We start from the raw sequence: 56,678 nt of genomic DNA, 5'->3' as shown, positions 1-56,678 counted from the left end.
AGAATAAATACCAATTAGTTCTATCTGAATATTTAGCATGAAAGCGCAAATCACTATAGACCGGGCACGAATATGGATTGCAGTCGCAATCCTGGGGTTTATTGCGCTTGGCAGTTTTTGGATCGAAAATGCATTCCGCCAACGTGGTGTAGAAGATGCGCGAAAATCCATGATCCGTTTGGAGCCGGATTATTATGTTGAGAAATTCAACTTCATACGACTGTCTAATAGCAGTAAAGCCAATTATCATTTGACGGGCGAAAAGCTGATTCATCTTCCGCGTACCGATCAGTATGAGATTACCAATCCACGGATTAATAGCTTCGCTGACATGCGTCCGCCAGTAACTATCATTGCCGGACGGGCCATTGTTGATCAAAAATCTGACACCGTACATCCCAAGCGTGAACACGATGTCGTGCGTTTATATGACAACGTACTAGTTGAACGTCCGGACGGTGAAAATTCCCATGCAATGCGACTGGAAACGGATTATCTGACGCTTACACCGGATGATGACCTCATCACCTCAGATCATCAAGTCACTTTATTTACCGAAGGTATAGAAGCTCATGCGGTAGGTATGGTCGCCAACAATTCCACCCAGCACTTGGAGTTACTGAGCAAAGTACGTGCACGTTTAAAAAAACGTGGTAGTTGACAACTTACCTGACCAGACAAAAATTTAGAAAGTACATCATGCGCCTGACTCTCAATTCATCACTTCAAATTGTGAGCTCCATCCTGTTTGTGGGCCTGGGCTCATCGTTCGTTTTGCCTGCGTACGCAGAAAAAGCAGATAGCCAGAAAGAAATGGTTATTGAAGCAGAACATTTGACCAGCGATGGAAAATCGAACATCACAACGGCCACTGGCGATGTCCTGATTACCAAGGGAACACTCACCGTCAGAGCAGAACGGGCAATTGCGAGCAAAACACCAGATGAATTCCAACATGTGAAGTTCTTCAATAAGCCCGGCACCAAAGTCACTTTTCGTCAAAAACGGGACGGCGGCTCGAATCTTTGGGTAGAGGGCGAAGCTGAACGCGCCGAATATGACGAAAAAACAGAATTTGTAAAATTCATTGGTAACGCTAAAGTTCGCTATCTCGACGGTAAAAAAGTGACTGACGAACAAGAGGGCGAATACCTCTCGTATGACAGTAAAAATGATATTTTTGTCGGCACTAACGCAAGCAATGGTGCCGCCGTCTCTGGTGGTGGCAGAATTCGCTTAACCATCCAACCCAAAACCGATAAATAAAAGCGACTTAAGCAAACTAAGATGCAAACCAATAACTCTCAAAATATTAGCACGCTAGTGGTTAAAGGCCTTAAGAAACGCTACGGTGCGCGGCAGGTTGTCAGAGATGTCTCTCTGTCGGTCAAAAGTGGCGAGGTGGTTGGTTTGCTCGGCCCCAATGGCGCTGGAAAAACGACCTCGTTTTATATGATCGTTGGCCTTGTTGCATCTGATGATGGACGTATCAGTATTGACGGTACGCCAATGTCTGGTTTAGCGATCCATGAGCGCGCTGTACTGGGCTTATCTTATCTCCCCCAGGAAGCCTCTGTATTTAGAAAACTAACCGTCGAAGAAAATATTCGGGCAGTTTTAGAGCTACAAAAAGATAATAACAAAAAGTATTTATCTAGCGACGAAATTCAACGTCGGCTCGATGCGTTACTCGCCGATTTACAAATTGAAAAAATTCGTGAAAGCCAGGCCTTATCTTTATCTGGTGGTGAACGGCGCCGTGTTGAAATCGCCAGGGCGCTAGCAACTAATCCACGTTTTGTTTTATTAGATGAACCATTTGCCGGTGTCGATCCGATCGCCGTGATTGAAATTCAACGGATTGTTCGCTTCCTCAAAGAACGTGGTATTGGCGTCTTGATTACGGATCACAATGTGCGTGAAACCCTGGGTATTTGTGATCATGCCTACATCATCAATCAAGGTGCCGTTTTAGCAAGCGGAAAACCAGAAGAAATCATTGAAAATGAATCAGTGCGCCGGGTTTACCTTGGAGAGCATTTCCGCATGTGACGGAAAATATCATGAAGCAAAGTCTCCAGCTACGCACCTCCCAACATTTGGCGCTCACGCCACAATTACAACAATCGATACGGCTGTTGCAATTGTCGACTCTGGAATTACATCAGGAGCTGGAAAGCTTATTGATTGAAAATCCGTTATTAGAGCGTGTGGACGACCCGATGGATAATGCAGTTCGCCTTTTGGCTGACGGCGCAATCAATAGCGCCAGCTCAACGCCTGATGCTGGCATGGAAGTATCAAATGGCCAGGATAATCTCAACAATGGAGCAGAATCACCGTCAGACAACGAATTTACCGTCAATGACAGTGTCAGCGCCAACGAAGAGGAATGGAGCTTCAACGAGGCGCCCAATGGCCAATACAATGCCGAAGATGATGACGGACATCGGCAGTTAGAGGCTGCCCACATCGGCCTGCGCGAGCATTTACTCGAACAGATGCGGCTAAGTTTGCGCGAACCGCGTGACCTGGCTCTGGTGGAATTAATCATCGATGCGCTTAATGATGATGGTTATATGACGGAAACTTTAGAAGAAATTCATGCTGGTCTGCCCATCGATCTGAGCGTTGAACTTGAAGAATTACAGTTCGCGCTGTCGATGCTACAGAGTTTTGATCCGGCCGGTGTCGGCGCCAGAAGCCCATCAGAATGTCTGGCATTGCAGATCAAGCGTTTGCCACATATTCCGTTTGTGACCCGCCGTCTCGCATTGAATATTGTTGAAAATCAATTAAATTTATTTGCGCAACGCGACTTCACGAAATTAAAGAAAATTTTTGACTGTGATGACGAAGATTTGCGCGAAGCACAAATTGTTATACGAACATGTAAACCACGGCCAGGTAGCGACTTTGCGAAAACCAGTTCTGATTATGTTGTGCCTGACGTCATCGTTAAAAAAACGGCTGACGGTTGGCAAGTAGTGCTCAATCAGGATGTCATGCCTAAACTACGTGTCAGCAGTATGTATGCGAATCTGATGCGGCAACATCGTGGCGAAAGTGGGCTTAGTTCGCAGTTACAGGAAGCACGCTGGTTAATCAAAAACATGCGGCAACGCTTTGAGACAATTTTGCGCGTTGCACAAGCGATAGTAGAAAGACAGCGTAATTTTTTTACGCATGGTGCTGTCGCGATGCGCCCCCTTGTTTTGCGCGAAATAGCTGATACACTAGGATTACACGAGAGCACCATTTCTCGTGTTACGACCCAAAAATACATGTTGACCCCACATGGCATGTTTGAGTTAAAGTATTTTTTCGGCAGCCATGTCGCGACGGAAACCGGGGGGGAAGCATCGTCCACCGCGATACGAGCACTCATCAAGCAGTTGATAGGAGCAGAAGACCAGAAAAGCCCACTCTCTGACAGTAAAATCGCAGACATGCTGGGTGAACAAGGCATGGTAATTGCACGACGTACCGTCGCCAAATACCGCGAAGCCCTGAAAATCCCACCAGTGAGTATGCGTAAATCTTTGTAACATCGTCCTTGTATTTACGGTTTAAATTGCTATATATGATTTAGCTCAAAACATTTCTAATGAAACGAGCTTATCGTTATAGCAAGCAACATTACCATAGGAGCACAGTATGAATCTCACCATCAGTGGACATCACGTCGAAGTAACTCCTGCAATTCGCGAATACGTACATACCAAGCTGGAACGAGTCCGGCGTCACTTCGATCAGGTCATTGATATTGCCGTCATCTTGACGGTAGACAAGCTCCGGGAGAAAGAGAAACGTCACAAAGCCGATATTAATCTGCACATTAGCGGAAAAGATATTCATGTTGAAAGTCTGGCACATGATTTATATGCAGCTATCGATGCACTGGTAGACAAACTGGATCGTCAAGTGATTAAACACAAAGACAAAATCCAGGAACACCACCACGATGCCATCAAACACATGCCAGATCCGGCTTCGGCATAATTGCCACCTCCTGATTTATCAGGAACACTAAAACAAGGACGCTCTATAGCGTCCTTTTTTATTTGTTTCAGGATCAAAACTTTGCATTTCTAAAAGTCGTGACGACAACTCAAGTGAAGCATAAAATAGATGCTTCAACACGATCATTTTATTGGTACTCCTATGAGCGAATTCGTCGTCACCTCAGTTAAAAATCATATTGGCTTCATCACACTCGACCGCCCCAAAGCACTCAACTCTTTATCACTCGATATGGTACGTGCCATCACTGCCAGCTTGCTACTATGGCGTGACGATGACGATGTTCGCGCTGTGTTCGTTCACAGCAGTAGCGAAAAAGCATTTTGTGCAGGTGGTGACATCCGATTTTTTTATGATGTTGGCACTGCGACACCAAAAGGTGATAGTGCGCTGTTGGAAGATTTTTTTACTGAAGAATATGCACTTAATCATTTAATTCATTTTTATCCAAAACCGTATATTTCCCTGATGAATGGGGTTGTTATGGGGGGTGGCATGGGCATCGCACAAGCTGGGCCTGATTGTTCATTACGAATCGTTACCGAGCGCACTAAAATGGCAATGCCTGAAGTCAATATTGGTTTATTTCCAGATGTGGGTGGCGGCTACTTTTTGTCTCATACACCAGGACAAATCGGCACCTATTTAGGCTTAACAGGCGACATCATCGGTGCTGCCGATGCACTCTATGCGGGTCTGGCGGATGTGTTTATTCCAACATCTGAAATCCCTGCCCTGATAGACTTCCTAGGTAATAACGAAGCGGCAGATCTGCGTAAAGCAATTCACGAATTTGCATGTCCTTATGCAGCACAGGTTGAGCCTTCGCATAGCAAACTTGCTACACAGCGTGCCGAGATTGATACACTATTTTTTGGCGATAGCGCTAAGGACATCACTCAAAGGCTCGAAGAGAGCGATAGCGCCTTTGCTCAGACCACTCTGGCAACGATGGCTAAACCCTCGCCTTTACTCATCAGTGTCACTTTGGAACAACTGCGGCGCAGCGCTAGCATGTCGGTCTCAGATTGCCTTCGCATGGAAAGAACGATGGTGCGCCACTGTTTCAAACATGGTGAGGTTTTAGAAGGTGTACGTGCTTTGGTCGTCGACAAAGACAATCAACCGCAGTGGTCTCCAGCCAATTTATCGGACGTCACGCGCGAGATGGTATTGGACTTCTTCTCACCCGTATGGCCAGCATACGCCCACCCATTGCGCTCGTTAATCGGATAAGCAGATAAGCGGTTGAGCGGTTGAGCGGGTAAACGGGTCATTGAGTTATAGCATCATGCCTGTATGAATTGACATTGGTCGTTAATACCAAATCAGTCATCGGGTTAGCGGTTGCGCTAACCCTTACCTTCAGTGACACGACGACGTAGCGACATAAACTAAAGAAGGAACGATTGTTCCATTCCCGCCGCCAACAAGCGGGAACGCTACCGCAAGATGCCAGAACATCAATGCTGCGCATTTCCTCCCAGATACGCCGCCTTCACTGCCGGATCATTCTGCAAACTCGCCGCCGGTCCATGAACTGAAATCCGCCCATTCTCCAGCACATAACCGTAATCAGCAACCGCCAACGCGGCAGCGGCAAACTGCTCGACCAGCAACATCGTCATGCCTTCTTGTTTGAGACGCTGAATAATCCGGAACACTTCATCCACCAGAATCGGCGCCAATCCCATTGACGGCTCATCGAGCAAAATCACTTCCGGATTTAACATGACCGCACGTGCCATCGCCAGCATTTGCTGTTCACCACCCGACAAGGTACCAGCAAGCTGATCACGACGTTCACGCAAGCGAGGAAACAACTCCATCGCCTTTTGTAAATCCGTGTCGATATCGCCACGGCTACGCGCGCCTGTAAAACGAGGAAATGCACCGAGCAATAAATTGTCTTTGACCGACATCGTGGCAAACACCCGTCGACCTTCTGGCGAATGGGCCAGACCAGCGCGGGCAATTTTGTGCGAATCAAGTCCGGTAATGTCTTGCCCTCCAAGATGGACGCTGCCTTCTTTCGGCTTTAACATGCCCGAAATCGCGCGCATCGTTGTCGTTTTTCCTGCACCGTTCGAACCAATCAGCGTCACCACTTTGCCTTTTGGAACAGACAAAGAAATACCATGCAATACCTGCACTTTACCGTACGCGGCGTGTAAATTTGAAATCTCTAACATATGGTTCTCCTTACGCCGTTGCTACTGGATGGGCTGTGCCACTCAACTCTTCGCTGACGCTTCCGCCAAGGTAAGCCTCAATCACTTTTGGATCCGCCTGGACTTCGGCTGGCTTGCCTTCACAGATTTTTTGACCGAAATCGAGAACCGTGACAGTATCGCAAAGCGACATGACCACGTCCATATGATGCTCAATCAGAATAATCGTGATGCCGTGTTCGCGGATTTTACGAATGATAGCGATCAGCTCTTTAATGTCCGGCGCTGTCAGACCCGCGGCAGGCTCATCAAGCAATAGCAATTGTGGATTCAAGCCTAAAGCGCGACCAATTTCCAGCAAACGTTGCTTACCGTAAGGAAGATTCCGTGCCTCTTCATTAGCCAGATCAGATAAGCCAACAAAGTGTAAGATGCTCGCCGCGCGTTCTCTTGCGGCACGCTCTTCACGCAGATAACGTGTTGTATGCAGCATCGCATCAAACACGTTACTACGGAAGGTGCTATGCAGACCGACCAGGACGTTTTCAGTGGCCGTCATTTCACCAAACAACTGCACATTCTGGAACGTCCGCGCAACACCACCCAAAGCAATGGCAGATGGCGTTGTACCTGAAATGACGCGTCCTCCAAATTCAACCACACCATCCGTTGGTTTATAGATACCGGTTAGTACATTCATCATCGTACTCTTACCGGAACCATTCGGACCAATCAATCCATGAACCGTGCCTTGGGCGATTTGCAAATCAACGTGGTTCAATGCTTTCAAGCCACCGAACTGCATCAACAACTGGCGGGCACTCAGCAATACGCCGACACGCTCACCACCGGCATTAGCAATCGCCAGAGACTCATTCACTGTCGTTCCATCAGTGCGAGCGATCAGGTGGCGGGGGCCTTTGCCAAACATCGCGCTCACAAATCCTACGATACCGTCTTGCAGGTAATAGACAACAAACAAGGTCATCAGACCAAAAATAGTCAGACGCCAGTCAGTGATATTTTCCAGCTTGTAGGAAAATAGCGCCATTCCAATGGTTGCCACAACTGGCACGGCAATCTCACGCACCGATTTACGCTTTTGTACCAGGGAGATGCCAGCGCCAATGACAGCGATCGCGGCAGCAGCAGTAGAAATCTGACGGAACAATTCAATATCAGCAAGCAATGAAGGCAACATCACCACAATAAATGCGCCCAACAATGAACCAATACGGCTCTTACGCCCGCCCATAATAACTGCCAACAAGAACAAAATAGTCAGCTCAAAATTGTAGGTGTTTGGAGAAATATATTGTTCAGAATACGCATACAAACTACCTGCCAGACCTGCTAATGCAGCACTAATCACGAACGCATAAACTTTGTAACGATAAACGGAAACACCCATGCAATCAGAGGCAATCGGGCTATCACGCAAGGCCTGAAATGCTCGCCCAAGGTGAGATTGCAGTACGCGATGAACAACCACTAAGGCCACGACCATCAAAATAGCAACGAGATAAAAGAATGTGGTCTCATCCATTTTCTGACCAAACCAGCCTGGTTTCGTAATTTGAATGCCCATTGGACCTTCAGTTAAAAAACTCATCTCGTTAATCAGAATTTGCGCGATCGTACCAAACGCCAAAGTCACCATCGCCAGATAAGGCCCAGTTACCCGCAATGCTGGCAAGGCCATCACTGCGCCAAAGGCAGCTGCAACCACAATACTGGCTGGTAACGCGACAAGAATCGGCAAACCAAGCTTTAGGTACAGGACGCCTGTGGTGTAGGAGCCGATGCCAAATAAGCCAGCATGTCCTAATGAAACCTGGCCGGTATAACCCACCACGATATCCAGACCAAATAACAAGATTGCGTAAATTAAGATCGTTTCTGCCAGATGCAGATAATACGGATTGTGCATAAACACCGGGAACAAACCGAGTGCTGCCACACCGATGATGGAAAGTGCTAAGGTCTTTTTATTCATGATCTCTCCTTATACTTTCTTGATTGCTGTCTTACCGAACAAACCGGCTGGTTTGATCGCCAACACGAGCAGCAGCAAAACGAGTCCTGGAACTTCTTTATAGCCAGTTGAAACATAAAAGCCAGTCAATGTCTCCGCAATGCCCAAGATAAGTCCACCAACGATCGCGCCGACGCCGGATGTCAATCCACCGATAATCGCCACGGCAAACGCCTTCAAGCCCAACGATGAGCCCATGGTTGCGCCAGTCAGTGTCAAAGGTGCGACGAGAACACCTGCAAACGCTGCTGTCGCTGACGACAAGGCATAAGAGAAGGTGATGACCATGCTCGTGTTAATACCCATCAGCCCAGCCGCATCACGGTCATTCGACGTTGCCACAACTGCCTTACCATAAATCGATTTACGGTTAAACAATTCCACCGCCAGCATTATCGCCAGAGCACCGACGATCACCACGATTTGCATAGGCTGTACATTTGCGCCGAAAATCTGGAATGGTTGCGCTGATAAGGGAGACGGGAACGTCAGATCGTCTTTGCCCCAGATATTTTCGGCGACATTTTTAAAAATAATTGCCATCGCAATGGTGGACATAATCCAGCCAAATTCTGATTTAATTTTGATCGCTGGTCGTACAGCAATCCATTCCACGACAACGCCTTGTAATCCGCCGAACAGGATCACCAAAGGGATCATCAGCCAGTAGTTCATGTACGGTCCGCCATGGATATTACCCACCAGACTCAACCCCACCAATGCACCCAACATGAGCGATTCGCCTTGCCCAAAGTTCAGTGTGCCTGACGTAGCAAAAGTGAGTTGATAACCAAACGCGATTACCGCGTAAATCATGCCAAGGGCGATGCCACTAAACACGAGTTGTAATAGGATTTCCATTTTTATTACCCGAATGGAGTGCATCAATCCAGACGTGAATCCGCCCTATCTTCGCGACACTAAGTATCGAAGATTGACGAACCAATCAGAACGGATGCGGTGTGTAGAAAAGGGTCAGGTGCCTGCGATATGTTCTTGCAAGTCACCTGATTCCGGTATTACTCATTACTCAGTAGTACACTTTAATAACTGAATTGTCTTATTTGACTAAGACGATGTGACCATCTTTTGCTTCGCCCATCACAGGCATACCAGCTTTGATCGCTTCATGGTCATCATGGGTGAATGGTTTTACGTAAGTTGTCACCACACCTTCGACTTTTTCATTCAGATTTTCTAAGGCTTCACGCACCTTTGGACCATCTGTTGTGCCGGCTTGTTTCATCGCAGCGGCTAACAAATAAATCGAGTCATAGCCTTGTGCAGCGGACACAGGAGATGGGATACGATCGATTTTATAGGCTTTTTGGTAGGATTCGATAAATGCCTTACGCTTAGGTGTGTTCGGATCCTGGATAAACGTCTGTGGCATGCTGGCGCCATCACCGTTTTTGCCTGCGTTATCGAGGAAGTTACCCATAGATAAAGTCCAGCTACCGATCATTGGTACTTTCCAGCCCAGTTTTTCCATTCCGTTGGCGATCTGTGCCAACTCTGGCCCGATACCATATGTCAGGATCGCTTGTGCGCCACCTTGCTTCGCTTTGAGCAACTGTGCGGTCATATCCACGTCTTTGATATTGAATTTCTCAACAGCGACCGGTTTAATGCCTTTTGCATTCAGCGTGCGTTCCAAATCTTCACGACCTAACTGGCCGTAATTGGTGGAATCAGCAAGAATCGCAACTTTAGTGAATTTACGTTTGACAATCGCTTCATCGACAATCATTGCTGATTGCACTGTATCGTTCGCCGCGTTACGGAAAATATAATTTTCAGTAAACTCAGGTCCAACGAACTGCTTTGTCACGATAGAACCCGTCGCCACGTTGTTCATGACTGGGATTTTGGCGTTTTGATAAAAACGCTGTGAAGCAATCGCCACGCCAGTATTGGCATAACCGACCGTAGCAACAACACGCTCTTTGTTAATCAGTTCTTGTGCGACTTGCACACCACGTTCATTTTTTGCTTCATCATCACGTTCCACTACTTGTAATTGGCGTCCAAGAATGCCGCCCTTTGCGTTGATCTCGGCAACGGCCAGTTTCACGCCGTCGCGCATCGACACACCCATCGGCGCAGAACCGCCAGTCAGTGGACCCGAGACACCGATTTTGATCGGCTCAGCGGCAACACCTGCAACTGACCATGTGATCAATGCAGAGGCAATCAAGGTTTTCATTTTGTATGACATGTTGGTCTCCAGATTATTGATTTAATTTTAGATCTTTAATTTTGCTGAACTGAACTTGCAAATATCTTTGTGGCGTTACTTGTGGCGTTACTTGTGGCGTTATTATTCACGCTCTTATGTTTTATTGTTTGAGCTTGTCGTGCTACAGAAGTCGATATGATTTATGTTAATCATTTATGACATCACTACACTCAATCCATAAATTAACAGATATTTTAATGTTGCATCGCAACAGGATCTACTTAAGTGAAACTACGCAATTGCGCCTATTTTTGGGGAATGTCGTTGGATAAATCTCTGCCCGGCGATGCTTTTTTGGTCGTGGTTTTGCTGCTCAAACGTGGTTAATTTACGATGCAATTAACTTTGCATAAGCGCGCCTCATTTTTACCATTGACGCAAAAGTTAAAATGCAAAAGATTGTAATACGATGAAAATTTGAAACACTCGGATGTGGAGAATTAAACACATCGGCAGGCTGAAGGTAACTTGGGTCTTGATGAGGATGCGCTGGGGCTGAAGCGCCCCAGAGGTTTACTACAAAGTCATTTTTTGTCGTATTTAGTTGGATTTAGTTGTATTTTGTCGCACTTGGTCGTGCAAGGTGTTTAGCTTGAATTTACTTCAACAAACCAAATACCTTGCTAATTGCAGCACTGCCAGCACCAACTGGATCGCGACGGATTTCTTTTTCTTCTTCGCCTATCATCAAAAACAGACCGTCTAAGGCTTTTTGCGTTACGTAGCCTTCAACCGTGGCTTCTTGTTCTGGCACAACACCAAATTTCTGTGCCTGTCCCATTACCGCATTGTATTTTGAAGCGAGGCCTGCTTTGTCTGTGACCCCTTTGACTAACGGTAAAAATTTAATCGATAGAGGTGCTGCAGTTTTTTGTTTAAAAAAATCGGTGACGGATGTTTCTCCGCCAGTCAAAATATTCTTAGCATCCGTTAAACTCATGGACTTGACTGCATTCACCAACAAGGGCTTTGCCATTGGCACTGCCGCTTCTGCTGCGCGATTCATGGAGACAACTAATTCATCAAGTTGCTGACCTTTTCCGGTCATTTTCAGAAAAGGAATTGCTTTATCGAGAACTGATGGTAATTGAATTTTTACTTTCTCATTATTGAGAAATCCATTTTCCACACCTAGTTTACTCACAGCAACCGCTGAGCCTTTGTCTAGGGCCGCTTTCAGACCAGTACTCGCATCTTGATTACTCAGATCATTGAAGGAAATCGCGTGCGCAGTCAGCGTTACCCCAATGAAGCTACAAGTCAAAATGCGCTTTGCATAAGATGAAATATACGCGTTTTTGTCAGACATGGTTGTCTCCTAAAATTAAATTAATCTACCCAAGTGGCATTATCATAATCTTATTCAGATCATCAAAATAATGACTCAAATTTCGTCAATTGAAAACAAACGCCGGTGTTCTCGGATCGCGTAGCGATCTGTCATACCAGCAATGTAGTCTGCAATTTTTCGTGCTTGTTGCGATTGCTTTTGTTGCTCATTTCTAACAAAAATAATTTGATAATCGGGCGGCAAAAGATTGGGTTCTTGCATCAGTGCATTAAACAATTCCGTAATGATGCGCCGTGCCTTTGACATCATACGATTGACTTGATAATGACGGTAAAGTTGATGATGTAAAAATTGCTTTAGTACTTTGGCTTCCTGAAATTGCTGGTCAGAAAACGCTATCATTTTCGCCATATTGCGGACATCATCCACTGACGTTGGTGCGCATTCTTGAATCAGTACAGAGGATGTTTTTATCAAATCAGTAATCAACGTATTAATCATCCGTCTGATGGTCTCGGAGATCGCACGACGTCCGGCGAGCCCGGGATAAGCAAGCTCCACCTCGGCACGATGGCGCGCAAAGAAATCGACTTCCAACAATTGTTTTTCCGTGATCAGGCCAGAGCGTAGCCCATCATCAATATCATGATTATTATAAGCAATTTCATCGGCCAGATTTGTCAGTTGCGCTTCTAATCCAGGTTGCTGTTTTTGGATGAAACGCTGTCCTATTTCGCCTAAGGTTTCCGCATTTTTCAGGGAGCAATGTTTGAGGATTCCCTCACGTGTTTCATAACACAAATTTAAGCCATCAAACGCTGCGTAACGCTCCTCTAACTTATCAACGATACGCAAACTCTGTAAGTTATGTTCGAAGCCTCCGAACGGTTGCATGCAAGCGTTCAATGCATCTTGTCCGGCATGACCGAAAGGCGTATGTCCGAGGTCATGCGCCAGAGCAATGGCTTCTACGAGATCTTCGTTAAGGTTCAAATTTCGCGCGATGGAGCGCCCTATCTGCGCTACTTCGAGACTATGGGTTAATCGAGTACGAAATAAATCGCCTTCATGATTAACGAAAACCTGCGTTTTATACTCGAGCCGACGAAAAGCTGAACAATGAATAATCCGGTCACGATCACGTTGAAATTCACTACGTGATTGAGATGCCGGCTCAATAAAAAGCCGCCCTCGCGAAGTAGCTGATTGGGCGGCATATGGTGCTAAATGATGGTCAGTAAATATCATTGCTATTCTAAAATACAGTGACGTAATGTTTCTAACAGAACCTGCTCTGGCACACTAGAAATAACCGATGTTCCCAATGGTTTAAGCAGAATAAACTTAATCTGCCCGCCTTCATTTTTTTTATCAACTTCCATCAATTCTAACCAACGTTGCTCACCGAGATCTGGTGCAACGACTGGCAGCCCGGCATTTTCAACTAACTGCTTAATCCTTGTCTTACTAACGTAATCGATGTGTCCGAGGCGAAAGGATAGTTCGGCGGCCATGACCATTCCACAGCCTACCGCTTCACCGTGCAACCAAGTACCAAAACCAAGGCCGGCTTCAATTGCATGCCCGAATGTATGCCCGAAATTGAGAATAGCGCGCAAACCGCCCTCACGTTCGTCTTGTTGGACAACATCGGCCTTAATCTCACACGACCGAGCAATCACATAAGCCAGTGCGTCGGGCTCCTTGGCCCGCAGCCTGGCCATATTTTGCTCTAACCAGGTAAAGAAGCCCGCGTCGATAATTGCACCATGCTTGATCACCTCTGCCAGGCCTGCAGACAGCTCTTTGTCTGGCAAACTATTCAACGTTGATGTATCTGCAATGACAGCCTGAGGCTGGTAAAACGCGCCAATCATATTTTTGCCGAGAGGGTGATTAATGCCGGTTTTACCACCGACAGAAGAATCAACCTGTGACAACAAGGTGGTTGGGATTTGAACAAACGGCACACCACGCATATAGGTTGCAGCAGCGAAGCCAGTCATATCTCCGATCACGCCACCGCCCAGCGCAATTAAGATTGTCTTACGATCACATTTATGACGTAGAAGATGATCGAAAATCAGATTCAGATGATCCCAATTTTTATACGCTTCGCCGTCAGGTAAAATTACTGCGCTGCATGTTTTATCGAGTGATTTAAACTGCGCCTCAAGGCGCGCCAAATAAAGAGGTGCAACCACGGTGTTCGTAACAATCACCACGTGTTTTCCGCGAATTTTCTCTGCGATGAGGAGTGAATCTTCAAGCAGCTGCTGTCCAATAGAAATAGAATAACTACGCTCACCAAGATCCAGGTTTAAGGTTTGTAGTGTGCCGTTTTTTACAGATTGCATGTCGGTTTGGTAAGGTTGAAAATCTACTTTTGTAGATGATTTGGGCAATTTATCCAAGATACTTTGCACCAGATGTTGAACATTAGGGCGACCGGTTTCGATAACCAAATGGGCTGCCTGTTGATACAAAGGATGGCGTTGAGCTTCTAGCTCTTCCAGCTTTTTACGTGGGTCAGCGGTTCGTAACAAGGGACGATTTTTGTCGTTACGAGTGCGCTGAAGTATGCTGTTGATACCAGCGCGCAAGTAGATAACGGTTCCACGTTCGTGCAAATAGCGCAGACTATCCGGGTTCAGTACCGCCCCGCCACCGGTGGCTAAGACAATATCACTCAGTGCGGTCAAATCACGAATGACATCCGCTTCTCGTTGTCGAAAACTTACTTCACCTTCTATCTCAAAAATCACAGGAATTGAGACGCCTGTACGCGCCTCAATTTCGTGATCGGAATCGATAAAACGTTTATTCAATTTTCTTGCTAAGGCCCGACCGACTGTCGTCTTGCCGGACCCCATAAGACCTACTAAAAAAATATTGCCAGACATCGCAATTTTCCTGGGCAAATTAAATTCAGCGCCTGGACACTCACAAAGTCTCCTGCACAACTTTTTGCTACTAAATTACTACGGGCATGTACCCGCTGGCTGGATAGTCATCGCACTTGCCGCCGATGTTCCTAAACTATCCTTGACAGTGATGTTCACCGTCGTATTTGCGCCTACACAACGATTACCGTTAGTACCTGTTTTAAGGATTAATGTACGGTCAGTAAAGAATGGTGGTTGTGTGGAATCCAGTATAACTCCGTTATTAGTCACAACAACACTTGCTAAATTCGCATTCGACGTAAACACTTGGAATGGCGGCACACCACCGTTTAAGGTTAAAGTGATCGGCACCTGATTAGTATCCGCAATTGTCCATGCCACTGGGGTCAGGGACATCGCTGATACTTTGGGCGAAATTGTAGCAATAACGATAGGCAACGTATTTCCTTTGCTATCGGCAACATAAATAGAAACACTAGTGTTCACATTCGCCATTGTCGCAGTAAATGTTGAATTGACTAAATTGTTAACAACATTACCAATCGTGACGCTTGAAGGATTATTTGAGGTCACTGTATATTGTGGCGAACCGCCGTTTACCGTAAAACTCAGCACATCACCGACGTAGGCCGTAGAAACACTATTAGGCGCTGCGGTTAAAGACGTAATAGTTGAAGAAACCACGGTCACACTCGTCTGTAGCGCAGTACTACCGCCACTATCAACCATTTGTACCGTTGCACTACCTGGACTGACAGGCGTCAAGGTCAAGGTGCCACCAGTTACAGTGGCAGTCACAACTGCCGCATTACCTGACGACGCAACGTAAGGGGCTGTACCTCCACCAAGAACATAGGATTGTGCGCCAGAACCGACTGTGAGAGTCACCGCGCCCGGGGCTGAAGTATAAAAAGGAATTGCCACGTTGCTACCAACGGTCACAGAAATGGTAACGGACTTGCCCGTTGAGTCAGTCACCACAATATTGGCCGTTCCCGCAGAAACACCTGTGACTGTAAATGTAGTTCCACTCAATGCTACGGTAGCAACTGCCGTTGAACTACTCACAACACTGTACCCTGGAACACCACCGTTGATTTGGTACTGAGGAGCGTTACTGCTACCAATTCCAATTTGTACGGTTGGCGGTGCGGTCGTGTATAACGCATTCGACGTACCTCCAGAGATAGTCACTGCGATTGGTGTCAAAGAACCACCGACTGCATCTTTAATCGTCACCGTTGCAGACCCAGACGAATTTCCTGTCAACTGGAAACTCGTGCCATTCACAACTGACGTCAGGACCGATGGATTACTGGTCACAGCGGTATAAGGAGCGGTGCCGCCATTGATGGAGTAGGTAGCACTGCCGGTCACGGAAAGAGTTATTGCAGCTGGTGCAGTTGTAAATAACGGTGTCGTCGATGATCCCGTTACTGTCACGCCAATAGTCACCGTCGTACCATTCGTATCAGTAATATAGATGGTGGTAGAACCAGATGCCGCCCCCGTGATGATGAACGAATTACCGCTTACGCTTGGGTATGCAACGCTACTGTTCGCACTACTTGCCGAATAGACTTGACTACCGCCACCGATGATAAACGTAGAAGAAACAGTATTCGTGCCCAAAGTAATCGCACTTGGCGCTGTGGTAAATAATTTTGCAGCAGATCCGACCTGAACTGCAATCGAGACGGATTGCGTCGATGAATCAAGCACAGTGACATTCGCCTGACCTACGGCGTTACCGGTGATAGTCAAATTACCACCAACGATCGTCGCGCTGGCAACACTATTATTACTGCTACCAACTGCATAAGGTGCCGTGCCGCCTTGAACTCTATACGCCGATGATCCACCGACCGCGACACTGATGCTATTTGAAGCGGATGTCGACAACGTACCGGCAGCCGTTCCTACAGAGACAGTGACCTGAGTAGTTGCACCTAAAGTATCCGATACTGTAATTACCGCAGTACCGGTGGCAATGCCGGTCACGGTAAATTGTGCGGAATTTACCCCAGGCGTGAGGTTGGCTGTCGCCACGCTGGAATTGCTCGATGAAACGAAGTAACTGCCGCTACCACCACCGATCTGGAACGACGAGGACGTGGATGCGAGCCCGACATTAATACTAAATGGAGCGTTAGTAAATAAGCTCGAATTTGTACCTACTTTGACCGTAATGATCACCGATGCACCGGCTGTATCCGTCACATTCACCGTTGCAGTGGATGATGTGGCTGACACACCAAGCAAGGTGAAAGCATTACCACCAGCATAGTTGACCTGAACGTTGCTCGATCCACTGCTAACCGTATAGCTACCTGTACCACCGCCAATTGTGTAGACAGATGATAAGGCGCCGACGTTTAGGTTGACTAAAGTTGGCGCAGAGGTAAACAACGTTGCGCCAGTACCTACGGTGACCGTGATGTTAACCTGTCCACCAATGGAATCAGTTACGGTTACGGTTGCAGTCCCCGCATTCACACCGCTGATAATGAATGTACCCGCATTCGGATTGAAGAGGATATTTGCAACAGCTGGATTGTTGCTAACCACGGTATAAAGACCACTCCCCCCTATAATTCCGTAAGTCGCTGATTGGGCGCCGATTAGCAGGCTGACATTAGTAGCCGCGGATGTTTTTAACGTAGCGCCAGTTCCTACTGTGACGGCAATACTGACATGTGTTCCCGCATAATCCGTCACAGTCACGGTATATGAGCCTGAAGTAGTAACCGACGCTGAAATTGTTAAAGTCGTTCCCGATACACTCACCACCAATGCAGCATTGGTACTGGTCGCAGTGTACCCCGGCACACCACCACCAATTGTATAAGTCTGAGTCTGCCCCGGTAAAATATTAACGGCCGCAGCCGAACTAGTAAAAAGAGGGACCTTCGTACCGCTAGCGCCAGGGGAACCACCCCCGCCGCCACAAGCCGACATGAGTACTAGTAGGAATAAGCCAGAAAAGATCCGGAGGAAGCGAGTCATGTAACACCTGTAGTTGAGCGAAAGCATTTAATTAATAGAATCCAAAAATAGAATCCAAAATAGAATCCAAAGTGATCAGGCTGTAAGCTTGTGCTTACTTTAAGCCTAAACGGTCAGTCATAATTTTCGGCGTAATAAAGATAAGCAGCTCTGTTTTTTTATTATTTTTACCTGTTGTTTTAAACAAGTTTCCAAGCAGAGGCAAATCTCCAAAGAACGGAACTTTAGTCACGCTGTCCGCTTCAGTTTGTTGGTAAATACCACCCAATACGACAGTACCGCCATTTTCCACTAAAACCATCGTTTTTACTTCTTTGGTGTCAATTGCTAAGCCCGATGATGTCGATTGGCCTACACTATCTTTATGTACTTCAACATCAAGAATGATATTTCCATCGGGCGTAATCTGCGGTGTTACTTCAAGGCGCATCGTTGCTTTTCTAAATGCAATCGACGTAGCACCGCTCGCGGTGGCTACCTGATACGGTAATTCCGTACCTTGCTCAATCAACGCTTTTAACTGATCTGCGGTGACGACGCGAGGACTAGAAATAACTTTGCCTTTACCGTCAGCTTCTAGTGCTGACAATTCCAAATTCAAAAAGCGATTCGCTGCAGATGAGAACAAGCTGACAGCTAAACTTCCTGGATTTAAGCCACCAATACTCGCCGCTGGCAAATTTACAAATTGGGAATTTGCCAAGGCACTACTGCTCGTCGATGTTTGCAAGGTTTGTTCTGCAACACCTTGCATACTACCCGTGAACGCAACACTTTGATTACCACTTACTTGATACCCAGGTGTTCCACCGTTAATTCCACGCAAGTCGGTGAATCCCAGCCTCACGCCTAGATTCTTACTAAAACTATCATCTGCCTCTACAATCCGCGCTTCGATCATCACTTGTTTAGAGGCGATATCGGTCTTCAATATGAGTTTGCGGACTTCTTCGATTTTAGAGGGGATATCAGTGATAAATAATTGGTTTGTGCGAGGCTCGATGACCGCACTTCCGCGTTTAGATAGGAGTCGATTTGTGGTCGTACCATCAGCACCAAATACCAGCTTAAATGCTTCTGCTTTTTGGTAGTTGAGCTGGAACGATTCGGTTTTAAGGGGTTCCAGATCGGCAATTTGCGCTTTTTGCTCGAGCTCCAGTTTCTCTTTAGTCAGCAATTCATCTTTTGGGGCAACCCATATGACATTGCCATTTTTACGCATATCAAGTCCCTTGATTTGCATAATATTATCTAAAGCTTGATCCCATGGGACGTCTTTCAGGCGCAACGTAATGGTACCCGTAACGGTATCGCTGGCGATCACATTTAAGCCACTGACTTCGGCGATAATTTGGAGAATGGCGCGTACTTCAATATTTTGGAAATTAAAAGACAATCGTTCACCACGATAACCTTGTGTACCTTGGGTTAGCTTGTTGGGATCTTCTTTGATTGGCTTCACTTCTAACACAAATTGTGTGTCACTTTGATATGAGCTTTGTTCCCATAATCCCTTAGGCTCAATCACCATTTGGACGTTTTCACCCGATGGTGTGGTTGTCACAATTTGAACAGGCGAGCCAAAATCAGCGACATCTAACCGTCTACGCAATACATCAGGCAAACCAACTTTGAGAAAGGTGACGTAAATCTTTTGCCCTTGTTGACGCACGTCCACAGCAACTTGATTTAAAGGTAGGTCAACCACAACGCGACCCTCACCACCAACCCCGCGACGGAAATCGATGTCATGCAGCATAGGTTTCGTGGAGAGCAACGGGGCGTCACTATTGACAGGCAATCCTTGTGAATTTGCGGCAGTGGCGACTCCGCCTGAACCATCAATCGTCACAACCAGGTATTTTCCTTCCATCACCGTTGCATAGTTAAGTGGCTTATTGAGGTTAAAAATCATCCTTGAGCGGCCCGTCGCTTCGACCAGCGTGACAGTTCTCAAGTCGCCCGTATTAATATCTATCGACGTTTTACCGGTACCATTAGAAACGTCCGCAAAGTCCAATGCAATACGCGCAGGGCTGGCAATAGAAAATCCGACAGGCAATTTTGCCAGTGGTTTTTTCATCGCTATTTTTACAATGATATTAGCACCCTGTTGATTGGCTTCAACAGACTCAATGCTATTTGACTGCGCAAACGCCAACTGACTTATTCCGACAAGTAGCAGCATAAAAGCTCTTACCAACATAGCGCCCCTTTTACTTTTATTTATCAACGCATTCATTTTTGACTCTCCTGCAACTCAAGCTTAACTTTACGTTCAACCCACTCTCCAGCAGCATCCTGCACGGTTTCCTTTATTTCTACTCCGTCGTCAGCGATACCTGTAATTAATCCAAAATTTTGCCCGATATATCCACCAATCCTTGCTTGATAGACGGTTTTGTCTGCCTGCACCAATGCTTGCTTCAAGCCGGATTTCTCTATCGTGCCGACCATTTTGAGCGAATCCAAAGGAAACGCCTCCAAGGCCTCTTTCCTTCTATCCATATCAGGGCCGTGGGTTGAATCGGATTTCATGCGTGCTAAAACGGCCAGTAGTTTTGAAGAATTAAAAGGATCCAACTCGTCTTTGCCGGTATAAGCCACAGGTACAAATACTTTAGGCGGGGTCAATTTGGGAATGGATAATTTGGTTTCTTTTTTGACATTCGCCATCCATTCGGTCAACTCGCTTGAACCATTGTCACCACAAGCGCTTAACAGGCTTGTAGCGAGCAAGATCAATAAAAATTTAAGCTTATTGAACATCATTTTTTGGCAGCCTTTTTCAAGTTTTCCTGAGCTGTGACTTCATCTTTATCAAGATAACGAAACGTCTTAGCAACCACGTCCAAGGTCAACATGCTGTCTTTTGTATTGCTAGAGATCGATAAGTTATTCAATGTGACAATCCGTGGCAACATTGCGATATCAGCAACAAATTCGCCTAGATCATGGTAGTTACCAGTCAATTTAATATCGATTGGCAATTCAGCGTAATAATCTTTAATAGTTACGACACCCGGTTTAAAGGAGTTAAACACTAAACCCCGGCCGGCACCAGCTTGGTTAATGTCGGACAATAATGCCCCCATCTCTGCTTTACTTGGAAGTTGGCGCTCCATCGCCGCAACATATTGCTGAACTAAGACACGTTGGTCTTTCAGAGCATCCAGATTAATCGCTTGATGCAACTTATCACGATAATCTTGTTTTAGCTTTACTTCTTCTTGTTTTTTCTGGTTAATTTCTTCGTTTTGGCCATCCCAGTAGAAAAACCAGCTCAACAATACAACGACTAATAAAACTACCGCACCTGCTGTCAAACGCGGGATTAACGGCCAGAGTCCAGGGTGCAAGCCGTTTAGATCACGAAACTGCGAGCCCACATCGTCAATTAGCTCTTTCACATTAATTGCCATTCCTGACCTTCCAATTCTCTTAACTTATTGACCAGGGGTTGCACGATTCTTATCGGCTTCAACATTTGCCGCGGCACTGGATGCGGACTCGTCTTTTTCCCGAGGGCGTTTTATCGCAACATTGATGGTGAATTCGTAGACTTTTTTGGCGTCCCGACCCTGACCAATTCCAGCAGAGTGAATATCAATCAGATTTGGTTGATACATCCACTCCGACTTGCCACTCAAATTACGTATGTAATCAGCAACGCGCTCCTGAGACTGGGCGTAACCAATCACCGTCACTTTTTGGACTTCTTGCTTTAATGACTCTAAATACACGCCTTCTGGCGTGTATTTCACCAGTTCACTCAGCAAAAAGACCGGCTGATTACGGTCGCCCTGTAAATCTTCTACGGCTTGCTGACGCGCTTTCAATGCATCGATTTCCTGTTTCAAATCGACAATTTCTTTAATCTTCTCGTCTAATTTGACGTTTTCTTTTTTGATGAAATTGACGCGATCAGACTGCACTGAAATTTCGCTCTGGTTAATTGCGCCTACAACAATCGCAATCAACGCACCAACAACCGCGGATAACAATAGCAGCGAATAGAAGTCCTTAACTTGCTGTTTCCGCTTTTCTTCACGATGCGGAAGTAGATTGATTTTTATCATCAGTCAAATCTCCGCAAAGCAAGGCCACATGCAATTGCATAAGCGGGAGCATCGTTACGTAAAGTCCGTTCATTTACACCAGGGGCCAATTCCATGCCTTTAAAGGGACTTACGACTGCGGTAGAAATTTTAGTTCTCTCTGCGACGATATCGACTAAGCCAGTAACAACCGCACATCCTCCGGTCAAAAATATCTGATCAACGCGCGTATATGGGGTCGATGTAAAGAAAAACTGAATGGCTCTGGTGACTTCAAGCGCTGCGTTTTCCAAAAATGGTTCTAGTAATTCCATTTCGTAACTATCTGGCAAATCACCGGATTTCTTTTTTAGTTCCGCTTCTTCTTGCGACAAGCCGTAATTGCGAACGATATCCTGGGTTAATTGACTGCCACCAAACTGCTGTTCGCGCTCGTAGACTACCTCACCATTCAGTAAGATGTAAATATAAGTGCGTTTCGCGCCTATTTGAAAAACCGCGTAAATCTGATCACGCCCTTCATTGGGTTGCTTTTCGATTAAGCGCAGCATCGAAGCACGTGCGGCATAAGACTCGACATCCATGACTTTTGCCTGCAAACCTGCAGCTTGCGCTACCGCGACACGGTCTTCAATTTTTTCTTTGCGAGATGCGGCCAACATAACCTCGACATCTTCTTCATTGGCAGCAGTTCCTATAACGCAAAAATCCAAACTTACCTCGTCCATCGAAAACGGAATGTATTGACTCGCTTCAGACTCCACCTGAACTTCCAAAGCCTGATCACTCAACGCTGCCGATAACAGTATTTTTTTTGTGATGACCGCTGCGGCTGGCATAGCCAAGGCGACATTTTTACTATTTGCACTACTCTTTTTTAACAATTTACGTATTGCATCGGAAACTTGCTCGATATTTTCTATATTGCCATCCTGAATCGCGCCTTTAGGCAGTGGCTCGGAAGCATAGCGTTCCAAACGGTACGCTTTATTGCTGCCTTCAGATAATTCGACCAGTTTGATGTCGAACGAACTGATATCCAACCCAATCAGAGGCGGATTTTTTCTGCCAAGCAGTGAAGCAAGATTTAAATCCAAGAATATCCCCTCATGAACACATTAATGTGCTCTTTTTACAAATTGAAACAAAGCAAGATGCCGAAACCTGGTGCAATGGAAAAATCTCTTTAAAAACCGTAATTTACGAAACAATTATCCAAGCTTACATGAAATCGTAGCAATATAGCCCATAATGGTAAAGGACTTTCCTCGGAGCAGCGAAGTAATACGTTGCCAAATTTCCACTCGCAGCATAATTTGGCCGTGATTGGCGCGCCTCCACCACAGTTTCAAAGGTGCGTTGGGCGACAACCGTTATAATGCGGTTTGCGAATGCCACACAACAAACTCATGTCAGACAAAGAACTTTCAACCCCGCAAGAAAAACAACAAAAGCCCCCTGCAAAGCGCAGTATTGCTCAGCGCATCTTGCTCGGCACTCTTGGCTTAGCCGCTGGATGTGGCGTTGCTATTGCACTCATCATCGTTTTTGCATTGACCTTGGCTTATCCCAATTTGCCAGAGCTTGATTCGATTACCAGCTACAAGCCGAAGATGCCTTTGCGTATTTTTTCGGCAGACAATGTACTAATTGGTGAGTTTGGAGAAGAGCGGCGCAATGTTGTCCGTTTTGATCAGATACCAGACATCATGAAAAAGGCCGTATTGGCCATTGAAGACGACCGTTTTTACGAACATGGCGGCGTCGATTATCTGGGCATTGCCCGTGCGGCACTTCACAACCTGGCTGGAGGCGCTAAACAAGGTGCATCGACCATTACCCAGCAAGTTGCACGTAATTTTTTTCTTTCGAGCGAACAGACGTTTAAAAGAAAGATATACGAAATATTACTGGCATGGAAAATTGAACAAAATCTGACCAAGGATCAGATTTTGGAAGTCTACATGAATCAGATTTATCTGGGTCAACGTGCTTATGGCTTTGCGTCTGCAGCGCAAATCTACTTTGGTAAAGATATCAAAGACCTCACCATTGCCGAAGCGGCGATGCTGGCTGGTCTGCCGAAAGCCCCATCTGCCTACAATCCAGTCGCCAATCCACAACGTGCTGCAGTGCGTCAACAATATATTCTGTTGCGGATGCACGATCTCAAATATATTAGTGACGCCCAATACGCGCAGGCAAAAGCCGAAGTGATTACGACCAAGACGGATAGCAGTGAATTTGGTATCCACGCCGAATATGTCGCAGAAATGGCCCGTCAATTAGTCTACGAGCAATTCAAAGAAGACACTTATACCCGTGGCCTGAATGTCTACACCACCATTACAAAAGCCGATCAGGACGCAGCCTATCTATCGCTCAGGCGCGGTGTCATGGACTATGAAAAGCGGCATGGTTATAGGGGCCCTGAGGCAATTATCACGATTCCCGAGGGCAAAGAAGCTGCCGACGATGCGATTGAAAAAGCCTTGGCTGAGCACAGCAATAGCGATGATTTGCAAGTGGCTATGGTTTTAGATGCAACACCCAAATCGGTTCGTGCAGTATTGGCTGATGGCGAAGAAATTACGATTGATGAAGCCGGCATTAGTTTTGCAGCCAGCGGTCTGACCAGCAAAGTACCGGCCAACAAACGTATCCAAAGAGGTGCAGTGATACGCGTCATGCAAGAAGGCAAAAATTGGTCAATAACGCAAATGCCAGAGGTGCAATCGGCATTTGTTGCCGCAGACACCAATGATGGTGCGATTAAAGCGCTCGTTGGCGGGTTTGATTACAACCTGAATAAATTTAATCACGTCACACAGGCATGGCGCCAGCCGGGTTCCAGCTTTAAACCATTTATTTATTCGGCCTCGTTAGAAAAAGGTTTATCGCCAGCCACTATTATCGATGATGCGCCTATTAGTTTTGATGCTGGCCAGACTGGGGGGCAAGCTTGGGAGCCGAAAAACTACGATGGCAAATACGAAGGCCCGATGACAATGCGCAAAGGTCTGACTAAATCGAAAAATATGATTTCGATTCGTATTTTGCATCGCATCGGCGCCAAATATGGGCAAGAATACACGACGCGTTTTGGATTCTCTCCGGAGAAAAATCCACCGTATTTGACATTGGCGCTGGGTGCAGGTGCAGTCACACCACTGCAAATGGCAGGTGCCTATGCCGTATTTGCCAACGGTGGATATAAGATCAATCCTTATCTGATCAAAAAAATTACCGATAACAACGGCGCTATTTTGGTCCAAGCCAAACCGGATCAAGCTGGCGATGAAGCCAATCGAGTCATTGATGAGCGCAATGCATTTTTGGTCGACAGCATGCTCAAAGACGTCGTGCGTTTTGGTACCGCAGCGAAAGCGATGGTGTTGAAACGAACGGATCTGGCAGGCAAAACCGGAACGACCAATGACTCATTTGACGCCTGGTTTGCTGGCTATCAGTCAAAATTAGTTGGGATCGCGTGGATTGGTTTTGACCAGCCTAGAAACTTAGGTAACCGGGAAACGGGTGGCGGCCTGGCTTTACCAATCTGGATAGGCTACATGCAAAAGGCGTTGAAAGATTTGCCTATGGAAGAGCGACCTGTGCCGAATGGCATTATTTCAGCAAACGGCGATTTTTATTATGCTGAAAACCCACCGGGAACGGCGGTCACGGATTTAAACTCACCGTCGGTGATTGAAGAAACGAATTAGAACGAATCTGCATAATAAAAAAGGCAATCTAAAAAATTGCCTTTTTTGTGTTTTTACCGCGATGAATCAACAACATTATTCGATTCGATTTTCGCCCTAACTTTCCGGGTTGTACCTGCCCTGCAAACCACTCACTGACCTTGCTCTTTTCCCAGCCTGCTTAACGTCGCAAATAATTCTGAACCGTCGCGGGTGTTGAGCCAATGTTGCCCATCGTGTTTGTAATGAAAGCCACCGCTACGTGCCGCCAGCCACATTTCTTGCATAGGCGCCTGACTGTTGACGATCATTTTTGAACCATTATTTACAAATTCAATGGTCAATACATTGCCGCTACGGCTACATTCAACATCCAACTCATCATTGTCGAAGGCTTTTTCAAATATTTCTTCCACCTGCGTCAGGCAGGACTCCGCCATTATCAGGAATTCCGATTCGGTCATGCTACACTCCCTTGCGTTGATTCACACTTAAAACACCATTCTAACCGTGTTACACAAATACAAGATGCGACCTCTCATTTCTTCTCTGGTTTTTTGTACTTCTCTGACAATGCTACTGACCGGGTGCGGTGCCCGCGGGCCGTTGTATCTGCCAAATAGATCGTTGACCAACGAATTGCCGGTCTCAAAGCCAACGACCAATTCGACAGACACCAAGCCCATCACAAGTGCTAGCCCTGACACTCAAAACACCTCTGCCATACCAGAAAAGAAATAATACTGGGCAGGAGTATTTTAAATTAACCAAGTACTCATAATGACGATCGGCTTAGTTTTACAGATACTCCCCTTTTTTATTCTTCACGGAATTGTATCGGTCCCGCAAGTGCTGGTCGGCAGCCTTGTACGCCAGCATAAATTTCGCGGATTTTTTGCAGATCCGTAGCACTATCGCCGCTGAGTTCCAGATAATCGACCAGACTCACTTCTTTACGGGAAAAATCAAAGTACGCACAGCCTAACGGTACCTTCGCCGCTAATGCAATGTGATAAAACCCGCTACGCCAATGTGCTCGCAGGCTACGTGTGCCCTCCGGCGCAATGGCCATCCAATACCAATTCGAGCGGTTAATTTTTTCTGCTAGTCTGGAAATAGCACCTGTCGATACGCCACGCTCGACGGGTTCGCCCCCAAGTTTTCGGACGATACGGCCAATGGTCGCCCCGGTAATGCCTTCAAACAAACTAGATTTGGCAATAAAATGAAACGGCAAACCTATCGCTAATTTGGCCAGGATGCCAATAGCAAAATCCCAGTTAGATGTGTGCGGATAAACAATGATCACCCCTAGCGGACCGGGTAAGCTTTTGAAATTCACCTTCCAACCAATCAGGTTTAACACCCAAAGGGCACTGTGCTGCGTGAAGGTCTCCATTTGTTCTTTTTGTAATTGATTTGTCGTCATACTTGTACAGCGTCTCGGGCTGGATAAATTGAGAGCTAAACATTATGCCGCCTAATTTTACGCGAAGCAAAAGCAGTGCAGCATTTTTGCGCACCGCCTCATTGCATCAGGCATTAGCCTTATTTTGAAGCCTTGACGACCAGCGCCACCAAACGCGAGCCAATAGTAACGTCGCAACCAGTGCCGCGAATATCAGTGGTTGGGTCAAATCATGCTTACCAGATTTCATCCAGTAATAATGCAATACACCCAGGGGCACAATGACGTACACCAGTTTATGCAAGAACTGCCAACGCTTGCCACCCAGTCGCTTGATCATGCCATTGGTGCTGGTCAGCGCGAGTGGTATTAAACCGACAAAGGCAATGAAGCCTACGGTGATAAAAGGACGTTTCAGGACGTCTTTCCACATTTCCTGCAAGTCAAAAAAATGGTCAAACCACAAAAATGTCAGAAAATGTAGGCTCGCATAGAAGAAACCGTATAAGCCCAACATACGGCGTAGTTTCAGCAACCACGGCCAATTCAATAGTCTACGTACGGGTGTGACGGCCAAGGCGATACACAAAAAGTACAAGGTCCAGTCGCCTGTATTGCGCGTAATAAACTCGACAGGATTGGCGCCGAGCTTATCCAAAATGGTGAACGCCACCAAGCGAAAAAATGGCAGCAGAGCCAGTAAAAAAATGATGCCTTTCACGCTAGAAACTAGTTTTTGCGAGAGTGCCATATTAAAAAAACTTCTTCAAATCCATGCCAGCATACAAAGAAGCGACGTCGCTATAGCCATTGAACATCAGGGTTTTACGCTTACGGGCAAACAAGCCATCTTCGCCAATACGACGTTCTGTCGCCTGTGACCAACGTGGATGATCGACGTCTGGATTGACGTTGGAATAGAACCCATATTCATGCGGTGCCGTGATGTTCCATGCGGTGCGTGGCTGATCTTTAACAAAGCGGATTTTAACGATGGATTTGGCCGATTTAAAACCATATTTCCAAGGCAAAGCGATTCGAACTGGCGCCCCATTTTGATTTGGCAATACCTCGCCGTACATGCCAAAGGTCAGCAGAGCCAATGGGTGATTTGCTTCATCCAGACGCAAGCCTTCGACGTACGGCCATTCGAGCACCGGACTGCGCAAACCTGGCATCTGTTTTTTATCATCCAGGGTGATAAATTCGATATAACGGGCGCTACTGGTCGGCTCAACTTTTTTAATCAGATTCGATAAAGAATAACCTATCCACGGTATCACCATCGACCAGCCTTCTACGCAGCGCATCCGATAAATACGTTCTTCTAAAGGTGCTAATTTGATCAGGCTGTCGATATCGAGCGTAATTGGCTTTTTGACTTCACCTTCAATCGTCACCGTCCATGGGCGCGTCTTTAAGGTGCCCGCATTCAGTGCGGGCTCTGACTTATCGGTACCAAATTCATAAAAATTATTGTAGGTCGTGGCATCTTTGTAGGGCGTCTTTTTTTCCGTTAGCAGCGCATAGGCAGGATTAGCAGCAGCCGCTAATTTTTGTGCGCCAGCAGTTTGCGCGAATGCTTCGCGGTTTGCCATTTCATACAAAGTGCTGCCTGCAATTGAGCCAACCGCAAGTTGCCGGATAAAGTCACGGCGCGACTCAAACACGGCACGGGGGGTGATTTCTGAGGAAAGCGGCAGATCGGTGCCGTCAGGACGAATTTTAATCAGCATAGTGGACTCCGTGGTTGAGATGCCTAGCAAAGCGATGTTGTTTCAGATCACCGTTTTGCCACTTAGTTTCTCATGAGTCGGAGAATTCTGCTGAAGCTTACATTTTCAGAGAGTATTTGAAAAATATTTCGTTTTTGCAACAAGCAAATAGGCAAAGAGACGTAGAAACCATTTATTTTTCACCATGGTTTTGCGTCTCTGTGCTCAAAAAAATTGAAGATTTAAGTCAAGTCAACTTATAAAGTTCCATACGAATGCAAGCCGGACAAGAACATATTCACGCCAAGGAAAGCAAAAGTTGTAACCAGCAAACCGACCAACGCCCACCACGCAGCCGCTTGCCCGCGCAAACCCTTCATCAAGCGCATATGTAACCATGCAGCATAGTTTAGCCAGACGATCAGCGCCCAGGTTTCTTTCGGGTCCCAGGACCAGTAACCACCCCAGGCTTCTGCTGCCCATAAAGCGCCAAGAATGGTGGCGATCGTAAAGAAAGCAAAACCGACCGCAATCGCTTTGTACATCACGTCTTCCAGCAGATCAGAATCAGGCAATCTGTCGATAATCCGATTTCTGATTATGGTTGTCAGCCCAAAAACACAAACCAAAGGCACAACAAATTTTGTCGCAGAAAGAATTGCCGCATTTACAACCGGAGATACGTTAAGAACAAAAGCAAAAAACCATGCTATTGCGGTAATAGAAAGCGGTACAACCACGAGCACAATCCATAAGACTTTTGCTTTCTCGTACTTCAAAAGGTATGCCCATGCAACCATTGATGCCAAAGAAAACGTACCATAGCCAATAAAATTCGCTGGTACATGAATCTTCATCCACCAACTTTGCAGCGCTGGCACCAAGGGCTGAATGTCAGCGGCATCACGACTAACGGTGTACCAAAGCAAAAAGCCAACCGCTGCAGAAATCACCAATAAGACAAAAGGTCCCAACTGCAATGTTGCATATTGTTGTTCGTAGTACAAATAAAACAAGGCCGTGATCATTGAAAACAGAATGAACACTTCGTACAAATTCGACACCGGAATATGACCAACATCCATCCCCACCAGATACGATTCATACCAACGCACCAGCATACCGGTAAAGCCCATAATGACCGCTGCCCAGCACAGAACCGAACCGACTGAGGAGCCAAAATTAGAACGCGCGATCAATCCCCCCCAATAAAACAGCGTCGACAAAAAGAACAGTGTTCCCATCCACAAAATCGCTGACTGGCTGGAAAGTAAATATTTCAGGAAAAACTTCTGATTCGCCATGTCTAACGAACCAGCATACAGGTGTATCGCGAAAAGACTGAACAAAGCAAGTACTGGAATTAACCAACGCACTGGTTTCCAATGCCAGCCTAACCAGGCAAAAGTGGGAGCTGCCAGCAGCAGAACACCTTTTTCATAGGCATCCATAAAGCCGCCAAAACGGCTCAGCGCAAACAACGACGCCATGCACAAGGCGACGGCATAGAGCCAGTCAAGCACCGTCAGTCGCTTTAAAAAGCCCTGATAAGGTGTGTAGTTTTGTGTCATTTCCATTTTATATCCTCAAACAACCTATCCGGATTGTCAGTGTAAGCTAAATGCGAAAATCGCTCTCAAGCATGCCCGAGATTGACGATTTGACCTAACTGTATTTTTAACTGCTCAAATTCTTTCTCAAAATCCAGCGTTTTGCGCTGCGAGCTCAAGGCCATCAGTATAGCCGTTCCGTCGCCATCGTCCTTGAGCCAGATCCATAAGCGGCGTTCGCGAATATAGAACATGGAAAAAACACCAAGTACCAACAACAAGCAACCGAGGTAGACCACTTTTTTGCCAGGCGAGCGAGTCACTTGCAACACTGACGCTTTGACCTCTTCAAAATTTTTCAGTTGCAAATAAACTGGTGCACCGTAGAAATAAGCGTCAGACATCGCGCCGGTCGCTAATTGCAGGAAACGGGCGTGCTTTTCATCTAATTCCAGCTCTGGCAAACCGTCTTGAGCACGTGCCAGTTGCCATAAATCCCACATGCTACCGTTCAAAATTTTCATAAACACATCCGCCGCTTTCGCTTGATCGGCAGCAGGAATTTGTTCTAAAAAGTGAGAGATGGCGACAAACCCTGCTTGTTTACTATCACCAACGAAGATGTTCAAACTCTTCTTCGCAGACTCCGCTAACTGGGCTTGTAGTTGTTTTGCATTGGGCAATGACGATGACATCGCCCGTGCCGCATATCGTTGTGCCGCTGCTTCACGCAGAACGGGATTATTCATGGCGGCACGCAAACGCATCCACTCATTGACGCTATCGTTATCGTCGGCGGGAATGCGCAGGTAACGGAACTGATCGGCAGGTGAATCACGCGTGCCAGCGAGGAACATGTAATCGCCGTCGACCAACGTTGATTGCATGTAGTTGCTAAATTCACGCGCTTGGCCGGTTTTGTCGCGCAATTTGTATTGCACGCTGGGGCCGACATTTTTCAAATCTTTGTTATTCGCATTCTTACCGGCTGAACCTAAATGCTTGTTCAGATCGGTACTGAATTGTTCATTAAAGGTTTGCTTTGCATTGGCGGCACGCACGTCAGCACCATTACGGGCCATATTCTCGACGTTAAATGGTCTGAAGCCTGACCATTCAATTGTCATATCATTATTATTTTGACCAGATATAGAACCTGCCAATGCGGTTGTACTTCCCACCTCACCAGCGATTTCAAACGGCTTTTGCTGCGCGCCAGTCATAGGAAAAGCGCTTAATTTGAGTCGGCTACCACCGTCTTCAAAGCTGGACTGGTACACCGCAATGCCTTTGTAAATCAGCGGCTGATTGACTTTAATCGTCGAAGAAAAAGATTTTCCGGTCTCGTGATCGATAATCTCAACATCGCTGGCAAAGAGCTTCGGCATGCCAGTGCTATAAAAATCAATGGTAAATTTTTTCAAGCGGATGGTGAACGGCAAATCCTGAATAAAAACGCCGGTCTGTTGCGGAATAATTGCGGTATCGCTGCTCGCTCCTTCCGGAATCATGGTGTTACCACGGAAAGTGGGGTTAGCGAGAGGCAAGCGATGCTTTTCAGGAATATTGGCGATGATGCCATTTCCGTCAAAGGGGACTTTACCCATGAACCATTGCTGAAAATGAATTGGCATTTCAGAGTCAAGCATTGCGCCAATGACAATAATAACTATTGCACTATGCGCAAAAATATATCCCCATTTATTTGCGGCGCCCTGCTTTGCAGCAATCAGAGTCCCCCCGTCCTTTTCTACGACTTTAAAACGATAACCAACGCGTGCGAGATGATCTGTCAAGCCATTAGTCAATATGCTTCGAGCACCACTGGAATGCCATTCGGCTTTGTGACGAAAGTTACGCAACGATTGTTCACGTACATTTTCACGCCAACTGCGCATATCTTTCAGCATTTTTGGCGTATTTCTAATGATGCACAACGAGGTTGATACAACCAATATGCCCACGAGAAGCATGAACCACCATGCCGAATAAACTGAGTACAAAGAAAATTTTCCAAAAACTTCAAACCAAAACGGTCCAAATTGATTGATGTAATTTGGTATCGGCTCATTCTGCTTCACAATCGTGCCGATAATTGCGCCGATCGCTATCATCACAAGCAAACTAATCGCAAACCGCATCGACGACAGCAATTCTATGGCGTCTGCCAACCAAACTTTGCGAGTGTTGATGTGTATGCCGGCGGTGGTAGTCGCCAGTTCGGCATCGATCTTATTATCCATACTGCTCCGAGAAAAACCTGAAAAAAAGGGGATGGCAATTCGCCACCCCCTCCATAATGTATTTCAAAATAAAGGCTAGCCTCGTACTTCCCGTTCTGCAGCAACTGTGGCAGCTGCCGGAGCTGTTGCTCTGATTGCAGTTATTGCCATTAATGCAATAACTGCAATCGCAGAATTAAAGCGAACGAAAGAGGCAATAGTCCGAATTTATATTTATTTCAATCCAGCAACGTAATCTGCAACGGCTTTCATCTCATCATCAGACATTTTTTTGCCGATGGTCATCATTTGCGCGCTGTTTTTGCGTGCACCCGTGCGGAAATTGGTCAACTGAGCAATGGTATAATCCTGATGTTGTCCAGCAATACGTGGGAATTGCGCAGGAATACCAGCACCACTCGGGCCATGACAACCAGCACAGGCTGGAACGTTTTTCTCAGCGATACCGCCACGATAAATTTGCTTGCCAAGTTCGACGATATCTTTATTTTTCGCCGCGCCAGAGGTCGATTTTTGCAAAGACAAATAGGCAGCCAGATTTTTCATATCTTCTGGCGTCATGGCTTTAGCAAACGTCGTCATCACCGGATTATTGCGGTCTGCACCCGTAAAGTCATGTAATTGCTTGGCAATATACGCTTCATTCTGGGCTGACAACTTTGGATTGACCGAAATGGTCGAATTACCATGTTCCCCATGGCAAGAGACGCAGGCAACAATCCCGCGCGCCGCATCGCCGTTGGTAAACAAAGCCTCGCCTTTAGCTGGATCTGCTTTGGCTGACTTGGCTCCTTCATTGGCATAAGCCACGGAAGCAATAGAAGACATCGCCAGAATAGCGATGCTAATGGATTTCAAAACTGGTAAGAAAGCACGGTTCATTCATACACCCTGAGACTAAATAATAGAAATCGGCCCTGATGGCGACACGTAGCTACTAATGTGGCTTGAGGTAACTCAAACCGGTATTGATATCCAGAGTAGGACTGGACTTGTTTACTTCTGCCCATATCTAACCCCTTATTGTACAATAGCTTTTAAGCGTTTTTACCGCTGACTGTTGCATTTTTCAATCTTTCCTTTCCTCTATGTCTATCCTTTGGCAAGCCCGCTTCTTTACTACGGTAAATCATTTACGTGATCTACCGCGCACCCACGTACCGGAAATCGCATTCGCCGGCCGATCTAACGCTGGCAAATCGACTGCCATTAATACCCTATGTAATCAAAAGAAACTTTGTTTTGCGTCAAAGACTCCTGGTCGAACGCAGCATATTAACTATTTTTCGATTGGTGGCGCTCATGTTGGCCAGCACCGCAAAGATGAAACGCGGGTCGATGAGATTCGCGCTCTGATCGTCGATTTGCCTGGTTATGGCTACGCCGAAGTGCCTGGTGCAGCAAAACAACACTGGAATCAACTGCTTGGGGCGTATGTACAACGAAGAACCCAACTAGCGGCGTTAGTGCTGATCATGGACGCCCGTCGTCCATTTACTGATTTGGATATCCAGATGTTGGAATGGTTTGCACCGACCGGTCGGCCAATTCATTGCATTTTGACTAAAGCTGACAAATTAAACCGCAGCGAATGTACGACTGCCTTGCGCCAGGCCAAAGAAGTGTTATCTCAGTACGTCGATAATGAAGGTCCTTTGTTCCCGTTCACCATCCAATTATTCTCGGCCTTGAAACGTATCGGCATAGAAGAAGCCGATGCGACGATACAAAGACTGGTCGGCCTTGATCGTGAACCAGAAATTCTGAAGAATGGTGAAGACATCCTTGATGCTGATGCTGCCGAAGATGTAGGCACAGAAGGTAACGCTGAAGATAACGCTAAAGATCACCCTGAAGCAGACTAGTCGAAGTAAAAAAGCCCCGAGTCATTGTGGAATCGGGGCAATAACACCGCAAAGCATAGGGACTCACGGTGCCTGCTCAGGGAAAAGAAGCAGTAGGCGAGGAGACATCCTTCACCTAAGCTCTCAGATGGTGCGAGACGGAAAAAGTTTCATCAAAAATTGATTAATATGTGTTCGTTGGCCTAAATTCTTTCTTAAAATTATTATGTCCCATCATAAAAATACCCAATTCCCCGCCGTCCGTATGCGCCGCATGCGTAAGGACGTCTTCTCCCGCGCAATGATGCGTGAAAACATTGTCACTGCCGCCGATCTGATTTATCCAGTATTTGTGATTGATGGCGTCAATCAATGCGAAAAAGTCGCGTCGATGCCAGGTGTAGAACGGGTTTCTATCGATGTCCTGTTAGGTGTGGCGGAAGATTGCGTTGCTTTGGGTATCCCAGTGATGGCACTTTTTCCGGCGATTCATTCCAGCTTAAAAACCCCGGATGGGATTGAGGCAACTAATCCAGAGGGCTTGATACCGCGCGCGATCCGCGAATTAAAAAGCCGCTTCCCTGAATTAGGTATCTTAAGCGATATCGCGCTTGATCCTTACACAAGTCACGGCCAGGATGGATTGCTCGATGCGAATGGCTATGTCATGAATGACGAAACCACTGAAATGTTGGTAAAGCAGGCGCTCACACATGCGCGTGCAGGTGCTGACATTGTTGCACCAAGCGATATGATGGATGGCCGCATTGGTGCAATCCGTCGTGCTTTAGAGGCGAATAATTTCATCCATACGCGCATCATGGCGTACTCAGCTAAATATGCATCAGCATTTTATGGTCCCTTCCGTGATGCAGTGGGTTCGGCAGCGAATTTGGGCAAAAGCGACAAAGCAAGCTATCAAATGGATCCGGCGAACAGCGACGAAGCCTTGCGCGAAGTTGCGTTGGATTTAGAAGAAGGCGCGGATATGGTCATGGTCAAACCTGGCATGCCGTATCTGGATATCGTACGCCGCGTGAAAGATGAATTCCGGGTACCGACTTTTGCGTATCAGGTCAGTGGTGAATACGCAATGATTAAAGCAGCGGCGCAGAATGGCTGGCTCGACCATAACAAAACGATGATGGAAGCCATGTTAGCTTTCAAACGCGCGGGTGCTGATGGAGTCTTAACTTACTTTGCCAGAGATATTGCACGCTTATTAAAACATCCAGATTGATATTTTTACTAAATCAATCAAAGAAAATCGACGGAGACGCAGATGAGAGGTGTTTGCAAAGGCACTTTTAACTGTGTCTTTTTTTCGGGCATAGGCAAAGTTCTAATGCAAACGACATGCCTCGTCCGAAGCAAGAGTCACTAAGAACGCGATCACACCAAAACTGACTGGCAACAGCATAATTTTTCACCAATATTCGCTGTTAAGGTTAAATAATATAAATCAATATTGCATGTCACCCCAAAGCTGACTAGCATGTTCCAGATACATCCATAGTCTGGAGCAGCACATGCAAGAAAAAATCATCCTATTCGCTAGCCCGGTATTTTTTATACTGATCGCTACCGAATTCATTGTCGCCTGGCGACGTCAGCGGCATACCTACCGGATTAATGACGCAATCAACAGCATCAGCCTGGGTATCATGAGCCAGATTTCAGGGGTATTTTTAAAAGTCTTCGTCATCGGCATTTATGCCTGGGTTGCACGGCACTTTGCCCTATTTCAATTATCTGCAGAATCGATCTGGGTCTGGGTCTGCGGCCTATTGTTGTATGATTTTTTGTATTATTGGTTACACCGCATGGGCCATCATACCAACCTGTTGTGGGCGGCGCATGTGGTGCATCATCAAAGCGAAGAATACAACCTGTCGACCGCATTGCGCCAAACCAGCACAGGACCACTCTTTGGCTGGATTTTTTATCTGCCCTTAGCGATTTTGGGCTTCCCGGTGGAAGTTTACGTTGTTGTCGCTCTCATCGATCTGATTTATCAATTCTGGATCCATACGCAGCAGATCGATAAACTTGGCTGGTTTGATCGTGTGTTTGTGTCACCCTCTAACCATCGTGTACATCACGCAGTGAACGATTTGTACCTGGATAAAAATTTTGGTGGCATTCTGCTCATTTGGGACCGGATTTTTGGTACGTACACGGAAGAACTGGATGCGCATCCGGTCGTATTCGGTACACGCAAACCCTTACGCAGTTGGAACCCTCTCCGGGCTAATCTGGAAGTCTATCAGGCGGTCGCCTCGGATGCCTGGCGCACTCGGCGTTGGCATGACAAAATCAAGATTTGGTTCATGCCGCCTGGCTGGCTGCCTGATGATCTGGCCGCTCAGAACAACACTGCGCAGTTTCAATTGAACCGTCCGCTATATAATCCACCTCTCAATTCTGGCATGCTGTGGTATTGTCTTGCGCAATTCACTATAACGATGCATATGACGACGCATTTTCTATTGTCTGCGCCGACAGCGAATTTACTTTCCAGCACGCTTTACGCGCTTTGGTTATTTGCAGGATTTTGGATCGTTGGCGGCTTATTGGAGCAGAAAAGAAAATTCATTATTCTGGAATCCAGCCGCCTGATACTGGGTGCTGCTATGCTGGTCTATAGTCCGATGTGGTTTGGAATTGTGCACTTACCATCATGGGTACAAGTGAGTATGATCGCGATTTACCTGATATCTTTGTTTTGGCTGGGAATCATCGGCAGAAATCACTCTGTGGCAACTTTACGCCAAAATGAATACTAGGATGGAGTATGTTGAAAAATGAACCTGTAGGCTAATGCTTGTATAGATATTTTTAGATACTCCCCTCTTCTTTACTTTCAATAAAACCATATTAGCGCATGCAAGACTACACCTTTCTGTGGCACGATTACGAAACTTTTGGTGCTGTGCCACGCCGGGATCGCCCCGCGCAGTTTGCAGCGATCCGCACCGATGCCGAACTGAATGAAATCGGTGAAGAAATAATGGTCTATTGCCGGCCGGCTCCCGACTTTTTGCCGGAACCGCAAGCCTGTTTAATAACCGGCATCACCCCGCAAATCTGCCTGGAGCGGGGGGTCCCTGAATACCAGTTTGCCCAGCAGATCGAAGCCGCATTTTCTCAATCCGGCACCATCGGGGTCGGTTACAACTCGATACGATTTGATGATGAAGTAACGCGTTTTTTATTTTGGCGCAATTTGATCGACCCCTATGCACGTGAATGGCAAAACAATTGCAGTCGCTGGGACATCCTCGATGTCGTTCGTACCGCGTACGCACTTCGTCCTGACGGTATAGAGTGGCCAACCAATAACGAAGGTAAAACCAGCTTCCGCCTGGAACATTTAAGTGCCGCCAACGGCTTACATCACGACGCTGCACATGATGCCTTGTCTGACGTGCGCGCCACGATCGCATTTGCCCGTTTGCTGCGTGAAAAAAATCCCCGCTTATTTGATTTCTGTTTGGGTTTGCGTAAAAAAGATCGCGTGATAGAAGAAATAGGCTGGCCGGTAAAACGGCCGCTGTTGCACGTCACGGGCATGATCCCAGTCGAGCAAGGTTGCCTCACTGTCGTCTGGCCTTTGGCGATGCATCCGACGAATAAAAATGAAATCATTGTCTGGGACTTGCAATCAGACCCTAACGAGTTGTTTTCACTGAAAGCAGAAGAAATTCAATTGCGTATGTTTAGTAAAGTCAACGATTTGCCAGAAGGTGTCAAGCGCTTGCCAATCAAGACTATTCATATCAACAAATCGCCGATCGTCATCAGCAACCTGAAAACGCTGAGTGCCGAACGCGCCGCGCATTGGGGTATCGAGTTGAATCACATCATGGCACATGCTGAGATTGCGGCGACAGCGCCGGAGATGGGGGTTATCTGGGATGCTGTATTTGATCGGCCACAAATGGCCACGAGCGATGTCGATGAAGATTTATATAATGGCTTCATCGCCGGTGGTGACCGGCGGCTGCTGAATGATTTGCGACACATGTCCACCGCGCAATTGGCGCAGGCCCAGCCTTCGTTCCAAGACCGCCGTCTCGAAGAACTATTTTTCCGCTACCGAGCCAGAAACTTCCCAGAAAGTCTGACTGCAGAAGAAGCGGAAACATGGGAAGAACATCGCGCCCAACGTTTGCATGACGGCGCCGGAAATGCATTAACCGTGGAGCAGTTCTTTGAAAAGATTGATCAGTTGTCTGAGGAAGCTGATGAAAGTGCGGAGGATATCCTCGGTGCTCTGTATGATTATGCGGAACAGATTACCCCGATGAGATAACAAATTTTCTACAATAAAAAAAGCCCGACTCGCAATTTTGCAGTCGGGCTTTTTTTTTCGAAAAATTTACTTATTCGGTTGCGGTGTTATGCGCAGATACGGCTTAGGCGCTTTGTAACCTTTTGGATATTTTTGCTTGATGACTTCTTCGTCTTTGATCGACAAAGGAATAATCACGTCATCGCCATCGCGCCAGTTACCTGGTGTGGCGACTGTGTAACCATCGGTCAGCTGCAAGGCATCAATCACACGTAACACTTCATCAAAATTACGACCTGTGCTCAGTGGGTAAGTAATGATCAGGCGGACTTTTTTCTTTGGATCAATAATGAACAAAGAACGTACTGTGACTGTTTCTGATTGATTTGGGTGAATCATATCGAACAGAGTCGCAACCTTGCGATCTGCATCGGCGATGATAGGAAAACCAACGACCGTGTGTTGTGTCTCTTCAATATCTTTGATCCACTGAATATGCGATGCAGCGCCGTCAACAGACAATGCAATTGCCTTCACGTTGCGTTTATCGAACTCTGGCTTAAGCTTGGCTGTCAGGCCTAATTCTGTCGTGCAGACTGGCGTAAAATCCGCTGGATGGGAAAACAAAACAACCCATGAGTCACCAGCCCACTCATGAAATTTCAGGTTTCCAATCGAGGAATCTTGTTCAAAATCTGGTGCGGTATCACCTAAACGTAAAGTCATGTTTATCTCCAAAAAGCGTAGGGTTTGACTATAGGACTTGATTAATGATGATTCAAGAACAGAGAAGTTGCTAGCTTATATCTGTATGTGTATAAGAAACCAACAACTTCTTTACAACTTAGCATCAGGCAATATCGGAACGACCAAATGCTATTGCTAATGCTTGTATAAGGCACTATTTGTTTACCTCATTTTTCATTAGAGACTGTAAGAATTTATCAGCGTCCTGAAAACCAACAACACGGCCATCGGCGATTTCTGTGCCCATACTGCTAAAGAAAATAATCCCCGGCGGACCAAACAGATTGAAACGTTTTAACAATGCTTTGTCATCCGCGTTATTCGCCGTCACATCAACTTGCAACAATAACATCGTATCAAGTCGTGCTTTGACCTGTGGATGCGGGAAAGTCAGCTTTTCCATTTCCTTGCATGACACGCACCAGTCTGCATAAAAATCCAGCATCGCTATCTTACCTTTGTTCTGTGCCAAGGCTGCATCTAATTCCGCAATGGTACGGACACGGGTAAAGGTAACTTTTGGTGCTTCTGTACCCATTAAATGTGACAGGGGCGCGTAAATATCACGACTGCCACTCACAACACCAATGAGTTGTGTCGCACCAAGCAATGCAAAGATGACACCCACGGTTTTAGCAAACATCCCGGAGCGCTGAAAAAATAATTGATAAGCGCCGTAACCAATTAACAAGGCGGCCCAGCCTGACATTTGCACCCACGCAGGCAAAACTGGTGACACCATCCATAACGCCATTGCCAGCATCAATACACCAAAAAAGTGCTTGATACTTTCCATCCATACGCCAGCGCGCGGCAACAGGCTACCAGCAGACAAGCCCAATAAAAGGAGGGGCACACCCATACCAATTGCAATCGCAAACATCGCTGCGCCACCCACGAGGATGTCACGGGTCTGGCTGATGTACACCAAGGCACCGAGCAGTGGCCCAGTGACACAGGGACCAACGATTAGCGCAGAGATTGCGCCCATTAAAAACACACCAAAAAGCTTGCCGAGCTTGCTATTCCGTTGTCCTTCGGAGACTTCAGTGAGCTTGGTCTGCAAAGCGGCTGGCATCTGCAACTGATAGACATTGAACATGGACAAAGCAAAGGCAATCATCAACAAAGCGAAAGCGCTGAGTACCCAAGGATTTTGAAGTGTTGCGGCCAAGCCCTCACCAGCGAGACCTGCGCCAATACCCATGGCCGTATACACCAAAGACATACCCAGCACATAAGCAACTGACAACAAGAATGCACGAAGGCGGCTCACACCAACACCCTCGCCAACGATGATAAAGGACAAAATTGGCACCATCGGTAGCACACACGGTGTCAACGATAAGCCAAGGCCTAACACAAAAAACAAGGGCAGAATGACAAGTAACTTACCACTCTTTAATGCAGCGCTGATGGTACTGGTTTCCGCATCGCTTGTTGCCCCTGCTGCGGCGGACGTCTGCGATACCGCACCGGCCTGACCGGATGTTCCCGCTTGTACCGTAATCGGCAATTTAAAAACGCTCTCTAATGGCGGGTAGCACAAGCCTTGATCAGCGCATCCCTGACGAACCACTTTGAGGCTGAATTCGTGATCTGCCTTGACAGGGATTCTTACCACGACCGAGTGGCGATACGTTTCCACTTCTTTCTGGAAAGTTTCGTCGAATTTCACTTTCCCTTTGGGCAGAACTGGCTCACCCAACTGCGCATCATCCGAGGTAAATTTCAAGCGCTCACGGTATAAATAGTAACCATCGGCCACCGACAATGTCACTTCAGCCACACCAGGTTCCACCATTTTTGCGGCCGCAGTGAAAGCGACTTCGGGATCAAGAAAATCTTCAGCTTTAACGAAAGAAGCAGTAAATAAGCATGCCGCTATCAGCACAACCTGAAACATGACGGAAAAAGGATGCGGGATACGCATTAAGGCAAGATTACGAGGCAGTTTCATTGACGTCCTGTTTGTTCATTAACCCATTGCAAATAGGCGGGTAAGCCAGCGACAACGGGAAGTGCGATTATTTCTGGTATTTCGTAAGGAAGGTTTTCTGTAATACAAGCTTGAAGCGCAGGATAAGCATTACTGGTGGTTTTTATCTGTAATAAAACCTCGTGTGCCGTCTCTTGCTTCCCATTCCACATATATAAAGACATTACGTCAGGCATAATGTTCACACAAGCAGCCAATTTTGCAGCGAGTAAACGTTCTGCGATATGAATCGCTGTTGCTTTGTCGGGGCAGCTAGTGATAACTAACAGCACCTGATCCATTTTTTCTTTCATAGTCTGCTATTGTATCAAGAGCAGGAGAATGATGAACACCTTGCGAAATTTTCATAAAAGAAACTTCTGCCAGGTTACTTCGTTTCTCCAGAAACCGACCCAAAAAAAACCGCCCAGACTAGCTGAGCGGTTTTTTCGTCATTCAACGGAACAGATTAAGCACGTTCCGTTAAAAATTATACTTCTGGTGTTTCAGCTGCGTCCGAAACTTCTGGGCGATCCAGCAGTTCAACGTATGCCATAGGTGCATTGTCACCAACGCGGAAACCCATTTTCAGGATACGCAGGTAGCCGCCGTTACGATTTGCGTAACGTGGGCCCAATTCAGCAAACAATTTAACAACCATTTCGCGGTCACGCAGGCGGGAGAAAGCCAAACGCTTGTTTGCCAATGTGTCTGTTTTACCCAAAGTCAGAATCGGCTCAATAACGCGGCGCAGTTCTTTTGCTTTTGGCAAAGTTGTTTTGATTGCTTCGTGACGCAACAGAGAAACTGTCATGTTGCGCAACATTGCTAAACGGTGGGAAGAGGTTCGATTCAGCTTACGTAAGCCGTGACGATGACGCATGGTAATTCCTTTTAAAGTTTTAAAAAAGCCAGCTCTTCTATCGCTAACGCATATTTTTTTGTTAGCGCGGGCCGGTCAGTACTACGATTAAATTTGGGCAGCAACGCTGCCCAAGGTTACAAATTATTTTTCCAAGCCAGCTGGTGGCCAGTTTTCCAACTTCATGCCCAAAGACAAGCCACGGGATGCCAGCACTTCTTTGATTTCGTTCAAAGACTTGCGACCCAGGTTTGGTGTCTTCAACAATTCGTTTTCGCTACGCTGGATCAGATCACCAATGTAGTAAATGTTTTCTGCTTTCAAGCAGTTAGCTGAACGAACTGTCAATTCCAAGTCATCGACTGGACGTAACAGAACTGGGTCAACTGCAGGCGCGCGGGATGGTGCTTCAGCAGCGGCTTCAGTACCTTCGAGTGCAGCAAATACATTCAATTGATCAACCAACACGCGTGCGGATTGACGAATTGCTTCTTCTGGAGAAATCACACCGTTTGTTTCGATGTTAATGACCAGTTTATCCAGATCAGTACGCTGCTCAACACGAGCGGACTCAACTGCATAAGAAACACGACGTACTGGAGAAAAAGAAGCATCCAGAATCATACGACCGATAGTTTTGTTCGCATCTTCTGAGAGACGACGAACATTACCTGGCACATAGCCACGGCCTTTTTCTACTTTGATCTGCATGTCGAGTTTGCCGCCAGCAGTCAAATTAGCGATCACGTGATCCGGGTTGATCAGTTCCACATCGTGTGGCAGATCGATATCGGAAGCCAAAACTGCGCCTTCGCCATCTTTCTTCAAAGTCAAAGTCACTTCATCGCGGTTGTGCAACTTGAATACAACACCTTTCAAGTTCAACAGGATATCAACGACATCTTCTTGCACGCCATCAAGGGAAGAATACTCATGAACAACGCCACCGATAGTTACTTCAGTTGGCGCGTAGCCTGTCATTGTGGACAACAGAACGCGACGAAGCGCGTTACCCAGTGTGTGGCCATAGCCACGTTCAAATGGTTCCATAGTCACTTTTGCGTGACCAGCACCCAGCATTTCCACATCGATGATACGTGGTTTCAACAGATTGTTTTGCATGAAATGTCCTTTTCAATACCCTCGGTTCGTTACACCGATAAGGCTGATGGCATTAAAGAAAAAGCCTGCCTGTCGTAAAACAGGCAGGCAGAGAAACTTAATATTAACGAGAATACAATTCAACGATCAGAGATTCGTTGACATCGTGAGCGATGTCGCTACGATCTGGCATGGACTTGAAAGTGCCTTCCATTTTCTTCGCATCAACAGCAACCCAAGATGGAATGCCACCCTGTTCTGCCAGAGACAGCGCTTCGGCGATACGTACTTGCTTTTTCGCTTTTTCGCGAACAGCAACAACGTCACCAGACTTAACTTGGTAGGAAGCGATGTTCACAACGATACCGTTGACTGTGAATGCTTTGTGGCTTACCAATTGGCGTGCTTCAGCACGTGTGGAGCCGAAACCCATACGGTAAGCAACGTTATCCAGACGGGATTCCAACAATTTCAACAGTGTTTCGCCAGTGTTGCCTTTTTGACGATCAGCTTCAGCGAAGTAGCGGCGGAATTGACGTTCCAAGATGCCGTACATACGTTTAACTTTTTGCTTTTCGCGCAATTGGTTACCGAAGTCAGAGGTACGAGCACCAGAAGTGCGACCATGTTGACCTGGTTTTGCGTCGAGTTTGCATTTTGAATCTAAAGAACGACGTGCGCTTTTCAGAAACAGATCCGTGCCTTCACGGCGGGATAATTTAGCTTTTGGTCCGATATAACGTGCCACAGTATTTTCCTTTGATTAATGACGCAGAACTGAGCTGCGCTAGTCTGATCTACTTGCTATCAGACAGTGGTCTTAAAGACACTTTTACGTTGTTTCCACGTAAAAAATGCCTGAAATAAAAATTCCCAACACAAAACCCGCCAACGAAATGGCGGGCTTGCATTCTAACGGAAAAACCGTCAGAACGCCAGCAACAAATTCTGCTGCTTAGATACGACGACGCTTTGGAGGGCGGCAGCCGTTATGTGGAACTGGTGTTACGTCTTGGATCAGAGAAATCTTGATACCGAGATTGTTCAATGCGCGAACTGAAGACTCACGACCTGGGCCTGGGCCTTTGATGCGAACTTCCAGATTTTTGATACCGCATTCAACAGCAACTTTACCAGCTGCTTCCGCTGCAACCTGTGCCGCGAAAGGAGTAGATTTACGTGAGCCTTTAAAACCAGCACCGCCAGCAGTTGCCCATGAAAGAGCATTGCCTTGACGATCAGTGATCGTGATGATGGTGTTATTGAAAGAAGCGTGAACGTGTGCGATACCTTCTGCAACGTTCTTTTTAACTTTCTTACGAGCACGTGCTGCTGCTGCGTTATTTTGTGCTTTTGCCATAATAATTTCCTTGGATCCGGGCTAGCCTGGATTATTTCTTCAGAGATTGAGCTGCTTTACGTGGGCCTTTACGTGTACGTGCGTTAGTACGTGTACGTTGACCACGGCAAGGCAAGCCTTTACGATGGCGCAAGCCGCGATAGCAACCCAAGTCCATCAAGCGTTTGATGTTCATGGACAATTCACGACGCAAGTCACCTTCGACGATAAATTTACCGATTTCGTCGCGAAGTTTCTCGAGTTCGTTGTCATCCAGATCTTTAACCTTTTTATTGGTCAAAACACCTGTTGCTTCACAGATTTTCTGTGAGCGTGGACGGCCAATACCATAGATAGCTGTTAAGCCGATTACGGTATGCTGATGATTTGGGATATTAACCCCTGCGATACGTGCCATTCGTTATTCCTCGTTCAATAACGTTAATTAACCTTGGCGCTGTTTATGGCGTGGTTCTGTGCAAATAACACGAACAACACCTTTGCGCTTGATGATTTTGCAGTTGCGGCAAATCCGCTTAACTGATGCGAGAACTTTCATTTTTGCCCTCTTCCCTTTTAATACAATTTAATTTACTTGGTACGGAACACTATTCGCGCCCGGCTCAAATCATAAGGCGTCAATTCCACTGTCACCTTATCACCTGGAAGAATACGAATATAGTTCATTCGCATCTTCCCGGAAATATGGCCTAGTACAACATGCCCGTTTTCCAACTTAACTCGAAATGTCGCATTCGGAAGATTCTCAAGAATCTCGCCCTGCATCTGTATAACGTCGTCTTTTGCCATTCGATCTGCTGTTCCTTCAGGCAATTACCGAGAAGGAATCCCGCCCTTGAAATTTGCTTTACGAAGAAGCGATTCATACTGCTGGGACATTACATAGTTCTGAACTTGTGCCATGAAATCCATGGTAACGACCACAATAATCAACAGCGATGTGCCACCGAAATAAAATGGTACCTTCCACTTGGCAATCAAGAATTCAGGTAATAAACAAACCAGCGTAATATAAACCGCACCGGCCAGTGTCAAACGCATCAAGATCTTATCGATATAGCGTGCTGTCTGATCACCTGGACGAATTCCCGGAACAAACGCGCCACTCTTCTTCAAATTGTCAGCTGTTTCCTTGCTGTTGAATACCAAAGCGGTATAAAAGAAGCAAAAGAAAATAATTGCAGCTGCATACAATAAAGCATGAATAGGCTCGCCTGGTGCCATCGACGCCGCGAGATCCTTCAAGAAGGTAATAAACCCACTTGTAGAAGCGCCTGCGCCTTTGGTAAACCAGCTAGTAATCGTCGCTGGAAACAAAATAATTGAGGAAGCGAAGATTGGAGGAATGACACCCGCCATATTCAACTTCAGTGGCAAATGACTGCTTTGCCCACCATATACTTTATTTCCGACCTGGCGTTTCGCGTAGTTGACCAGGATTTTACGTTGGCCACGCTCCACGAATACAACGAGGTACGTTACTGCCGCAGCAATCACACAAATCAACAAGACTGATGCTGGATGCATCGAGCCAGTACGAACCAGTTCAAACAAGTTACCCAAGGCATTCGGAAGACCGGCAGCGATACCAGCGAAAATAATGATAGATATACCATTACCTAAACCTCGCTCAGTAATCTGCTCGCCCAACCACATCAGAAACATCGTTCCAGTTACCAAAGTCACTACGGTAGTCAATCGGAAAGCGACACCAGGATCAAGAACCAAACCTGGCTGAGCTTCCAGACCAAATGCAATAAAATATGCCTGCACCGTCGCTAACAGCAAAGTGCCATACCGAGTATATTGCGTAATTTTTCTACGACCGGATTCGCCTTCTTTCTTCAGCGCTTCCAGTTGTGGAGAAACGATCGACATCAACTGCATAATAATCGATGCCGAAATATACGGCATGATACCGAGTGCAAACACGGTAAACCGTGACAATGCACCACCGGAGAACATGTTAAACATGCCCAAGATACCACCTTGGTTTTGTTTAAACAGGTCCGCCAATGCAGTTGGATCTATACCAGGAACTGGCACATGAGCACCAATCCTGTAGACAACCAATGCGCCAAGCAGAAACCAGAGTCGCCCCCAGGGAAATCCGCTTGCTGCACTTTTAGCTTGTTGTGGAGATGTTGCCAATTATTGCTCCGGTGTCTGCACTGAATTAAGCGATTGTACCGCCAGCAGCTTCGATTGCAGCTTTAGCGCCTTTAGTGACGATCAAGCCATTCAAAGTAACTTTCTTGGAAATTGCGCCAGACAAGATCACACGAACTACACGTGCGAGCTCAGGAACAACACCAGCTTGTTTCAAAGCTAAGATGTCAATTTCAGTGACTGGCAGATTTTCCAGGTCTGTCAAACGAACTTCTGCTTTAAACGGTGTTGCCAGTGATTTAAAACCACGTTTTGGCAAACGACGTTGCAGAGGCATCTGACCGCCTTCGAAACCGACTTTATGAAAGCCGCCTGAACGGGATTTTTGACCTTTGTGGCCGCGACCCGCTGTCTTACCTAAACCTGAACCGATACCACGACCAACACGACGTTTGTAGTGTTTTGCGCCATCAGCAGGTTGGATGTTATTCAATTCCATAATTTGCTCCGAACATAAGCCTTGCGACTTACGCTACAACCTTCACAAGATACGAGACTTTGTTGATCATGCCGCGTACTGCTGGTGTGTCTTCCAATTCAGAAACTGAATTGACACGACGCAGGCCCAGACCACGTACGGTAGCACGGTGATCCTGGCGTGTGCCGATCAGACCTTTGACCAATTGTACTTTTACTGTCTTAGTCATCGCGCTCTCCTTAACCGAGGATTTCTTCAACGGTCTTGCCACGCTTTGCAGCGATTTCAGATGGAGTACTCATCTTAGCCAGACCATTCAAAGTCGCACGAACCATGTTGTAAGGATTTGTTGAGCCGTTGGATTTAGCAACGACGTTTACAATACCCATTACTTCAAAAATCGCGCGCATTGGACCACCAGCAATAACGCCAGTACCTTCTTTTGCTGGAGAAATCATGACGGAAGACGCGCCGTGCTTACCAGTAACGGTGTGCTGCAATGTACCGTTCTTTAAAGTCACTTTGATCATCTTACGACGTGCTTCTTCCATCGCTTTTTGTACGGCTACAGGAACTTCTTTCGATTTTCCTTTGCCCATACCGATACGGCCATCGCCGTCACCTACGACTGTCAACGCCGCGAAACCCATGATACGACCACCCTTAACCACTTTGGTTACACGGTTGATCGCGATCATTTTTTCGCGCATGCCATCATCCGGCTTGTCGGCTGCTGTTTTTGCTTGCATTTTTGCCATGACAAATTTTCCTTAGAACTTCAAGCCAGCTTCGCGGGCAGCTTCTGCAAGCGCCTTGATGCGGCCATGGTAACGGAAACCGGAGCGGTCAAACGCAACTTCGGTAACCCCTGCTTTGATTGCCTTCTCTGCTACACGCTTGCCGATCAAAGTCGCGGCGGAAGTGTTGCCACCTACACCGGATTTGCCAGCCAACTCTGCACGTACTTCTGCTTCTACTGTCGAAGCAGATGCCAACACTTTGGCGTCTGGGCCAATAATGTTTGCGTAGATGTGCAAGTTGGTGCGATGCACGGCCAGGCGGTTCACTTTGAGTTCTGCGATCTTGGCACGGGTTTGACGTGCGCGGCGCAGACGTGATTGTTTCTTGTCCATCGTCAACCCCTATTACTTCTTCTTGGTTTCTTTAATCACAACCACTTCGTCCGCATAACGGACACCCTTGCCTTTATAAGGCTCTGGGCTGCGGTATGCACGGACTTCAGCTGCCACTTGACCTACTTGCTGCTTGTTAACCCCTTTGATCAGGATTTCAGTAGGTGTTGGCGTAGCACAAGAAACGCCTTCTGGCATTTGATGTACAACTGGGTGTGAAAAACCTAAAGACAAATTCAATTTGTCACCTTGAGCTTGCGCCTTGTAACCAACGCCGACCAAAGTGAGTTTTCTTTCGAAGCCTTTAGTAACACCGTTCACCATGTTATTGACCAGCGCACGTAATGTGCCAGTCATCGCATTAGCTTCACGGCCATCATTGGCTGGTGAAAAACTCAAAGTGCCGTTGTTGTTCGCAATTGCCACTAAGCCGTTTAAGCTTTGTGTCAATACGCCCATAGGACCTTTTACTGTAATCTGCTCTGCTGAAATTGCAATTTCTGCACCGGCCGGCAAAGCGATTGGCATCTTACCTACTCGAGACATCTTTCACTCCTTAGGCGACGTAGCAAATAACTTCGCCACCGACACCGGTTGCGCGCGCTTTGCGGTCAGTCATGACGCCTTTTGGTGTGGACACAATGGCCACGCCCAAACCGTTCATCACGCTTGGAATCTCGTCTTTACCTTTGTAAATACGGAGACCTGGACGTGAAACACGTTCCAAACGCTCAATAACAGGACGCCCTGCATAATATTTCAAGCCGATTTTTAATTCGGACTTACCTGCAGTTTCCAAAACTGCGAAATCTTCAATGTAACCTTCGTCTTTAAGTACGTTTGCAATTGCAATCTTTACTTTAGAGGACGGCATCGCAACAACAGTTTTTTGAACAACTTGTGCGTTACGAATGCGGGTCAGCATATCGGCGATAGGATCGCTCATACTCATTGCTTATTCTCCTATTACCAGCTGGCTTTAGTCATACCCGGGATTTCACCACGCATGGCGACTTCACGGAGTTTAATACGGCCCAATCCGAATTTACGGAATGTGCCACGTGGGCGACCTGTCAAAGCGCAACGATTACGCTGGCGGGTCGGATTAGAATTACGTGGCAAAGCCTGCAACTTCAGACGAGCAACATAACGCTCTTCTTCAGTTTTTGATTGGTCATCAATGATGGCCTTCAATTCGGCGCGCTTACCAGCGAATTTCTTCACCAAATCTGCACGCTTTTGCTCACGATTAATCAGTGCCAATTTTGCCATGGCGACCTCAGTTTCTGAACGGAAATTTAAATGCGGCGAGGAGTGCTTTCGCTTCTTCGTCGGTCTTTGCTGTTGTCGTGATACTGATATTCATACCACGCAATGCGTCGATCTTGTCGTACTCGATTTCAGGGAAAATAATCTGTTCCTTGACACCGATATTGTAGTTACCACGACCATCAAACGCACGACCAGAAACACCACGGAAGTCACGTACACGTGGCAACGCCACAGTGATGAAACGATCCAGGAATTCATACATCTGAGCGCCACGCAAGGTAACCATACAACCGATTGGATAGCCTTCACGGATTTTAAAACCTGCAATCGCTTTACGTGCTTTAGTCACGACTGGCTTTTGGCCGGCGATTTTGGTCAAGTCACCAACAGCATGCTCGATAATCTTTTTGTCAGCAATAGCTTCAGACAAACCCATGTTCAGGGTGATTTTCAAGATACGTGGAACTTCCATCGAAGACTTATACGCGTACTTTTCAGTCAACGCAGCAACGATTTTTTCTTTATATAATGCTTGTAGACGGGCCATGATGTTATGCCTTCACAACTTCGCCAGTCGACTTGTAGACGCGGACTTTCTTACCATCCACGACCTTAAAGCCTACACGGTCTGCTTTGCCAGATGCGGCGTTAAACAACGCAACATTTGACACATGAATCGGCATCACTTTATCAACGATGCCACCTACTGCGCCAGTCATTGGGTTAGGCTTAACAGCTTTTTTAGCAACGTTAATACCAGCTACAACAACGTAATCGCTGTCGATGCAAGCTTGCACCTGACCACGTTTACCTTTGTCTTTACCCGTCAAGACGATGACTTCGTCGTTTTTACGAATTTTATTCATCACGACTCCTTACAGCACTTCTGGAGCTAAGGACACGATTTTCATGAAGCGCTCAGTACGCAATTCGCGTGTCACTGGGCCGAAAATACGAGTGCCGATAGGCTCAAGCTTTGCATTCAATAATACTGCAGCATTGCCATCAAATTTGACTAATGAGCCATCTTGACGACGAACACCCTTAGCTGTTCTCACAACCACGGCGTTGTAAATTTCACCTTTTTTTACACGACCGCGCGGTGCAGCAGACTTCACAGTGACTTTAATTACATCACCGATACCCGCATAACGACGCTTGGAACCGCCCAATACCTTAATGCACAAAACTTCACGTGCACCAGTATTGTCAGCCACTTCCAGCCGGCTTTCTGTTTGAATCATAATGTTCTCTTTCCCAACTTAATCCACATCACTTGCACAATGCAAGCTTGTAGTCAGTCTTGGTCCTGCCAGCCAACCCCTACATAACCTACAATGCACGAGCCAACTGATTAGGTGGACGATTTTTTAACCACTTTCACAACGAGAGGGTGTTGCGAAAGACATTTAGACTGTCATTTACATGTATTGCAAATGACAGCCCATCATTATTACATCAAAAAAGTTTTTGTGCAATAAATTTATACGACTTGTGCGACTTTATACGACTTGTGCAACTTGAACCACACGTGTCACTGTCCAAGCTTTAGTCTTGGAGATTGGACGACCTTCTTGGATCTCAACTGTGTCGCCAGCTTTTGCCTGGTTCGCTTCATCGTGTGCATGGTACTTTGCAGTACGAACGATGATCTTGCCATACAAAGGATGTTTGACGTGACGTTCAACAACCACTGTTACGGTTTTGTCCATCTTGTCTGACACAACTTTGCCAATTAATGTGCGCTTCAATGCCACTTTAACTTGATCGTTCATTATTTGGCATCCTTCTGGTTCATGACGGTTTTAACACGTGCGATGTCACGACGAACTTTTTTCAACTGTGAAGTGTTAGTCAGTTGCTGTGTAGCGATTTGCATACGCAGGCTGAATTGTGCCTTCAACAGATCATTCAGTTCTTTGGTCAAAGCCGCTTGATCTTTACCTTGGAGTTCAGATACTTTCATTTACAACTCCTATTATTGGCCGACTTGACGGACGACGAACGTAGTCATCAACGGCAATTTAGCTGCAGCCAAGCGGAACGCTTCGCGTGCCAGCGCTTCATCGACACCATCCATCTCGTACAACATTTTGCCTGGTTGAATCTCAGCAACGTAGTACTCAGGATTACCTTTACCATTACCCATACGAACCTCTGCAGGTTTCTGGGAAATTGGCTTGTCCGGGAAAACACGGATCCAAATACGACCACCGCGTTTAATATGACGTGTCATCGCACGACGCGCAGCTTCGATCTGACGCGCTGTGATACGACCACGGCCAACCGCTTTCAAGCCAAACTCACCGAAGGAGACAGCTGTACCACGGGAATGAGAAATCCCCTTGTTACGGCCTTTTTGCTCCTTGCGATATTTTCTGCGTGCTGGTTGCAGCATGATTATTCTCCTGCTTTCTCAGCTGGAGCTGCAGCGTCAGCTTTTGCGCGTACGCGCTTGGCTGCTGGAGCTGCTGCACCAGTTGTAGTTTGCCCTTCAGGACGCTTAGCACGTGGACGGCTATTTGGCTTACCATCGTCACGACGTGGACCACGACGTTTTTTGTCGTCTTCTGGAGTCGATTCGATGACAGGCGCGTCGCCATTTGCTAAACGATCACCTTTGTAGACCCACACTTTTACGCCAATAATGCCGTATGTTGTGGATGCTTCGCCAAAACCGTAGTCGATATCAGCGCGCAATGTATGCAGAGGCACGCGGCCTTCGCGATACCATTCTTTACGAGCGATTTCAATACCGTTCAAACGACCACCGGACATGATCTTGATGCCTTGAGCACCCAAACGCATTGCATTTTGCATCGCACGTTTCATCGCGCGGCGGAACATAATACGTTTTTCGAGCTGTTGAGCGATCGAATCAGCGATCAATTGCGCATCGATTTCTGGCTTGCGGATTTCTTCGATGTTGACGTGAACTGGCACGCCCATCATTTTCGACAATTCAGTTTTCAATACTTCAATATCTTCGCCTTTTTTACCGATTACAACACCTGGACGGGAGCTGTAAATAGTAATACGGGCGTTTTTCGCTGGACGCTCAATAGTGATGCGGCCTACGGATGCGTTTTTCAGTTTTTTCTTCAGGTACTCACGTACTTTCAGATCTTCACCGAGCATGGCAGCAAAATTGCCGTTGCCTGCATACCAACGTGAAGACCAGTTACGTGTTACCGCAAGACGAAAACCGGTTGGATGTATCTTCTGTCCCATCGTGACTCCTTAGTTACCGACAGTCACATAAATGTGACAGGATTGTTTAGAGATACGATCACCACGACCCTTAGCGCGTGCTGTGAAACGCTTCAGAATCGCACCTTTTTCGACATAAATACTCGTCACTTTCAACTCGTCGATGTCTGCGCCATCATTGTGTTCAGCGTTTGCAATTGCAGACTCCAACACTTTCTTAATGATTGCAGCACCTTTTTTCGGGCTGAATGCCAGGATATTCAATGCCTGATCTACTTTTTTACCACGGATCAGATCTGCCACAAGGCGACCTTTTTGCTCAGACAGACGCACACCGCGAAGATTAGCTTTAGTTTCCATCATCGGTCCTTATTTCTTAGCCTTTTTATCGGCAGCGTGACCCTTGAACGTACGGGTCAGCGCAAATTCGCCGAGCTTGTGACCAACCATGTTTTCGGAAACATAAACTGGTACGTGTTGCTTACCGTTATGTACCGCAATGGTCAAACCGATGAAGTCCGGCATAATTGTCGAACGACGGGACCAAGTCTTGATTGGCTTTTTGTCTTTATTTGCTTGCGCAGTTTCGACTTTCTTCACCAGGTGGGCGTCGCAGAACGGCCCTTTTTTCAATGAACGTGTCATGTTTTATCCCTTATTTCTTACCACGGCGTGAGACGATCATCGAAGTAGTACGCTTGTTGCGACGTGTCTTCTTACCCTTGGTCTGTTGACCCCATGGAGAAACTGGATGACGACCTGCTGCGGTTTTACCTTCACCACCACCGTGCGGGTGATCAACCGGATTCATTACCACACCGCGAACGGTAGGACGAACACCGCGCCAACGCATCGCACCAGCTTTACCAATCTTACGCAGATTGTGTTCGCCGTTACCAACTTCACCGATCGTTGCGCGGCATTCGATATGAATGCGACGCACTTCACCGGAGCGCAAACGAACCTGAGCGTATGTGCCTTCACGCGCCATCAGAACTACGCCAGCACCAGCTGTACGTGCGATCTGAGCACCCTTGCCTGGCAACATTTCTACGCAATGCATAGTTGTACCGACAGGGATGTTACGGATAGGCAAGCAGTTACCAGATTTGATTGGCGCTTGAGAGCCGCTCATTACCTGATCACCATCAGCCATACCTTTAGTAGCGATGATGTATGCACGTTCGCCATCCGCGTAGCACAACAAAGCAATGTGTGCTGTACGGTTAGGATCGTATTCAATACGTTCTACTTTTGCAGGAATACCGTCTTTTGTGTTGCGTTTGAAGTCAACAATACGATAATGCTGCTTATGACCACCACCGATATGACGGGTAGTGATGTGACCGTTATTATTACGGCCAGCAGTTTTGGATTTCTTTTCCAACAAAGCAGCAAACGGACGACCCTTATGCAGGCCTTCTGTCACTACTTTCACCATACCACGACGACCTGGTGAGGTTGGCTTCATCTTAACGAGTGCCATGCTTATGCCCCCTCAGTGAAGTTGATTTCTTGACCTGGCTTCAAGCATACAAAAGCGCGTTTTGTATGATTGCGACGGCCATTAAATCTACCGGTACGTTTTTGTTTACCTTGACGATTTGCTACTTGTACAGATTCAACTTGAACCTTGAACAGCAATTCGACGGCAGCTTTGATTTCTGGCTTGGTTGCATCTGGAGTTACCAGGAAAACCACTTGTTCATTCTTCTCAGCAACCATCGTTGCCTTTTCAGAAATCACAGGAGCCAGCAACACCTTCATCAGGCGTTCTTCGCTATGTTTGATTAATGCGCTCATGCCAGCATCTCCTCAATCTTTGCCAGTGCTGGCTTAGTGATCAACACTTTCTTGTAGAACACCAAAGAAACTGGATCAGCATAACGTGGCTCAACAACCAATACGTTTGCCAAGTTACGTGCTGCCAACATCAGATTTTCGTTAAATTCATCAGTGATGATCAGAACGGAATCCAGGCAACCCAATGCTTTCAATTTTTCCGTCAACAGTTTTGTTTTCGGAGCATCAACAGCAACATCATCAACCACATTCAGGCGACCTTCACGAGCCAACTGAGACAGAATCGAGCAGATACCTGCGCGATACATCTTTTTGTTAACTTTGTGAGAGAAGTTTTCATCTGGCGTATTTGGGAAAATACGACCACCGCCACGCCACAAAGGAGAGGAAGACATACCAGCACGTGCACGACCAGTACCTTTTTGACGCCAAGGCTTCTTAGTTGTGTGGTGGACTTCTTCACGATCTTTTTGCTTGCGATTACCGCTACGTGCGTTCGCTTGGAATGCAACAACTACTTGATGAATCAAGGCTTCGTTGTAATCACGACCGAAAATTGTATCAGGAGCAGCAACGTTCGCTGCAGCTTGACCTTGTTCGTTTAGGAGCTTCAGTTCCATGGATTAGGCTCCCTTCTTGGCTTTAACTTTAACAGCAGGAGATACAACTACCTGACCATTTTTTGCACCCGGCACAGCACCCTTCACCAGCAACAACTGACGCTCTGCATCTACGCGAGCGATTTCCAGATTTTGCACAGTGCGAGTTACGTCACCCAGATGACCAGTCATGCGCTTACCAGGGAAAACACGACCTGGATCCTGCGCCATACCGATAGAACCTGGAACGTTATGCGAACGGGAGTTACCGTGAGTAGCACGACCAGAAGAGAAGTGATGACGTTTGATGGTACCGGCATAGCCTTTACCAATTGTTACGCCTTGCACGTCCACTTTTTGACCAGCTTCAAACATTCCAACAGGCACAACATCGCCAGCTTTCAGTTCAGAAGCTTTAGCAGCATCAACACGGAATTCTTTTAATACAGTACCAGCTTCAACACCTGCTTTTGCGAGGTGACCGGCAGCCGCTTTAGTTACACGGGATGCACGGCGCTGACCGAAAGTTACCTGAACAGCGGAGTAACCGTCTGTTTCAGGAGTTTTGACTTGCGTCACGCGGTTGTTGGACACGTCTAAAACAGTAACAGGAATTGAATCCCCATCATCCGTAAAGATGCGCATCATACCAACCTTGCGACCAACTAGGCCCAAGCTCATTATTTTCTCCATTCTCACCTACGATTGGGTGAGGCTGATGTTTAAAAAACTTAAACGAAAAGGTTAGCGGAAGCTAACCTACATTTAAGCCTTCGATTATAGCCCACAAATTTTTTATTTACAACGCAAATTATTTGAAAATTCAAAAATTTGTGGTATGTCAATTCCTTTTAAATACACCCATTTGCAATTACACAAGAAACAGGCGAACTTTAATTGGCAATCGATTACTGCAATTTGATTTCTACATCAACGCCAGCTGGCAAGTCGAGCTTCATCAAAGCATCAACTGTCTTGTCTGTTGGATCAACGATATCCATCAAACGCTGGTGTGTACGAATTTCAAACTGATCACGGGAAGTTTTGTTCACGTGTGGGGAACGCAATACGTCGAAACGTTGGATACGTGTTGGCAGAGGCACTGGACCCTTAACAACAGCGCCAGTGCGCTTAGCTGTTTCAACGATTTCCAAAGCAGATTGATCGATCAATTTGTAATCGAATGCTTTCAGACGGATGCGGATCTTTTGATTTTGTGTGGACATGCTATTTCCTATAAAGAACGAGCCAACTACTCAGTGAGTGTGGCGATTTTTACAAAGAGCGAATACTAAAAAAAAAGCGGCTGACGTGCTTAAAAACACGGCAGCCGACTAGTGTACTACAAAATTACGAATTACTCGATAATTTTTGCAACAACGCCCGCACCAACAGTACGACCGCCTTCACGAATAGCGAAGCGCAAGCCTTCTTCCATCGCGATCGGGTTGATCAGTTTTACTGTGATAGATACGTTATCACCTGGCATTACCATTTCTTTGTCTTTTGGCAACTCGATCGAACCAGTTACGTCCGTTG

At 46.6% G+C, this 56,678-nt stretch carries 65 protein-coding genes and 1 pseudogene (1 of these 66 running past the window's edge); 13 read left to right on the top strand and 53 right to left on the bottom strand.

What is annotated here, in order from left to right; genetic code table 11:
- The 7 genes from ACO0K1_RS01930 to ACO0K1_RS01900 all read left to right on the top strand — a co-directional run.
- Positions 1-41 carry the final stretch of a KdsC family phosphatase gene (locus ACO0K1_RS01930; RefSeq protein ID WP_423022135.1) on the top strand. It extends 484 nt beyond the left edge of the window, so the window shows 41 of its 525 coding nt (coding positions 485-525); the start codon falls outside the window, past its left edge; it ends in the stop codon at positions 39-41.
- On the top strand, positions 38-661 hold the full coding sequence (lptC, locus tag ACO0K1_RS01925) for an LPS export ABC transporter periplasmic protein LptC (RefSeq protein ID WP_423022133.1): 624 nt from the start codon (positions 38-40) through the stop codon (positions 659-661). Before ACO0K1_RS01930 ends, lptC begins: the two co-directional genes overlap by 4 nt.
- Before the next feature lie 38 nt (positions 662-699).
- Positions 700-1,266: a lipopolysaccharide transport periplasmic protein LptA gene (gene lptA / locus ACO0K1_RS01920; RefSeq protein ID WP_423022131.1), complete on the top strand. Its 567-nt coding sequence runs from the start codon at positions 700-702 to the stop codon at positions 1,264-1,266.
- A gap of 21 nt (positions 1,267-1,287) precedes the next feature.
- On the top strand, positions 1,288-2,052 hold the full coding sequence (gene lptB, locus ACO0K1_RS01915) for an LPS export ABC transporter ATP-binding protein (protein WP_423022129.1): 765 nt from the start codon (positions 1,288-1,290) through the stop codon (positions 2,050-2,052).
- Positions 2,053-2,063: 11 nt separating this feature from the next.
- Positions 2,064-3,548, top strand: coding sequence for an RNA polymerase factor sigma-54 (locus ACO0K1_RS01910; protein ID WP_423022127.1), 1,485 nt, complete (start codon positions 2,064-2,066; stop codon positions 3,546-3,548).
- A gap of 109 nt (positions 3,549-3,657) precedes the next feature.
- Entirely contained in the window at positions 3,658-4,002 is a 345-nt protein-coding gene (gene hpf, locus ACO0K1_RS01905; protein ID WP_423022125.1) for a ribosome hibernation-promoting factor, HPF/YfiA family, read from the top strand.
- Between the two features lie 162 nt (positions 4,003-4,164).
- On the top strand, positions 4,165-5,259 hold the full coding sequence (locus tag ACO0K1_RS01900) for an enoyl-CoA hydratase/isomerase family protein (protein ID WP_423022123.1): 1,095 nt from the start codon (positions 4,165-4,167) through the stop codon (positions 5,257-5,259).
- Positions 5,260-5,486: 227 nt separating this feature from the next.
- On the opposite strand, the gene ACO0K1_RS01895 is transcribed toward ACO0K1_RS01900, so the two are convergent.
- The 13 genes from ACO0K1_RS01895 to ACO0K1_RS01835 all read right to left on the bottom strand — a co-directional run bounded on the left by ACO0K1_RS01895 (position 5,487) and on the right by ACO0K1_RS01835 (position 22,826).
- On the bottom strand, positions 5,487-6,215 hold the full coding sequence (locus tag ACO0K1_RS01895) for an ABC transporter ATP-binding protein (protein ID WP_423022121.1): 729 nt from the start codon (positions 6,213-6,215) through the stop codon (positions 5,487-5,489).
- A gap of 10 nt (positions 6,216-6,225) precedes the next feature.
- Positions 6,226-8,190 carry an ABC transporter permease subunit gene (locus ACO0K1_RS01890; protein ID WP_423022119.1) on the bottom strand — a complete coding sequence of 655 codons (1,965 nt, stop codon included), beginning with the start codon at positions 8,188-8,190 and terminating at the stop codon, positions 6,226-6,228.
- Between the two features lie 9 nt (positions 8,191-8,199).
- Positions 8,200-9,090: a branched-chain amino acid ABC transporter permease gene (locus ACO0K1_RS01885; protein ID WP_423022117.1), complete on the bottom strand. Its 891-nt coding sequence runs from the start codon at positions 9,088-9,090 to the stop codon at positions 8,200-8,202.
- Between the two features lie 199 nt (positions 9,091-9,289).
- Complete coding sequence (locus tag ACO0K1_RS01880; protein ID WP_423022115.1) at positions 9,290-10,447, bottom strand: ABC transporter substrate-binding protein; 1,158 nt, start codon at positions 10,445-10,447, stop codon at positions 9,290-9,292.
- A gap of 619 nt (positions 10,448-11,066) precedes the next feature.
- Positions 11,067-11,777: a DUF4197 domain-containing protein gene (locus tag ACO0K1_RS01875; RefSeq protein WP_423022113.1), complete on the bottom strand. Its 711-nt coding sequence runs from the start codon at positions 11,775-11,777 to the stop codon at positions 11,067-11,069.
- A gap of 75 nt (positions 11,778-11,852) precedes the next feature.
- On the bottom strand, positions 11,853-13,007 hold the full coding sequence (locus ACO0K1_RS01870; protein WP_423022111.1) for a deoxyguanosinetriphosphate triphosphohydrolase: 1,155 nt from the start codon (positions 13,005-13,007) through the stop codon (positions 11,853-11,855).
- Between the two features lie 2 nt (positions 13,008-13,009).
- Positions 13,010-14,662, bottom strand: coding sequence for a bifunctional shikimate kinase/3-dehydroquinate synthase AroKB (gene aroKB / locus ACO0K1_RS01865; protein ID WP_423022109.1), 1,653 nt, complete (start codon positions 14,660-14,662; stop codon positions 13,010-13,012).
- A gap of 78 nt (positions 14,663-14,740) precedes the next feature.
- Positions 14,741-17,671, bottom strand: a complete 2,931-nt coding sequence (locus ACO0K1_RS01860) for a beta strand repeat-containing protein (RefSeq protein ID WP_423022108.1) — start codon at positions 17,669-17,671, stop codon at positions 14,741-14,743.
- A gap of 94 nt (positions 17,672-17,765) precedes the next feature.
- A complete protein-coding gene (gene pilQ, locus ACO0K1_RS01855; protein WP_423022107.1) occupies positions 17,766-19,859 on the bottom strand; it encodes a type IV pilus secretin PilQ in 2,094 nt (697 codons plus the stop codon).
- A 50-nt stretch (positions 19,860-19,909) separates the two neighbouring features.
- Positions 19,910-20,443 (bottom strand): pilus assembly protein PilP, encoded by a 534-nt coding sequence (locus ACO0K1_RS01850; RefSeq protein WP_423022106.1) that lies wholly within the window; start codon positions 20,441-20,443, stop codon positions 19,910-19,912.
- Positions 20,440-21,093, bottom strand: a complete 654-nt coding sequence (locus ACO0K1_RS01845; RefSeq protein WP_423022105.1) for a type 4a pilus biogenesis protein PilO — start codon at positions 21,091-21,093, stop codon at positions 20,440-20,442. The genes ACO0K1_RS01850 and ACO0K1_RS01845 overlap by 4 nt, the downstream gene beginning before the upstream one ends.
- Before the next feature lie 24 nt (positions 21,094-21,117).
- Complete coding sequence (locus tag ACO0K1_RS01840; protein WP_423022104.1) at positions 21,118-21,750, bottom strand: PilN domain-containing protein; 633 nt, start codon at positions 21,748-21,750, stop codon at positions 21,118-21,120.
- A complete protein-coding gene (locus tag ACO0K1_RS01835; RefSeq protein ID WP_423022103.1) occupies positions 21,750-22,826 on the bottom strand; it encodes a pilus assembly protein PilM in 1,077 nt (358 codons plus the stop codon). Before ACO0K1_RS01835 ends, ACO0K1_RS01840 begins: the two co-directional genes overlap by 1 nt.
- A gap of 312 nt (positions 22,827-23,138) precedes the next feature.
- Here ACO0K1_RS01835 and ACO0K1_RS01830 point away from each other — a divergent pair, with 312 nt between their 5' ends.
- Complete coding sequence (locus ACO0K1_RS01830; protein ID WP_423022102.1) at positions 23,139-25,454, top strand: penicillin-binding protein 1A; 2,316 nt, start codon at positions 23,139-23,141, stop codon at positions 25,452-25,454.
- Positions 25,455-25,585: 131 nt separating this feature from the next.
- On the opposite strand, the gene cyaY is transcribed toward ACO0K1_RS01830, so the two are convergent.
- A complete protein-coding gene (gene cyaY / locus ACO0K1_RS01825) occupies positions 25,586-25,897 on the bottom strand; it encodes an iron donor protein CyaY (RefSeq protein ID WP_423022101.1) in 312 nt (103 codons plus the stop codon).
- Between the two features lie 64 nt (positions 25,898-25,961).
- Between cyaY and lptM the strand changes: the two genes are divergently transcribed.
- The gene (lptM, locus tag ACO0K1_RS01820) at positions 25,962-26,174 is read left to right on the top strand and encodes an LPS translocon maturation chaperone LptM (RefSeq protein WP_423022100.1); all 213 of its coding nucleotides are present in this window, start codon (positions 25,962-25,964) and stop codon (positions 26,172-26,174) included.
- A 76-nt stretch (positions 26,175-26,250) separates the two neighbouring features.
- On the opposite strand, the gene ACO0K1_RS01815 is transcribed toward lptM, so the two are convergent.
- The 6 genes from ACO0K1_RS01815 to ACO0K1_RS01790 all read right to left on the bottom strand — a co-directional run bounded on the left by ACO0K1_RS01815 (position 26,251) and on the right by ACO0K1_RS01790 (position 33,231).
- Complete coding sequence (locus tag ACO0K1_RS01815; protein ID WP_423022099.1) at positions 26,251-26,862, bottom strand: 1-acyl-sn-glycerol-3-phosphate acyltransferase; 612 nt, start codon at positions 26,860-26,862, stop codon at positions 26,251-26,253.
- 106 nt (positions 26,863-26,968) lie between these two features.
- The gene (locus tag ACO0K1_RS01810) at positions 26,969-27,592 is read right to left on the bottom strand and encodes a sulfite oxidase heme-binding subunit YedZ (protein ID WP_423022098.1); all 624 of its coding nucleotides are present in this window, start codon (positions 27,590-27,592) and stop codon (positions 26,969-26,971) included.
- Between the two features lies 1 nt (position 27,593).
- Positions 27,594-28,577, bottom strand: coding sequence for a protein-methionine-sulfoxide reductase catalytic subunit MsrP (gene msrP, locus ACO0K1_RS01805; RefSeq protein ID WP_423022097.1), 984 nt, complete (start codon positions 28,575-28,577; stop codon positions 27,594-27,596).
- 236 nt (positions 28,578-28,813) lie between these two features.
- Entirely contained in the window at positions 28,814-30,133 is a 1,320-nt protein-coding gene (gene ccsB, locus ACO0K1_RS01800; protein ID WP_423022096.1) for a c-type cytochrome biogenesis protein CcsB, read from the bottom strand.
- 59 nt (positions 30,134-30,192) lie between these two features.
- Positions 30,193-32,349, bottom strand: a complete 2,157-nt coding sequence (locus tag ACO0K1_RS01795; RefSeq protein ID WP_423022095.1) for a cytochrome c biogenesis protein ResB — start codon at positions 32,347-32,349, stop codon at positions 30,193-30,195.
- 213 nt (positions 32,350-32,562) lie between these two features.
- Positions 32,563-33,231, bottom strand: coding sequence for a c-type cytochrome (locus ACO0K1_RS01790; protein ID WP_423022094.1), 669 nt, complete (start codon positions 33,229-33,231; stop codon positions 32,563-32,565).
- Between the two features lie 206 nt (positions 33,232-33,437).
- On the opposite strand from ACO0K1_RS01790, the gene yihA reads away from it, so the two are divergent.
- From yihA to sbcB, 4 genes are all read left to right on the top strand, one after another.
- On the top strand, positions 33,438-34,214 hold the full coding sequence (gene yihA / locus ACO0K1_RS01785) for a ribosome biogenesis GTP-binding protein YihA/YsxC (protein ID WP_423022093.1): 777 nt from the start codon (positions 33,438-33,440) through the stop codon (positions 34,212-34,214).
- 205 nt (positions 34,215-34,419) lie between these two features.
- The gene (hemB, locus tag ACO0K1_RS01780) at positions 34,420-35,433 is read left to right on the top strand and encodes a porphobilinogen synthase (protein ID WP_423022092.1); all 1,014 of its coding nucleotides are present in this window, start codon (positions 34,420-34,422) and stop codon (positions 35,431-35,433) included.
- Between the two features lie 289 nt (positions 35,434-35,722).
- Entirely contained in the window at positions 35,723-36,979 is a 1,257-nt protein-coding gene (locus tag ACO0K1_RS01775; RefSeq protein WP_423022091.1) for a sterol desaturase family protein, read from the top strand.
- 98 nt (positions 36,980-37,077) lie between these two features.
- The gene (gene sbcB, locus ACO0K1_RS01770) at positions 37,078-38,508 is read left to right on the top strand and encodes an exodeoxyribonuclease I (protein WP_423022090.1); all 1,431 of its coding nucleotides are present in this window, start codon (positions 37,078-37,080) and stop codon (positions 38,506-38,508) included.
- 66 nt (positions 38,509-38,574) lie between these two features.
- Here sbcB and ACO0K1_RS01765 read toward each other — a convergent pair whose 3' ends face one another.
- The 33 genes and pseudogenes from ACO0K1_RS01765 to tuf all read right to left on the bottom strand — a co-directional run.
- Positions 38,575-39,213, bottom strand: a complete 639-nt coding sequence (locus tag ACO0K1_RS01765; protein ID WP_423022089.1) for a peroxiredoxin — start codon at positions 39,211-39,213, stop codon at positions 38,575-38,577.
- A gap of 175 nt (positions 39,214-39,388) precedes the next feature.
- Positions 39,389-41,194, bottom strand: coding sequence for a protein-disulfide reductase DsbD (gene dsbD, locus ACO0K1_RS01760; RefSeq protein ID WP_423022088.1), 1,806 nt, complete (start codon positions 41,192-41,194; stop codon positions 39,389-39,391).
- On the bottom strand, positions 41,191-41,526 hold the full coding sequence (gene cutA / locus ACO0K1_RS01755; protein ID WP_423022087.1) for a divalent-cation tolerance protein CutA: 336 nt from the start codon (positions 41,524-41,526) through the stop codon (positions 41,191-41,193). Before cutA ends, dsbD begins: the two co-directional genes overlap by 4 nt.
- 176 nt (positions 41,527-41,702) lie before the next feature.
- On the bottom strand, positions 41,703-42,095 hold the full coding sequence (gene rplQ, locus ACO0K1_RS01750) for a 50S ribosomal protein L17 (protein ID WP_423017125.1): 393 nt from the start codon (positions 42,093-42,095) through the stop codon (positions 41,703-41,705).
- A 123-nt stretch (positions 42,096-42,218) separates the two neighbouring features.
- A complete protein-coding gene (locus ACO0K1_RS01745) occupies positions 42,219-43,196 on the bottom strand; it encodes a DNA-directed RNA polymerase subunit alpha (RefSeq protein WP_423017123.1) in 978 nt (325 codons plus the stop codon).
- Between the two features lie 103 nt (positions 43,197-43,299).
- Positions 43,300-43,923, bottom strand: coding sequence for a 30S ribosomal protein S4 (gene rpsD, locus ACO0K1_RS01740; RefSeq protein ID WP_423022086.1), 624 nt, complete (start codon positions 43,921-43,923; stop codon positions 43,300-43,302).
- Between the two features lie 207 nt (positions 43,924-44,130).
- On the bottom strand, positions 44,131-44,535 hold the full coding sequence (gene rpsK, locus ACO0K1_RS01735; RefSeq protein WP_110255932.1) for a 30S ribosomal protein S11: 405 nt from the start codon (positions 44,533-44,535) through the stop codon (positions 44,131-44,133).
- A gap of 31 nt (positions 44,536-44,566) precedes the next feature.
- A complete protein-coding gene (gene rpsM / locus ACO0K1_RS01730) occupies positions 44,567-44,932 on the bottom strand; it encodes a 30S ribosomal protein S13 (protein ID WP_186884641.1) in 366 nt (121 codons plus the stop codon).
- Positions 44,933-44,959: 27 nt separating this feature from the next.
- Positions 44,960-45,073 (bottom strand): 50S ribosomal protein L36, encoded by a 114-nt coding sequence (gene rpmJ, locus ACO0K1_RS01725; RefSeq protein WP_014004415.1) that lies wholly within the window; start codon positions 45,071-45,073, stop codon positions 44,960-44,962.
- 32 nt (positions 45,074-45,105) lie between these two features.
- Positions 45,106-45,324 (bottom strand): translation initiation factor IF-1, encoded by a 219-nt coding sequence (gene infA / locus ACO0K1_RS01720; protein WP_005663428.1) that lies wholly within the window; start codon positions 45,322-45,324, stop codon positions 45,106-45,108.
- Positions 45,325-45,348: 24 nt separating this feature from the next.
- Positions 45,349-46,686, bottom strand: a complete 1,338-nt coding sequence (gene secY, locus ACO0K1_RS01715; protein WP_423022085.1) for a preprotein translocase subunit SecY — start codon at positions 46,684-46,686, stop codon at positions 45,349-45,351.
- A 25-nt stretch (positions 46,687-46,711) separates the two neighbouring features.
- Entirely contained in the window at positions 46,712-47,143 is a 432-nt protein-coding gene (gene rplO, locus ACO0K1_RS01710) for a 50S ribosomal protein L15 (protein ID WP_423022084.1), read from the bottom strand.
- A 28-nt stretch (positions 47,144-47,171) separates the two neighbouring features.
- Positions 47,172-47,351 (bottom strand): 50S ribosomal protein L30, encoded by a 180-nt coding sequence (gene rpmD, locus ACO0K1_RS01705; RefSeq protein ID WP_186911217.1) that lies wholly within the window; start codon positions 47,349-47,351, stop codon positions 47,172-47,174.
- Positions 47,352-47,361: 10 nt separating this feature from the next.
- Complete coding sequence (gene rpsE, locus ACO0K1_RS01700) at positions 47,362-47,880, bottom strand: 30S ribosomal protein S5 (RefSeq protein ID WP_110255927.1); 519 nt, start codon at positions 47,878-47,880, stop codon at positions 47,362-47,364.
- 12 nt (positions 47,881-47,892) lie between these two features.
- Positions 47,893-48,255 (bottom strand): 50S ribosomal protein L18, encoded by a 363-nt coding sequence (gene rplR, locus ACO0K1_RS01695; RefSeq protein ID WP_423022083.1) that lies wholly within the window; start codon positions 48,253-48,255, stop codon positions 47,893-47,895.
- A gap of 12 nt (positions 48,256-48,267) precedes the next feature.
- Complete coding sequence (gene rplF, locus ACO0K1_RS01690; protein WP_423022082.1) at positions 48,268-48,801, bottom strand: 50S ribosomal protein L6; 534 nt, start codon at positions 48,799-48,801, stop codon at positions 48,268-48,270.
- A 10-nt stretch (positions 48,802-48,811) separates the two neighbouring features.
- On the bottom strand, positions 48,812-49,207 hold the full coding sequence (gene rpsH / locus ACO0K1_RS01685; RefSeq protein WP_186911219.1) for a 30S ribosomal protein S8: 396 nt from the start codon (positions 49,205-49,207) through the stop codon (positions 48,812-48,814).
- Between the two features lie 14 nt (positions 49,208-49,221).
- On the bottom strand, positions 49,222-49,527 hold the full coding sequence (gene rpsN / locus ACO0K1_RS01680; RefSeq protein ID WP_423022081.1) for a 30S ribosomal protein S14: 306 nt from the start codon (positions 49,525-49,527) through the stop codon (positions 49,222-49,224).
- Positions 49,528-49,534: 7 nt separating this feature from the next.
- Positions 49,535-50,074, bottom strand: coding sequence for a 50S ribosomal protein L5 (gene rplE, locus ACO0K1_RS01675; protein WP_186911221.1), 540 nt, complete (start codon positions 50,072-50,074; stop codon positions 49,535-49,537).
- A gap of 4 nt (positions 50,075-50,078) precedes the next feature.
- Positions 50,079-50,393, bottom strand: a complete 315-nt coding sequence (rplX, locus tag ACO0K1_RS01670; protein WP_186911222.1) for a 50S ribosomal protein L24 — start codon at positions 50,391-50,393, stop codon at positions 50,079-50,081.
- Between the two features lie 9 nt (positions 50,394-50,402).
- Positions 50,403-50,771, bottom strand: coding sequence for a 50S ribosomal protein L14 (rplN, locus tag ACO0K1_RS01665; RefSeq protein WP_006464924.1), 369 nt, complete (start codon positions 50,769-50,771; stop codon positions 50,403-50,405).
- Between the two features lie 258 nt (positions 50,772-51,029).
- Positions 51,030-51,302, bottom strand: coding sequence for a 30S ribosomal protein S17 (gene rpsQ, locus ACO0K1_RS01660; RefSeq protein WP_162039553.1), 273 nt, complete (start codon positions 51,300-51,302; stop codon positions 51,030-51,032).
- A complete protein-coding gene (gene rpmC, locus ACO0K1_RS01655) occupies positions 51,302-51,493 on the bottom strand; it encodes a 50S ribosomal protein L29 (protein ID WP_162021780.1) in 192 nt (63 codons plus the stop codon). The genes rpsQ and rpmC overlap by 1 nt, the downstream gene beginning before the upstream one ends.
- 12 nt (positions 51,494-51,505) lie before the next feature.
- The gene (gene rplP / locus ACO0K1_RS01650; RefSeq protein WP_186911223.1) at positions 51,506-51,925 is read right to left on the bottom strand and encodes a 50S ribosomal protein L16; all 420 of its coding nucleotides are present in this window, start codon (positions 51,923-51,925) and stop codon (positions 51,506-51,508) included.
- A 2-nt stretch (positions 51,926-51,927) separates the two neighbouring features.
- Positions 51,928-52,758, bottom strand: coding sequence for a 30S ribosomal protein S3 (gene rpsC, locus ACO0K1_RS01645; RefSeq protein ID WP_423022080.1), 831 nt, complete (start codon positions 52,756-52,758; stop codon positions 51,928-51,930).
- Positions 52,759-52,767: 9 nt separating this feature from the next.
- Positions 52,768-53,100 (bottom strand): 50S ribosomal protein L22, encoded by a 333-nt coding sequence (rplV, locus tag ACO0K1_RS01640; RefSeq protein ID WP_423017107.1) that lies wholly within the window; start codon positions 53,098-53,100, stop codon positions 52,768-52,770.
- Between the two features lie 6 nt (positions 53,101-53,106).
- On the bottom strand, positions 53,107-53,382 hold the full coding sequence (gene rpsS / locus ACO0K1_RS01635; RefSeq protein WP_186911225.1) for a 30S ribosomal protein S19: 276 nt from the start codon (positions 53,380-53,382) through the stop codon (positions 53,107-53,109).
- Positions 53,383-53,392: 10 nt separating this feature from the next.
- Entirely contained in the window at positions 53,393-54,223 is an 831-nt protein-coding gene (gene rplB, locus ACO0K1_RS01630) for a 50S ribosomal protein L2 (protein ID WP_423022079.1), read from the bottom strand.
- Between the two features lie 2 nt (positions 54,224-54,225).
- Positions 54,226-54,540, bottom strand: a complete 315-nt coding sequence (gene rplW, locus ACO0K1_RS01625) for a 50S ribosomal protein L23 (RefSeq protein ID WP_423022078.1) — start codon at positions 54,538-54,540, stop codon at positions 54,226-54,228.
- Positions 54,537-55,160 carry a 50S ribosomal protein L4 gene (rplD, locus tag ACO0K1_RS01620; RefSeq protein ID WP_423022077.1) on the bottom strand — a complete coding sequence of 208 codons (624 nt, stop codon included), beginning with the start codon at positions 55,158-55,160 and terminating at the stop codon, positions 54,537-54,539. Before rplD ends, rplW begins: the two co-directional genes overlap by 4 nt.
- 3 nt (positions 55,161-55,163) lie before the next feature.
- Positions 55,164-55,820: a 50S ribosomal protein L3 gene (rplC, locus tag ACO0K1_RS01615; RefSeq protein WP_423022076.1), complete on the bottom strand. Its 657-nt coding sequence runs from the start codon at positions 55,818-55,820 to the stop codon at positions 55,164-55,166.
- Between the two features lie 227 nt (positions 55,821-56,047).
- The gene (gene rpsJ, locus ACO0K1_RS01610) at positions 56,048-56,365 is read right to left on the bottom strand and encodes a 30S ribosomal protein S10 (protein WP_110255911.1); all 318 of its coding nucleotides are present in this window, start codon (positions 56,363-56,365) and stop codon (positions 56,048-56,050) included.
- Positions 56,366-56,496: 131 nt separating this feature from the next.
- Positions 56,497-56,678 (bottom strand): annotated as a pseudogene (gene tuf, locus ACO0K1_RS01605) (elongation factor Tu); the annotation flags it as partial.

Source organism: Undibacterium sp. SXout20W (assembly GCF_049340285.1).
Classification (GTDB): Bacteria; Pseudomonadota; Gammaproteobacteria; order Burkholderiales; family Burkholderiaceae_D; genus Undibacterium.
The sequence above is the reverse complement of the archived record's forward strand: the minus strand, read 5'-3'. Positions and strand labels throughout refer to the sequence as shown.

Bases quoted from the DNA above. Each gene is read 5' to 3' on its own strand.
- rplF (WP_423022082.1), bottom strand. From the start codon at position 48,801: ATGTCTCGAGTAGGTAAGATGCCAATCGCTTTGCCGGCCGGTGCAGAA.
- rplQ (WP_423017125.1), bottom strand. From the start codon at position 42,095: ATGCGTCATCGTCACGGCTTACGTAAGCTGAATCGAACCTCTTCCCAC.
- ACO0K1_RS01845 (WP_423022105.1), bottom strand. From the start codon at position 21,093: ATGGCAATTAATGTGAAAGAGCTAATTGACGATGTGGGCTCGCAGTTT.
- rplW (WP_423022078.1), bottom strand. From the start codon at position 54,540: ATGAGCGCATTAATCAAACATAGCGAAGAACGCCTGATGAAGGTGTTG.
- yihA (WP_423022093.1), top strand. From the start codon at position 33,438: ATGTCTATCCTTTGGCAAGCCCGCTTCTTTACTACGGTAAATCATTTA.
- ACO0K1_RS01890 (WP_423022119.1), bottom strand. From the start codon at position 8,190: ATGAATAAAAAGACCTTAGCACTTTCCATCATCGGTGTGGCAGCACTC.
- lptB (WP_423022129.1), top strand. From the start codon at position 1,288: ATGCAAACCAATAACTCTCAAAATATTAGCACGCTAGTGGTTAAAGGC.
- ACO0K1_RS01815 (WP_423022099.1), bottom strand. From the start codon at position 26,862: ATGACGACAAATCAATTACAAAAAGAACAAATGGAGACCTTCACGCAG.
- rpmJ (WP_014004415.1), bottom strand. From the start codon at position 45,073: ATGAAAGTTCTCGCATCAGTTAAGCGGATTTGCCGCAACTGCAAAATC.
- rplR (WP_423022083.1), bottom strand. From the start codon at position 48,255: ATGGACAAGAAACAATCACGTCTGCGCCGCGCACGTCAAACCCGTGCC.
- cutA (WP_423022087.1), bottom strand. From the start codon at position 41,526: ATGAAAGAAAAAATGGATCAGGTGCTGTTAGTTATCACTAGCTGCCCC.
- ACO0K1_RS01910 (WP_423022127.1), top strand. From the start codon at position 2,064: ATGAAGCAAAGTCTCCAGCTACGCACCTCCCAACATTTGGCGCTCACG.
- ACO0K1_RS01745 (WP_423017123.1), bottom strand. From the start codon at position 43,196: ATGCAAAACAATCTGTTGAAACCACGTATCATCGATGTGGAAATGCTG.
- rplN (WP_006464924.1), bottom strand. From the start codon at position 50,771: ATGATTCAAACAGAAAGCCGGCTGGAAGTGGCTGACAATACTGGTGCA.
- dsbD (WP_423022088.1), bottom strand. From the start codon at position 41,194: ATGAAACTGCCTCGTAATCTTGCCTTAATGCGTATCCCGCATCCTTTT.
- ACO0K1_RS01895 (WP_423022121.1), bottom strand. From the start codon at position 6,215: ATGTTAGAGATTTCAAATTTACACGCCGCGTACGGTAAAGTGCAGGTA.
- hpf (WP_423022125.1), top strand. From the start codon at position 3,658: ATGAATCTCACCATCAGTGGACATCACGTCGAAGTAACTCCTGCAATT.
- rplO (WP_423022084.1), bottom strand. From the start codon at position 47,143: ATGGAATTGAATAACATCCAACCTGCTGATGGCGCAAAACACTACAAA.
- rplP (WP_186911223.1), bottom strand. From the start codon at position 51,925: ATGCTGCAACCAGCACGCAGAAAATATCGCAAGGAGCAAAAAGGCCGT.
- rplC (WP_423022076.1), bottom strand. From the start codon at position 55,820: ATGAGCTTGGGCCTAGTTGGTCGCAAGGTTGGTATGATGCGCATCTTT.
- rplD (WP_423022077.1), bottom strand. From the start codon at position 55,160: ATGGAACTGAAGCTCCTAAACGAACAAGGTCAAGCTGCAGCGAACGTT.
- ACO0K1_RS01900 (WP_423022123.1), top strand. From the start codon at position 4,165: ATGAGCGAATTCGTCGTCACCTCAGTTAAAAATCATATTGGCTTCATC.
- ACO0K1_RS01870 (WP_423022111.1), bottom strand. From the start codon at position 13,007: ATGATATTTACTGACCATCATTTAGCACCATATGCCGCCCAATCAGCT.
- rpsN (WP_423022081.1), bottom strand. From the start codon at position 49,527: ATGGCAAAATTGGCACTGATTAATCGTGAGCAAAAGCGTGCAGATTTG.
- rpmD (WP_186911217.1), bottom strand. From the start codon at position 47,351: ATGACTAAGACAGTAAAAGTACAATTGGTCAAAGGTCTGATCGGCACA.
- ACO0K1_RS01885 (WP_423022117.1), bottom strand. From the start codon at position 9,090: ATGGAAATCCTATTACAACTCGTGTTTAGTGGCATCGCCCTTGGCATG.
- ACO0K1_RS01790 (WP_423022094.1), bottom strand. From the start codon at position 33,231: ATGAACCGTGCTTTCTTACCAGTTTTGAAATCCATTAGCATCGCTATT.
- hemB (WP_423022092.1), top strand. From the start codon at position 34,420: ATGTCCCATCATAAAAATACCCAATTCCCCGCCGTCCGTATGCGCCGC.
- pilQ (WP_423022107.1), bottom strand. From the start codon at position 19,859: ATGCTGCTACTTGTCGGAATAAGTCAGTTGGCGTTTGCGCAGTCAAAT.
- rpsK (WP_110255932.1), bottom strand. From the start codon at position 44,535: ATGGCAAAAGCACAAAATAACGCAGCAGCAGCACGTGCTCGTAAGAAA.
- rpsH (WP_186911219.1), bottom strand. From the start codon at position 49,207: ATGAGTATGAGCGATCCTATCGCCGATATGCTGACCCGCATTCGTAAC.
- infA (WP_005663428.1), bottom strand. From the start codon at position 45,324: ATGGCAAAAGACGACGTTATACAGATGCAGGGCGAGATTCTTGAGAAT.
- cyaY (WP_423022101.1), bottom strand. From the start codon at position 25,897: ATGACCGAATCGGAATTCCTGATAATGGCGGAGTCCTGCCTGACGCAG.
- rpsC (WP_423022080.1), bottom strand. From the start codon at position 52,758: ATGGGACAGAAGATACATCCAACCGGTTTTCGTCTTGCGGTAACACGT.
- rpmC (WP_162021780.1), bottom strand. From the start codon at position 51,493: ATGAAAGTATCTGAACTCCAAGGTAAAGATCAAGCGGCTTTGACCAAA.
- ACO0K1_RS01765 (WP_423022089.1), bottom strand. From the start codon at position 39,213: ATGACTTTACGTTTAGGTGATACCGCACCAGATTTTGAACAAGATTCC.
- lptA (WP_423022131.1), top strand. From the start codon at position 700: ATGCGCCTGACTCTCAATTCATCACTTCAAATTGTGAGCTCCATCCTG.
- rpsE (WP_110255927.1), bottom strand. From the start codon at position 47,880: ATGGCAAAAATGCAAGCAAAAACAGCAGCCGACAAGCCGGATGATGGC.
- ACO0K1_RS01795 (WP_423022095.1), bottom strand. From the start codon at position 32,349: ATGGATAATAAGATCGATGCCGAACTGGCGACTACCACCGCCGGCATA.
- sbcB (WP_423022090.1), top strand. From the start codon at position 37,078: ATGCAAGACTACACCTTTCTGTGGCACGATTACGAAACTTTTGGTGCT.
- rpsQ (WP_162039553.1), bottom strand. From the start codon at position 51,302: ATGAACGATCAAGTTAAAGTGGCATTGAAGCGCACATTAATTGGCAAA.
- rplB (WP_423022079.1), bottom strand. From the start codon at position 54,223: ATGGCACTCGTTAAGATGAAGCCAACCTCACCAGGTCGTCGTGGTATG.
- rplE (WP_186911221.1), bottom strand. From the start codon at position 50,074: ATGGCCCGTCTACAAGCATTATATAAAGAAAAAATCGTTGCTGCGTTG.
- ACO0K1_RS01860 (WP_423022108.1), bottom strand. From the start codon at position 17,671: ATGACTCGCTTCCTCCGGATCTTTTCTGGCTTATTCCTACTAGTACTC.
- rpsJ (WP_110255911.1), bottom strand. From the start codon at position 56,365: ATGTCCACACAAAATCAAAAGATCCGCATCCGTCTGAAAGCATTCGAT.
- msrP (WP_423022097.1), bottom strand. From the start codon at position 28,577: ATGCTGATTAAAATTCGTCCTGACGGCACCGATCTGCCGCTTTCCTCA.
- ACO0K1_RS01875 (WP_423022113.1), bottom strand. From the start codon at position 11,777: ATGTCTGACAAAAACGCGTATATTTCATCTTATGCAAAGCGCATTTTG.
- ccsB (WP_423022096.1), bottom strand. From the start codon at position 30,133: ATGGAAATGACACAAAACTACACACCTTATCAGGGCTTTTTAAAGCGA.
- rpsS (WP_186911225.1), bottom strand. From the start codon at position 53,382: ATGACACGTTCATTGAAAAAAGGGCCGTTCTGCGACGCCCACCTGGTG.
- ACO0K1_RS01880 (WP_423022115.1), bottom strand. From the start codon at position 10,447: ATGTCATACAAAATGAAAACCTTGATTGCCTCTGCATTGATCACATGG.
- rplX (WP_186911222.1), bottom strand. From the start codon at position 50,393: ATGAATAAAATTCGTAAAAACGACGAAGTCATCGTCTTGACGGGTAAA.
- lptC (WP_423022133.1), top strand. From the start codon at position 38: ATGAAAGCGCAAATCACTATAGACCGGGCACGAATATGGATTGCAGTC.
- rpsM (WP_186884641.1), bottom strand. From the start codon at position 44,932: ATGGCACGTATCGCAGGGGTTAATATCCCAAATCATCAGCATACCGTA.
- ACO0K1_RS01810 (WP_423022098.1), bottom strand. From the start codon at position 27,592: ATGGCACTCTCGCAAAAACTAGTTTCTAGCGTGAAAGGCATCATTTTT.
- ACO0K1_RS01840 (WP_423022104.1), bottom strand. From the start codon at position 21,750: ATGATAAAAATCAATCTACTTCCGCATCGTGAAGAAAAGCGGAAACAG.
- ACO0K1_RS01830 (WP_423022102.1), top strand. From the start codon at position 23,139: ATGTCAGACAAAGAACTTTCAACCCCGCAAGAAAAACAACAAAAGCCC.
- lptM (WP_423022100.1), top strand. From the start codon at position 25,962: ATGCGACCTCTCATTTCTTCTCTGGTTTTTTGTACTTCTCTGACAATG.
- rplV (WP_423017107.1), bottom strand. From the start codon at position 53,100: ATGATGGAAACTAAAGCTAATCTTCGCGGTGTGCGTCTGTCTGAGCAA.
- aroKB (WP_423022109.1), bottom strand. From the start codon at position 14,662: ATGTCTGGCAATATTTTTTTAGTAGGTCTTATGGGGTCCGGCAAGACG.
- ACO0K1_RS01850 (WP_423022106.1), bottom strand. From the start codon at position 20,443: ATGATGTTCAATAAGCTTAAATTTTTATTGATCTTGCTCGCTACAAGC.
- ACO0K1_RS01775 (WP_423022091.1), top strand. From the start codon at position 35,723: ATGCAAGAAAAAATCATCCTATTCGCTAGCCCGGTATTTTTTATACTG.